55 protein-coding genes and 1 tRNA gene (1 of these 56 cut by a window edge) are annotated in these 56818 nt (G+C 51.8%); 21 read left to right on the forward strand and 35 right to left on the reverse strand.

Annotated features, from left to right (window positions below; genetic code table 11):
• Nucleotides 1-40 precede the first annotated feature (40 nt).
• Nucleotides 41-115: transfer RNA gene (locus tag ABWO75_RS02435), tRNA-Arg, on the reverse strand.
• 198 nt (nt 116-313) lie between these two features.
• Between ABWO75_RS02435 and ABWO75_RS02440 the strand changes: the two genes are divergently transcribed.
• From ABWO75_RS02440 to ABWO75_RS02465, 6 genes are all read left to right on the forward strand, one after another.
• Complete coding sequence (locus tag ABWO75_RS02440) at nt 314-964, forward strand: peroxiredoxin (protein ID WP_257658549.1); 651 nt, start codon at nt 314-316, stop codon at nt 962-964.
• A 145-nt stretch (nt 965-1109) separates the two neighbouring features.
• The gene (locus tag ABWO75_RS02445) at nt 1110-1427 is read left to right on the forward strand and encodes a thioredoxin family protein (RefSeq protein WP_353182195.1); all 318 of its coding nucleotides are present in this window, start codon (nt 1110-1112) and stop codon (nt 1425-1427) included.
• Nucleotides 1408-1668 (forward strand): DUF6952 family protein, encoded by a 261-nt coding sequence (locus tag ABWO75_RS02450; RefSeq protein ID WP_353182197.1) that lies wholly within the window; start codon nt 1408-1410, stop codon nt 1666-1668. Before ABWO75_RS02445 ends, ABWO75_RS02450 begins: the two co-directional genes overlap by 20 nt.
• Nucleotides 1669-2059: 391 nt before the next feature.
• Nucleotides 2060-4543 carry a PIG-L family deacetylase gene (locus ABWO75_RS02455; RefSeq protein ID WP_353182199.1) on the forward strand — a complete coding sequence of 828 codons (2484 nt, stop codon included), beginning with the start codon at nt 2060-2062 and terminating at the stop codon, nt 4541-4543.
• A gap of 3 nt (nt 4544-4546) precedes the next feature.
• The gene (locus tag ABWO75_RS02460) at nt 4547-4750 is read left to right on the forward strand and encodes a hypothetical protein (RefSeq protein ID WP_257658553.1); all 204 of its coding nucleotides are present in this window, start codon (nt 4547-4549) and stop codon (nt 4748-4750) included.
• 105 nt (nt 4751-4855) lie between these two features.
• Entirely contained in the window at nt 4856-6562 is a 1707-nt protein-coding gene (locus ABWO75_RS02465; RefSeq protein WP_353182201.1) for a sodium:solute symporter family protein, read from the forward strand.
• Nucleotides 6563-6581: 19 nt separating this feature from the next.
• Here the strand turns inward: ABWO75_RS02465 and ABWO75_RS02470 are convergent, their stop codons facing one another.
• The 9 genes from ABWO75_RS02470 to typA form a co-directional block, all read right to left on the reverse strand.
• The gene (locus tag ABWO75_RS02470; RefSeq protein ID WP_353182203.1) at nt 6582-7463 is read right to left on the reverse strand and encodes an N-acetylmuramoyl-L-alanine amidase; all 882 of its coding nucleotides are present in this window, start codon (nt 7461-7463) and stop codon (nt 6582-6584) included.
• Nucleotides 7464-7470: 7 nt separating this feature from the next.
• Nucleotides 7471-8454 (reverse strand): DUF3078 domain-containing protein, encoded by a 984-nt coding sequence (locus ABWO75_RS02475; protein WP_257658556.1) that lies wholly within the window; start codon nt 8452-8454, stop codon nt 7471-7473.
• Nucleotides 8455-8551: 97 nt separating this feature from the next.
• Nucleotides 8552-9298 (reverse strand): hypothetical protein, encoded by a 747-nt coding sequence (locus ABWO75_RS02480; RefSeq protein WP_353182206.1) that lies wholly within the window; start codon nt 9296-9298, stop codon nt 8552-8554.
• Nucleotides 9299-9387: 89 nt separating this feature from the next.
• Nucleotides 9388-10230, reverse strand: a complete 843-nt coding sequence (locus ABWO75_RS02485; protein ID WP_353182208.1) for a glucosaminidase domain-containing protein — start codon at nt 10228-10230, stop codon at nt 9388-9390.
• 6 nt (nt 10231-10236) lie between these two features.
• Nucleotides 10237-10920 (reverse strand): glucosaminidase domain and LysM peptidoglycan-binding domain-containing protein, encoded by a 684-nt coding sequence (locus ABWO75_RS02490; RefSeq protein WP_353182210.1) that lies wholly within the window; start codon nt 10918-10920, stop codon nt 10237-10239.
• 21 nt (nt 10921-10941) lie between these two features.
• A complete protein-coding gene (locus ABWO75_RS02495; RefSeq protein ID WP_353182212.1) occupies nt 10942-11577 on the reverse strand; it encodes an O-methyltransferase in 636 nt (211 codons plus the stop codon).
• 42 nt (nt 11578-11619) lie between these two features.
• A complete protein-coding gene (folE, locus tag ABWO75_RS02500; protein ID WP_353182214.1) occupies nt 11620-12252 on the reverse strand; it encodes a GTP cyclohydrolase I FolE in 633 nt (210 codons plus the stop codon).
• A gap of 27 nt (nt 12253-12279) precedes the next feature.
• Complete coding sequence (locus ABWO75_RS02505) at nt 12280-12693, reverse strand: 6-pyruvoyl trahydropterin synthase family protein (RefSeq protein ID WP_353182216.1); 414 nt, start codon at nt 12691-12693, stop codon at nt 12280-12282.
• Between the two features lie 297 nt (nt 12694-12990).
• Complete coding sequence (typA, locus tag ABWO75_RS02510) at nt 12991-14796, reverse strand: translational GTPase TypA (RefSeq protein ID WP_353182218.1); 1806 nt, start codon at nt 14794-14796, stop codon at nt 12991-12993.
• 220 nt (nt 14797-15016) lie between these two features.
• On the opposite strand from typA, the gene ABWO75_RS02515 reads away from it, so the two are divergent.
• Both ABWO75_RS02515 and ABWO75_RS02520 read left to right on the forward strand, forming a co-directional pair.
• Nucleotides 15017-16378: a sulfatase family protein gene (locus tag ABWO75_RS02515; protein WP_353182220.1), complete on the forward strand. Its 1362-nt coding sequence runs from the start codon at nt 15017-15019 to the stop codon at nt 16376-16378.
• A 98-nt stretch (nt 16379-16476) separates the two neighbouring features.
• A complete protein-coding gene (locus tag ABWO75_RS02520; protein ID WP_353182222.1) occupies nt 16477-16944 on the forward strand; it encodes a hypothetical protein in 468 nt (155 codons plus the stop codon).
• Here ABWO75_RS02520 and ABWO75_RS02525 read toward each other — a convergent pair.
• Nucleotides 16917-17828: a HEPN domain-containing protein gene (locus tag ABWO75_RS02525; protein WP_353182224.1), complete on the reverse strand. Its 912-nt coding sequence runs from the start codon at nt 17826-17828 to the stop codon at nt 16917-16919. The two genes, ABWO75_RS02520 and ABWO75_RS02525, sit on opposite strands and share 28 nt — an antisense overlap.
• Before the next feature lie 10 nt (nt 17829-17838).
• A complete protein-coding gene (locus ABWO75_RS02530) occupies nt 17839-18735 on the reverse strand; it encodes a HEPN domain-containing protein (RefSeq protein ID WP_353182226.1) in 897 nt (298 codons plus the stop codon).
• A gap of 108 nt (nt 18736-18843) precedes the next feature.
• Between ABWO75_RS02530 and ABWO75_RS02535 the strand changes: the two genes are divergently transcribed.
• On the forward strand, nt 18844-19554 hold the full coding sequence (locus ABWO75_RS02535) for a LexA family transcriptional regulator (protein WP_353182228.1): 711 nt from the start codon (nt 18844-18846) through the stop codon (nt 19552-19554).
• An 18-nt stretch (nt 19555-19572) separates the two neighbouring features.
• On the opposite strand, the gene ABWO75_RS02540 is transcribed toward ABWO75_RS02535, so the two are convergent.
• The 3 genes from ABWO75_RS02540 to ABWO75_RS02550 are packed head-to-tail and all read right to left on the reverse strand — an operon-like array spanning nt 19573 to nt 22821.
• Nucleotides 19573-20937, reverse strand: coding sequence for a methyltransferase RsmF C-terminal domain-like protein (locus ABWO75_RS02540; protein WP_353182230.1), 1365 nt, complete (start codon nt 20935-20937; stop codon nt 19573-19575).
• Between the two features lie 21 nt (nt 20938-20958).
• On the reverse strand, nt 20959-21486 hold the full coding sequence (idi, locus tag ABWO75_RS02545; protein WP_353182232.1) for an isopentenyl-diphosphate Delta-isomerase: 528 nt from the start codon (nt 21484-21486) through the stop codon (nt 20959-20961).
• Nucleotides 21487-21507: 21 nt separating this feature from the next.
• Nucleotides 21508-22821, reverse strand: a complete 1314-nt coding sequence (locus ABWO75_RS02550) for a nicotinamide mononucleotide adenylyltransferase (protein ID WP_353182234.1) — start codon at nt 22819-22821, stop codon at nt 21508-21510.
• 69 nt (nt 22822-22890) lie between these two features.
• Between ABWO75_RS02550 and kbl the strand changes: the two genes are divergently transcribed.
• A complete protein-coding gene (gene kbl, locus ABWO75_RS02555) occupies nt 22891-24078 on the forward strand; it encodes a glycine C-acetyltransferase (protein WP_353182236.1) in 1188 nt (395 codons plus the stop codon).
• A 6-nt stretch (nt 24079-24084) separates the two neighbouring features.
• Here the strand turns inward: kbl and ABWO75_RS02560 are convergent, their stop codons facing one another.
• From ABWO75_RS02560 to nagB, 3 genes are all read right to left on the reverse strand, one after another.
• On the reverse strand, nt 24085-24966 hold the full coding sequence (locus tag ABWO75_RS02560) for a helix-turn-helix domain-containing protein (protein ID WP_353182238.1): 882 nt from the start codon (nt 24964-24966) through the stop codon (nt 24085-24087).
• A 33-nt stretch (nt 24967-24999) separates the two neighbouring features.
• Complete coding sequence (locus tag ABWO75_RS02565) at nt 25000-25422, reverse strand: DUF983 domain-containing protein (RefSeq protein WP_353182240.1); 423 nt, start codon at nt 25420-25422, stop codon at nt 25000-25002.
• 106 nt (nt 25423-25528) lie between these two features.
• The gene (gene nagB / locus ABWO75_RS02570; RefSeq protein WP_353182242.1) at nt 25529-27469 is read right to left on the reverse strand and encodes a glucosamine-6-phosphate deaminase; all 1941 of its coding nucleotides are present in this window, start codon (nt 27467-27469) and stop codon (nt 25529-25531) included.
• A 230-nt stretch (nt 27470-27699) separates the two neighbouring features.
• On the opposite strand from nagB, the gene ABWO75_RS02575 reads away from it, so the two are divergent.
• Nucleotides 27700-29121: a Gfo/Idh/MocA family protein gene (locus tag ABWO75_RS02575; protein WP_353182244.1), complete on the forward strand. Its 1422-nt coding sequence runs from the start codon at nt 27700-27702 to the stop codon at nt 29119-29121.
• Nucleotide 29122: 1 nt separating this feature from the next.
• Here ABWO75_RS02575 and ABWO75_RS02580 read toward each other — a convergent pair whose 3' ends face one another.
• The 8 genes from ABWO75_RS02580 to ABWO75_RS02615 form a co-directional block, all read right to left on the reverse strand.
• Nucleotides 29123-29725: a peptide deformylase gene (locus ABWO75_RS02580; protein WP_353182359.1), complete on the reverse strand. Its 603-nt coding sequence runs from the start codon at nt 29723-29725 to the stop codon at nt 29123-29125.
• A gap of 29 nt (nt 29726-29754) precedes the next feature.
• Nucleotides 29755-31242: a sodium:solute symporter gene (locus tag ABWO75_RS02585; RefSeq protein WP_353182246.1), complete on the reverse strand. Its 1488-nt coding sequence runs from the start codon at nt 31240-31242 to the stop codon at nt 29755-29757.
• Between the two features lie 5 nt (nt 31243-31247).
• The gene (murQ, locus tag ABWO75_RS02590) at nt 31248-32069 is read right to left on the reverse strand and encodes an N-acetylmuramic acid 6-phosphate etherase (RefSeq protein WP_353182248.1); all 822 of its coding nucleotides are present in this window, start codon (nt 32067-32069) and stop codon (nt 31248-31250) included.
• A 108-nt stretch (nt 32070-32177) separates the two neighbouring features.
• Nucleotides 32178-33395, reverse strand: a complete 1218-nt coding sequence (locus tag ABWO75_RS02595; protein ID WP_353182250.1) for an exo-beta-N-acetylmuramidase NamZ family protein — start codon at nt 33393-33395, stop codon at nt 32178-32180.
• A 227-nt stretch (nt 33396-33622) separates the two neighbouring features.
• On the reverse strand, nt 33623-34735 hold the full coding sequence (gene nagA / locus ABWO75_RS02600; protein ID WP_353182252.1) for an N-acetylglucosamine-6-phosphate deacetylase: 1113 nt from the start codon (nt 34733-34735) through the stop codon (nt 33623-33625).
• Between the two features lie 157 nt (nt 34736-34892).
• The gene (locus ABWO75_RS02605) at nt 34893-35579 is read right to left on the reverse strand and encodes an N-acetylmuramoyl-L-alanine amidase (RefSeq protein WP_353182254.1); all 687 of its coding nucleotides are present in this window, start codon (nt 35577-35579) and stop codon (nt 34893-34895) included.
• Nucleotides 35580-35585: 6 nt separating this feature from the next.
• Nucleotides 35586-37994, reverse strand: a complete 2409-nt coding sequence (locus ABWO75_RS02610; RefSeq protein ID WP_353182256.1) for a serine hydrolase — start codon at nt 37992-37994, stop codon at nt 35586-35588.
• Complete coding sequence (locus tag ABWO75_RS02615; RefSeq protein ID WP_353182258.1) at nt 37991-40096, reverse strand: S9 family peptidase; 2106 nt, start codon at nt 40094-40096, stop codon at nt 37991-37993. The genes ABWO75_RS02610 and ABWO75_RS02615 overlap by 4 nt, the downstream gene beginning before the upstream one ends.
• 223 nt (nt 40097-40319) lie before the next feature.
• Between ABWO75_RS02615 and ABWO75_RS02620 the strand changes: the two genes are divergently transcribed.
• Nucleotides 40320-41621: a UDP-N-acetylmuramoyl-tripeptide--D-alanyl-D-alanine ligase gene (locus ABWO75_RS02620; RefSeq protein ID WP_353182260.1), complete on the forward strand. Its 1302-nt coding sequence runs from the start codon at nt 40320-40322 to the stop codon at nt 41619-41621.
• On the opposite strand, the gene ABWO75_RS02625 is transcribed toward ABWO75_RS02620, so the two are convergent.
• On the reverse strand, nt 41618-41977 hold the full coding sequence (locus tag ABWO75_RS02625) for a phage holin family protein (RefSeq protein WP_353182262.1): 360 nt from the start codon (nt 41975-41977) through the stop codon (nt 41618-41620). The two genes, ABWO75_RS02620 and ABWO75_RS02625, sit on opposite strands and share 4 nt — an antisense overlap.
• Before the next feature lie 144 nt (nt 41978-42121).
• Here ABWO75_RS02625 and ABWO75_RS02630 point away from each other — a divergent pair, with 144 nt between their 5' ends.
• The 5 genes from ABWO75_RS02630 (at nt 42122) to ABWO75_RS02650 (ending at nt 47472) form a co-directional block, all read left to right on the forward strand.
• On the forward strand, nt 42122-42829 hold the full coding sequence (locus ABWO75_RS02630) for an ABC transporter ATP-binding protein (protein ID WP_353182264.1): 708 nt from the start codon (nt 42122-42124) through the stop codon (nt 42827-42829).
• Nucleotides 42830-42835: 6 nt separating this feature from the next.
• The gene (locus ABWO75_RS02635) at nt 42836-45046 is read left to right on the forward strand and encodes a redoxin domain-containing protein (protein ID WP_353182266.1); all 2211 of its coding nucleotides are present in this window, start codon (nt 42836-42838) and stop codon (nt 45044-45046) included.
• 114 nt (nt 45047-45160) lie between these two features.
• Nucleotides 45161-46354: a serine hydrolase domain-containing protein gene (locus ABWO75_RS02640; protein ID WP_353182268.1), complete on the forward strand. Its 1194-nt coding sequence runs from the start codon at nt 45161-45163 to the stop codon at nt 46352-46354.
• A gap of 36 nt (nt 46355-46390) precedes the next feature.
• Nucleotides 46391-46756 (forward strand): CoA-binding protein, encoded by a 366-nt coding sequence (locus tag ABWO75_RS02645; protein WP_353182270.1) that lies wholly within the window; start codon nt 46391-46393, stop codon nt 46754-46756.
• Nucleotides 46757-46899: 143 nt separating this feature from the next.
• On the forward strand, nt 46900-47472 hold the full coding sequence (locus ABWO75_RS02650) for a phosphatase PAP2 family protein (RefSeq protein WP_353182272.1): 573 nt from the start codon (nt 46900-46902) through the stop codon (nt 47470-47472).
• Here the strand turns inward: ABWO75_RS02650 and ABWO75_RS02655 are convergent.
• Together ABWO75_RS02655 and ABWO75_RS02660 are read right to left on the reverse strand one after the other, a co-directional pair.
• A complete protein-coding gene (locus ABWO75_RS02655) occupies nt 47462-47908 on the reverse strand; it encodes a (deoxy)nucleoside triphosphate pyrophosphohydrolase (RefSeq protein WP_353182274.1) in 447 nt (148 codons plus the stop codon). The genes ABWO75_RS02650 and ABWO75_RS02655 overlap by 11 nt on opposite strands.
• Before the next feature lie 10 nt (nt 47909-47918).
• The gene (locus tag ABWO75_RS02660; protein ID WP_353182276.1) at nt 47919-49088 is read right to left on the reverse strand and encodes an amidohydrolase family protein; all 1170 of its coding nucleotides are present in this window, start codon (nt 49086-49088) and stop codon (nt 47919-47921) included.
• 99 nt (nt 49089-49187) lie between these two features.
• Here ABWO75_RS02660 and rlmN point away from each other — a divergent pair, with 99 nt between their 5' ends.
• The gene (gene rlmN / locus ABWO75_RS02665; protein ID WP_353182278.1) at nt 49188-50252 is read left to right on the forward strand and encodes a dual-specificity RNA methyltransferase RlmN; all 1065 of its coding nucleotides are present in this window, start codon (nt 49188-49190) and stop codon (nt 50250-50252) included.
• A 47-nt stretch (nt 50253-50299) separates the two neighbouring features.
• A complete protein-coding gene (locus ABWO75_RS02670; RefSeq protein WP_353182280.1) occupies nt 50300-50995 on the forward strand; it encodes a ComF family protein in 696 nt (231 codons plus the stop codon).
• Nucleotides 50996-51132: 137 nt separating this feature from the next.
• Here the strand turns inward: ABWO75_RS02670 and ABWO75_RS02675 are convergent, their stop codons facing one another.
• Nucleotides 51133-51510, reverse strand: a complete 378-nt coding sequence (locus ABWO75_RS02675) for a VanZ family protein (RefSeq protein WP_353182282.1) — start codon at nt 51508-51510, stop codon at nt 51133-51135.
• 36 nt (nt 51511-51546) lie between these two features.
• Nucleotides 51547-51927 (reverse strand): glycine cleavage system protein GcvH, encoded by a 381-nt coding sequence (gene gcvH / locus ABWO75_RS02680; RefSeq protein ID WP_257658595.1) that lies wholly within the window; start codon nt 51925-51927, stop codon nt 51547-51549.
• A gap of 142 nt (nt 51928-52069) precedes the next feature.
• Between gcvH and ABWO75_RS02685 the strand changes: the two genes are divergently transcribed.
• On the forward strand, nt 52070-53269 hold the full coding sequence (locus ABWO75_RS02685; RefSeq protein ID WP_353182284.1) for an anhydro-N-acetylmuramic acid kinase: 1200 nt from the start codon (nt 52070-52072) through the stop codon (nt 53267-53269).
• Between the two features lie 10 nt (nt 53270-53279).
• Here the strand turns inward: ABWO75_RS02685 and ABWO75_RS02690 are convergent, their stop codons facing one another.
• From ABWO75_RS02690 to ABWO75_RS02705, 4 genes are read right to left on the reverse strand one after another with little or no spacing between them, the layout of a single operon-like run.
• On the reverse strand, nt 53280-53957 hold the full coding sequence (locus ABWO75_RS02690; protein ID WP_353182286.1) for a DUF2461 domain-containing protein: 678 nt from the start codon (nt 53955-53957) through the stop codon (nt 53280-53282).
• 30 nt (nt 53958-53987) lie between these two features.
• Nucleotides 53988-54788 (reverse strand): phosphatidate cytidylyltransferase, encoded by an 801-nt coding sequence (locus ABWO75_RS02695; protein WP_353182288.1) that lies wholly within the window; start codon nt 54786-54788, stop codon nt 53988-53990.
• A gap of 10 nt (nt 54789-54798) precedes the next feature.
• A complete protein-coding gene (locus ABWO75_RS02700) occupies nt 54799-55011 on the reverse strand; it encodes a putative signal transducing protein (RefSeq protein WP_353182290.1) in 213 nt (70 codons plus the stop codon).
• 11 nt (nt 55012-55022) lie between these two features.
• The gene (locus tag ABWO75_RS02705) at nt 55023-55976 is read right to left on the reverse strand and encodes a CPBP family intramembrane glutamic endopeptidase (RefSeq protein ID WP_353182292.1); all 954 of its coding nucleotides are present in this window, start codon (nt 55974-55976) and stop codon (nt 55023-55025) included.
• Between the two features lie 95 nt (nt 55977-56071).
• Between ABWO75_RS02705 and ABWO75_RS02710 the strand changes: the two genes are divergently transcribed.
• Nucleotides 56072-56818 carry the 5' portion of an aspartyl protease family protein gene (locus tag ABWO75_RS02710; RefSeq protein ID WP_353182295.1) on the forward strand. 453 nt of this gene lie beyond the right edge of the window, so the window shows 747 of its 1200 coding nt (coding positions 1-747); the start codon lies at nt 56072-56074; the stop codon falls past the right edge of the window.

Below are 56818 nucleotides of genomic sequence, written 5' to 3' on the forward strand. Positions count from 1 at the left end.
AAGAACAGGACAAACGAAAATACATTTCATCTGTCCTGTCTGGTAGCCCCGACGGGAATCGAACCCATATCTAAAGTTTAGGAAACTTCTATTCTATCCGTTGAACTACAGGGCCATGGTAAAACTGCAATTGCGGCAAAAATACGATTTTAACAAAATAACCCGAAATTAATTATGCCAATCAACCTCATTGTCAAAATATATGTTAAATAAATATTAAATAGTTTTTGTCTATGAACCATAAGGAAAAGTGATGCTTTTTCCCTTAACAAAAGGTTATCTTTGCACCAACAAAAAAGAAAAAAGGATATTTATGAGTTTAGTTGGTAAAAAGTTTCCAAACATTACGATTGACGCCATGGACCACATGGGCGATGACCTACGGATTAACATATTGGATGAAGCCGTTAATAAAGGCAAAAAGGTATTGCTTTTCTGGTACCCCAAAGACTTCACCTTCGTTTGTCCTACCGAACTACACGCTTTCCAGGAAGCGTTGCCGGAATTCGAGAAGCGGAACACAATTGTTATCGGTGCTTCCTGCGACACGAATGAGGTACACTTTGCTTGGCTGAACACGGCAAAAGACAATGGCGGAATCGAGGGCGTTACTTATCCGATACTGGCCGATACGACCCGTAATCTGGCTAACACCCTGGGCATACTGGATATCCAGAAAGCAACATACGATGAAGAGCTGGACACCATGCTGATCGAGGGGTCGAATGTGACTTTCCGTGCCACATATTTAATAGACGAGGACGGAAAAATATTCCACGAAAGCGTAAACGATATGCCCCTGGGCCGCAACGTTAAGGAATATATCCGTCTGGTTGACGCTTACGCACACGTACAGCAATTCGGAGAGGTATGCCCGGCCAATTGGGAAGAGGGCAAAGAGGCCATGCACGCCACACGTGACGGCGTAGCCACCTACCTCGCCAGCAAGATCTCCCTGAGCTAATCCCCATGCAAACGCCTATCGTTAATAACGAGATCCGGGCGGCGCTATTTAGTTAACATCAGCACACGTCTGTAACGCATAACGGCGTGTGCTGTATGCTACCCTAAACTTCCGTTCTCCGGTATTTAAACTAAGTGATTAAGATATGATGATACAAGAACTTGATAAAGACAACCTGGCCGACATTGTAAATGAAAACGACGTTGTCATGGTACAATATTCGGCATCATGGTGCGGCAACTGCCGGATTATGAAACCGAAATTTAAAAAACTGGCCTCAGAAAATGAGGGCGTGGCCTTTGTTATTGCTGACGCGGAGAAATTCCCGCAATCCCGCCAGCTGGCCAACGTCAGTAATTTACCCACGTTTGCTGCTTTTAAAGCCGGCCAACTGGTTGGTCAGGTACAAACAAATAAATTTGATCCATTAATTGATCTATTCAATGAAACTACCCGTAATTAAGCATTTGGTCGAGTTCATTGCGCAGAACGACCAGGATTATGTACTTGAAACGATTGAAACCCTGGAAGCGCTTACCGAAGTGCCTTCATTAAAAGATGAAGAACTGGATGTAATCGGCGAATTGATCTCCAATATGTATGGCGCCATTGAGGTTGACAAACTGATTAAAGCGGGTGCGGACCGGAAAGAAGCGCTCAATTCTTTTATGCAGCGCGTGCTCGGATCAATTGATAAATCCTGACAGAACCTCATCCGGCCAGCGGCTGCTTTCCACAAAAAAGTGTTAACAATCGTTTTTTTGTGGAAAACTTGTTAGCTGCTTTACGTCGTGGTACATTATTTATTGTCGTAAATTTACCCTTGTTAAAGGTTAACTTCTTAAAACGGGGCTTTATTAAAAAAATGGGCTAAGCCTTATTACTCCGTTTGACAATTGCCGGTAATTACCGAAGCTGTGTTTTAAGATTTAAATGTTTTTTAATTGTTAATTTACAGGAGCCGCCCCGACATAGCTGGGCGGCTTTTGTTTTAGCCCCCATCTGCCTTTCGGCCAACGTAATATTTATGTGAAGTGACGCCTATTAATCCCCTGCGGTGTAGAGATATAGGAGGAATGCCTTATCTTTAAACCCATGAATATACGATCGGTATTATCCTTCCTCAGCATTTTTTTTATTTTCCATCATGCAACCGCACAGTCGCAGCCAGCGGTGAATGGCGCAGAAATCAAGCTGGCACTTAAAAAATTGAATACGCTGGGGTCGGTGCTATATTTTGCCGCGCATCCGGACGATGAAAATACCCGGCTCATCTCTTGGTTGGCCAAAGAGCGGCTATATCGCACGGGTTACCTGTCACTTACCCGCGGAGACGGCGGTCAGAATCTGATCGGCACAGAGCAGGGAGAGGAGCTGGGGTTGATCCGGACCAATGAGCTGCTGGCTGCCCGTCAGGTGGACGGTGGTGAGCAGTTTTTTTCCCGTGCCAATGATTTTGGATTCGCTAAGACATATGACGAGACATTTGAATTCTGGGGTAAAGAGAATATTCTTGCAGATGCGGTATGGGTAATTCGAAAATTTCGGCCTGATGTGATTATCACCCGGTTCCCACCGGACGAGCGCGCGGGCCATGGGCAGCACCAGGCATCCGCAATTCTGGCAATCGAAGCCTTTACCGCCGCAGCAGATCCGAACCGGTTCCCCGAACAGCTGACTGAAGTATCGGTCTGGCAGGCAAAACGCCTGCTTTGGAACACGTCCAATTTTAGTCTTGGGGAGGGCGCAACATCATCCGACGGGTTCCAAATGGATATCGGGGATTACAATCCGCTCCTGGGTCAATCGTATGGTGAAATTGCTGCAGAAAGCCGGACGAATCACAAAAGCCAGGGATTCGGCGCTGCCCGTCAGCGGGGCGTTATCACAGAGCGCTTTGAATTGCTAGGTGGTGATTTGCCCCAGCAAACACTGTTGGACGGGGTGGAGACTTCCTGGAGCCGGGTAGCCGGCGGCAAAAAGATACAGTCATTGGCAGCGAAGCTTAATGCGGATTTTGACATTACCCATCCGGAGAAATCAATAGATGACCTGCTGGCCATGCTCCAGCTGGTAAATCAAATTACCGATGCACACTGGAAAGCGGTAAAATCCGAAGAGTTGAAACAACTCATTCTAGCCTGCGGCGGAATATGGTTTGAAAGTTATGCCGCCGCGCCTAAATTCGCCCGTGGCGAACAGGTACCTGTCCGGACGGCTTTTATTGTACGGCGCCCGGGTATTCAGGCAGCAGTTGTTGATGTCCGTGCAACGGGGGACAGGGAGGTAAACGAAACATCAAAAACAACCCTTCTTCCGTATAATGAGCTACGCGAAGTATCTGCGGGTTTCCATACGGACGCCCTTACGCAACCCTATTGGCTTAACCACCCCCACGGAATCGGCCGCTTTGCCATTGACCGTCAGACAGACGTAGGGTACCCGCAAAACCCGGATGGGCCCGCCACGACGGTGGTACTCCGGATTAACGGCCAAGAAATCGCGTTCAAGCGGCCTGTCGTTTACAAATATACCCATCCGGTACGGGGTGAGGTCTACGAACCCTTGGCCATCGCTCCGCGCATAACGGCCAATATCGGCCAACGGGCACTGGTGTTTAATGGCGATGAATCCAAAACCCTTCAGGTGATATTTACCGGTCACACCCGCGGGCCGGTTTCGGCCACCGCGTCTCTCCGCCTGCCGACGGGCTGGCGGGCAACACCGGAACAGACTTCCCTGCAATTTGCCCAGCCAGACGAAGAGCAAGCCGTCCAGTTTACCATATACCCCGGTAAAACCGCTACGTTGACAGATTCGGTTTCTGTTGACCTGAAATACCCCGACGCCACGCAGGAAGCGCGGGCATTTCGTGTAATCGACTATACGCACATTCCCAAGATTACCTGGTTTCCTCCGGCCGCGGCCCGCTTAAGTAAAGTCGAAACCGGCTTATCGGCGCAACGGATTGGTTACCTGCCGGGAGCAGGCGACCTGGTTCCACAGGCGCTCCGCGAAATTGGATTGGAAGTCGATCTGCTGGATGAGCGGAACATCACTGCGGAGAAACTTTCTCAATACGATGCCCTTGTTACCGGGGTCCGGTTGTATAATGTAAATGACCGGATGCGGTATATCCATCCGCGGTTACTGGAATATGTTAAAAATGGCGGGACATTAGTTGTTCAGTACAACACCACCGGCGGACTCTCCATGGACGACATCGGGCCGTATCCGTTTTCGCTTACGCGCAACCGGGTTACCGACGAAACGGCTACCGTAACCTTCCTGGATCCGGAAAGCCGCGTGCTCCATTTTCCGAATGAGATAACCGCCGCCGACTTTGAGGGGTGGATACAGGAACGGGGCCTTTACTTTGTGGGCGAGGGCGACGAACGCTACCAGCGCCCGCTACGGATGGCCGACCCCGGAGAACAGGCCTACGACGGCTCCCTGTTAGTCACACCCTACGGCAAAGGTAACTTTGTTTATACATCGCTCTCTTTTTTCAGGCAATTGCCCGTCGGAGTGCCGGGCGCTTATAGATTATTTGTAAATTTGCTCGCCAAACGCAATTGAATCATGGAAAAACAACTTGAAAATCACGGTGTGGAAGTGAAAAATGTGAACAGCACTTTCTATTTATTGGGCATACTGTTCGGTGGCATCACCGGAGGTTACATCCAGGAAACAGTGCTGGGTGCAGTAATAGGCATCGTGATAGGCCTCATTTTCAGCGCCTTTTTCGTAAGGGTGCTCCTCAACGGCCGGTCACATGACCGATAAGGGATTACCGCCCTTTATCCGCTCCTGGAAGCGCTTCTACTGGATCATCGTGTTCTGGCTGCTCTTCCTTATCCTCCTGTTTTTCTTATTCACCGTCTATTTTGAATGAGCAATATAGATTGGATAGTACTGTTTTGTACCCTCTCCCTGATCGTAATATACGGCGTATATAAGAGCAGGGGGATCCGGAATATCGACGGCTATCTGCTGGGGAACAAATCACTTCCCTGGTATCACGTCGCCCTTTCGGTCATGGCCACCCAGGCGAGCGCCATTACCTTCCTTTCGGCCCCGGGGCTGGCCTATACTTCGGGGATGAGTTTCGTACAGTTCTATTTTGGCCTGCCGTTGGCCATGATTGTACTGAGCATCACGTTTGTCCCCATTTTTCACCGGCTACGCGTTTTTACGGCCTATGAATTTTTAGAAAAGCGATTTGACGTACGTACGCGGGTCTTCACCGCTTTCTTATTTTTAGTCCAGCGCGGGATATCCACCGGCATTACCATCTACGCACCGGCGATTATCCTATCGAGCATACTACAGATCAACGTAACCTATACAACACTGTTTATCGGCACGCTGGTCATTCTTTATACCGTATACGGTGGGACAAAAGCAGTGTCGTATACCCAGTTGCTACAGATGAGCATTATCTTTGGCGGATTGCTTACCGCAGGGATACTGGTAATCTATTTGTTGCCCAGCGATATCGGCCTGGCAAAGGCATTGCATATCGCCGGGAAGTCCGGCAAGACCAATGCGATTGACCTTTCCTTCGACTGGAACAATCAATACACCCTCTGGAGCGGGATTCTCGGCGGATTTTTTCTGCAGCTTTCTTATTTTGGGACAGATCAGAGTCAGGTTGGCCGCTACCTCACGGGCTCGTCCATCCGGGATAGCCGGATCGGGCTACTCATGAACGGGCTGCTGAAGGTGCCTATGCAATTTGCTATTCTGCTTATTGGCATCCTGGTATTCGCTTACTACCAGTATAACAGTCCACCCATTTTTTTTAATAAGTTCGAGCTGAACAAAATTGAAAACAGCCAATATGGTCCTGAGGTAGCCAAACTGGAAGCTGCACATCAGCAGGTTTTCCAGGAAAAACAGGCACACATCAACAAACTTACCGCAGCGCTTGATCAAGAGGATGATGCGGCCGTAGCAGACGCCCGGACGCAATTACATGCCGCAGACCAGCGGGCGAAAAACATAAGGGAAGATCTGGTCGCCCTTATGCAGAAAAACGACCAAGCAGCAGACACCAATGATAATAATTATATTTTTCTCTCGTTTGTCACCGAAAACTTTCCCAAGGGACTGATCGGGCTCTTAATTGCCATTGTTTTCATGGCGTCGATGGGGGCTACGGCAAGCGCTATCAACTCCCTGGCTTCCACAACTGTTATCGATATTTATAAGCGCTTCGTCCGCAAAAAGGGGAGTGAGCAGGGTTATCTTTCCGCTTCCCGGATTTTTACATTGGTCTGGGGGGTGTTCTGCGTGATCATTGCACTTTATGCCAGCCGCTTAGGTAACCTGTTGGAGGCCGTAAACATTCTCGGCTCCCTTTTTTACGGCACCATACTGGGCATATTTGTCGTTGCCTTTTACATCAAAAAGGCAGGGGCCAAAGCGGTCTTATGTGCAGCTGTCCTCACGGAATTCATCGTCGTGTCCCTCTGGCTGGCAGACGTGATGGCATTTCTTTGGCTAAACCTGGTGGGCTGTGCCGGTGTCGTATTGTTTGCATTACTCTTCCAGTCGCTTCCACTTACCACCAAAGGGCAACCGGTACAACGTTAACACATCGTCGCTGTACGGCTTAATATTTCAGATATAAATTATACAGAACCTGCAAATCGTGCGGGGTCAGTTCAGGACTTAAGTCCTGTTGGATATACCGCCGTTTAAAGGCTACTATTGCGGCATTAAGGTCGCTGATGTCGTAGCCGATTATCCGAAGCGCGTCACGGGGATTGAAGTTTGCCGGCGGCTCCTCCAAGTGCTTATCCGGCCAAAGGCCGAAACCCCGCTCCGCAAGCTTTTCCCAGGGGAAAAGCACACTGGGATCGTTTTTACGGGTTGGAGCAATGTCGCCGTGCGCCAAAAAATTAGCGGCCGGAATACGATAAGTGGTTTTAAGCTTTTCCAGTAATTGGAGCAGGCTATAGATCTGGGCGTCCGGAAACGGCTCGTTCCCGTTATTGTCCAGTTCGATGCCGAGCGAAACCGAATTGAGATCGGTCACGTTTCCCCATTTCCCCGCCCCCGCATGCCAGCCTCGCAGGTAGTCATTGAGCAATTGATACACCTGGCCATCGCGTCCGATCACATAATGTGCGCTTACCTGCGTATGCGGCACAGTAAAGGTATGCAGGGTTTGCTCCAGGCTATCCTGGGCCGTGTGATGAATGACCACATAATTGGGCTTGCGCAGGTTAAAATTGATCGTTCCTACCCATGGCTGCTCACGCCGGGCTATACGCGGTGAGAACACCACGGTATCCATGAGTGAGTCGTATGTCGCTGTCGGTGCCGGGAGAGGTGGCGGTAGCTGCTGGCTGATTTCTGCGGCCAATGCCTTCACCTGTTCCGTGTACTGTTTATTGGTCTTTGCGTAACGGTTTGTGCTGCACCCCGCCAAAACGAGGCATGCAGACAAGAGTAATGCAAAATCATATCGCTTATAAACAAACACACTCATTGGCAGACTATTTCGGAATTTTATACAGCAGACCGAGCGCCAGTGTCTGGCTCGTTTGCACCGCGCCATCCATCCGGCTATCGTACAGGATAATGCCGTTGAGCGTGACGTTTACAATCCGCGTGACGCGTGCGGTCAACGTGGCATCCAAACGGTGCGCAGGGTCGCTTAGTTCGTTGTAGTTGGCAAACAGGTTATAGCGGCTTTTCAGGTTGAAGTTCTCTCCCAAATCCCGGTCCAAGTTGGCGGTAAGCTGGAACGCAAGGTCATTACGGAATCGCTTCCCGGGCTCAACCCCAAACCGGGGTTCCAGTATCGGCAGGAGCCTGTCGTCCATAATAAACGTTTGCCTTGCAGTACCCGTACCAAACCGCAACGAAAAGGTTTCGTCCGGTTTAAACTCCAAACCGAGTGATTCGGTGATGTAACCTGGTGCCATGAAGTTAGAGATGAGTCCGGTGATGCTATCCCGCCCGTCACTTGACGTCCCGTAGGAATAACCCACATCAAACTGGGTTTCAAAAGTCAACGCGGTATAGAGTGACCAGTTCTTGGCAATTTTTACCGACAATTTATTATCCCAGAAAATCCGGTCGTTGTTTTTGCGTGCAAATTGATCCCGGTTCTTCACCTTACCATACTGCAGGGCCAGTTCGGTAACAAAATTCGTGTTGTTACGTGTATAGTCAGACTTATGACTGATCAATGCACCAACCGAAATAGAGTTCACCCCACCGGCATTCCAGTTCTCACTGAAAGAAGACTGGTTGACATTGATTCCAAAAGAAGACCAGTGACGCCAGTAGATTACCCGTAAATCCAATGGCGACTGCGGGAGCGTCACTGGGCGCACCGCCAACACCGGCACCTCCACTTTCAGGCTATTGGTATCGGGCTTGTGGCGCAATTCATCCAGGTTGTACGTTTGGGCACCAGCAACGGAAACGCCACATACCAGCAAAAAGTATAGCGAAAAATAAATGTGTTTCATATCCGGGACTAAATTAACAAATATCGTGCTGTTTTTGATTTATTGGTATGCGGTTCCTAAAATGTGTGTATCAGCTGGGTATAAAACCGGCTGTCTCTTAATTTCCTGCCGGAAAACGTGGAATGCGATTCAGTTCGGGATTCTGCTTGTAACGGACAAATGATTCACGGATGTAGAACGCCAGGTTGTAATCGTTTGCACTCAACACAAAATAGTATGACGGGCGGTACTGCTGCATAAAATCAACTAGTTTTTCATCCGCTAAACCGGTTACCTGGGCCACTAACTCCGGCGTAAACCGGTAGCTAATAACCGATTCCCGGTAATCGCGCTCAATAATCTCCTGCAGGCGCCGGGCATTCTTTCCTTCGCGGCTGATCAGGTTATACAAGGCGTCAATACTCAGCCCGCTTCCGGTAGGACCAACGGAAAAAATCGATCCCGCGCTGCCCTTGGAATAAGCCGTACTGTACTCCCGCTTATTTTGCAACAGTTGCTCTTCCGGGCTACGTCGAGCAATAACAGACACTTCATCAATCCAGATTGAGGATCTTTCCATGTTAAATAAAACGACGTCGTGGTCGCCAACAGCCAGCGTGTCTGGGAAATATCCTTTGGCGGCGGCAATGAGTACGTCACCGCGACTGGCTGGGATATCAAATTCACCGCGTAGATTGTTAAACCCGCCCGCATCATTGGCCGTATTATAAATGTATACCTGTGCGATGCGCTGCTTGGTATGTTTGTCAAACACAATGCCCTGAATAGCTTTCTGGGCCACCGTATAATGTGGCAAAAGCAGGAGCCACAGCCCAACACATAAAAAACTAAACGTATGCTTCACTGTCGTAAAACTACGGTTAAGTTTGGAGTTGGCGAAAAAATTAACATCATTTTACAGTTCCGTTCGACTAGCCCGTTACCCCACGGGTCTTAAAGGGACACCAGAATCAATTGCCCGATAAAAAGGGATTCGGTCTTCAGTCCGTTCAGGTCCATCAGCTCATTGGTGGACATGCCGTATTTTCTGGCGATACCGGCTAGGGTATCCCCCGATTTTACTTCATGTACCTCAATCGCTACCGGAGGCTTGGCCTCTTCCACCTGCGGCTCTTCCGGTATTTTTTCTACAATCTCGGTCTGGACTTTTTCTTCGCGTGCCACCTTGGCTACTTGGGATTCGGGGCGGTCATAGCGGTAAAGCTCGTAACGCTCAATCAGACTGATCAGCATATCGGCATATTTGGGATTGGTAGCATAACCTGCGGCTTTCAGTCCCCTGGCCCATCCCTTGTAGTCGTCTTTATCGAGCTCAAAAAGCGAAGCATACCGGCTGCGCAGTAAAAACTGGGAATGGTCCCTGAACGAATCTTCCGCCCGCTCGTATACACGAAAACAGTCATTTCTCCGGTCGTCATCTTTATATGCCTTCCTACCTGACCATTCCGATGTGCATTTAATCCCGAAATGATTATGCGCTTCCCGCGCCAGCATGCTGTTGCCATTACCGGATTCAAGGAGTGCCTGCGCAAGCTTGATACTTGCCGGAATTCCATATTCGTTCATCTCTTCAATGGCAATTGCTTTATATTGCTCGATATAATCGTATCCCGACAGGCTCGTGTATGCCCGAACGGGCCGGTCTATCTCCCGCGTTACGATACCACCCCTACCGGAGCCTGGCTTCATTACACGGGGGTTCTGCAATACTTCGTGTTTAGACAAGCATGAGGCGAGCGCCAATGGAAGAAGGAAAAGATAAACCCGGATTTTCATGTTACTTTACAGAAAAAGTTGCTGGCCAATCTGTAGCCGTGAAGTTGACAGCCCATTGTTCAGTTGTAAGGCTTTAACGGTGGTACCGTGTCTGCGGGCAATGGCGGACAGGGTATCTCCTTTCTTTACTACATATATTTCCGGTTCCGACGGTAAATCAGTATCCGTGTTTTCCGCTTCGGCACCATCCACCCGGTCAAACGCATCGAGATTATACTTCTGGATCATGCCCAGTACCTTTGCCGACCAGGAGGAACTCTGCGCGTAACCCGACCGGGCGATACCCCGTACCCATTCGCGGTATTCATGGGATTCATGTTCTTCAAACAGTTCCTGTGTGCTCTCCCGTCTTTTGAGAAAATCAATGAAATCCTGATATGATTCTTCTACGGAATCATATCCTTTATAGGCCGAACGGATAACTTTACTGTTATTTGGTCCCTTGATGCCAAAATGATTGTTGAGATGGTGCGCAATCCGGCTATTCCCATACGCGCTTTCATGCATGGCAATGGCCAGGATAATACTTGCCGGCAGGCCATGCGTCCGCATAGAGTTAATAGCCATGTCTTTATATTGCTGAATGTAGGCTGCAGGCGAAATCTGCTGTGCTGCCGCCGGTACGATTCCAATAACCATCAATCCACCTACCAGGCACCATGTGCGCAATACGTTGTTTATTTTTTTCATAACCAAATGGGGTTGGTATCCTTACCTTTTCCGCAGCACAAAAACACCATCACGAATGGGAAGGATCAGTTTATCAATACGTTCGTCCACTGTAAGTTTCTGGTTTAGTGTTGCGATTTGCCGGGTCTGTACATCGGAATCGCCGGCCGCGATCTTTCCTTTCCAAAGCACATTATCGATCAGGATCAGGCTGCCCTTCCGGCTTTTCTCGAGCACAAGCTCGTAATATAAATGGTTGTTTTTCTTGTCGGCATCAATGAAGGCGAGGTCAAAAGGCCCCGTTAATTCCGGGATAATAGTGGCCGCGTCGCCGATATGGTAATGGATGGATTCTCCGCTGGGAGCCGCTGCAAAATAACCGCGTACGCGATCTTCCAATTCGGGGTTGATGTCTATGGTATGCAGTACCCCGCCGGCGGCAAGCCCTTCGGCCAGGCATAACGTTGCATATCCGGTGAAGGTGCCCACTTCCAGGATCTGCTTTGGAGCAACCAGCTTACTCAGCAGCGCCAGCAGTCTGCCCTGGTAATGCCCCGATAGCATATGTGGCCGGGTTTCTTTGAGGTAGGTATCCCTGTGAATACGCTTTAATAATTCGGGTTCAGCATCACAGGTACCTTCCAGATAGCCCGTTAACATGTCATCGAACATATCCATCGGACACAAATGTAAGGAAGATGGACGAAAACTGAAAGAAGTTTAATCCAATGAAGCGGTAATCAGCCGCAGGAATTCATTTCGCGTACGCTCACGGGCAAACTCGCCGGTAAATGCCGAAGTGGTGGTTACCGAGTTTTGCTTCTGCACGCCACGCATAGCCATACAAAGGTGTTTGCACTCAATAACGACCGCTACGCCGATCGGCTTTAGTGTGTCCTGTATGCAATCCCGTATTTCATTGGTAAGCCGTTCCTGGACTTGGAGCCGGCGGGCGAAAATATCAACCACACGTGGAATTTTACTTAGGCCGACAATGTGTCCGTTAGGAATGTAGGCGATATGTGCCTTACCGAAAAAAGGCAACAGGTGGTGTTCGCAGAGCGAAAACACTTCGATATCCTTTACAACCACCATCTGGCTGTACTCTTCTTCGAACATGGCACCTTTTAATATTTTGGCGGCATCCAGATCGTAACCATGGGTTAAAAACTGCAATGCCTTGGCTACGCGCTCGGGAGTTTTCAATAGGCCGTTGCGGGTTGGGTCCTCACCCAGCGCTTCCAGGATATCAGTATAATGCGTCGCAATCCGGTTTACTTTTTCCGGATTATAGCGGTCGATCTTTACGTAGCCGTCAATTTCTTCCTCACGTAGCGGAAAATCATTGTCCATAGTTGTATTATTTATTTTTCGGATAGGCTATTCCCCGAAATATTCCACGTAATTGTTTTCCGTCTCATGCAATCGGATGGAATGTAATTTAACCTGGTATGCTTCAATATGTGGCCTCAGCTGATTGAAAATCTCCTCGGCAAGCACTTCTGTCGATGCGATCTTGCCCCGCATAAAATCCACATCCAAGTTGATATTTCGGTGGTCTACCTTATCAATTACATAGGTCATGATGATCCGCTTCAGCTCTTTCAGGTCGATCACAAACCCCGTTTTGGGGTCCACATGCCCCTTCACCGTCACAAAAAGTTCGTAATTGTGCCCGTGCCAGTTTGGATTGGAACATTTACCGAAGATGGCCTCGTTCTGTTCCAGTGTCCATTCTTCCCGATACAGCTTGTGCGCTGCATTAAACCGTTCGCGCCGTGTAATATACATCATAGGCTGCAAAGATAGCGGTTAGATTTGAGATTTGCCCCCCTTTCCGCCAAGTTTGCGATGCACAAAGCGCGTTTTTGCGTTCGACTGCCGGCGGACGCTTTTTACCGTATTGGAATGGTTGCGGATAAAGCCGGTAGCGCACTAGGTGGAGCAAACACAGGCTGGTTGGGCTTTAGGGATTAAAGCCCAACCAGCTTGCCCCGGGAATAGCTTCCGGGCCGTCTCAGCGCCCGAACCTGAGTCGCGCAGCGGGGCTCCACAGCACACCGGGCAGGCATTGCCTGTGACAAAGAATTTTTATTGGAACTTCTTGGCATTCACCTTGCGCTCGTTTTCCGTAAGGTAAATTTTGCGCAGCCGGATGCTTTTCGGGGTTACCTCAATATACTCATCGGCCTGAATGTATTCCATCGATTCCTCCAGTGAAAATTTTATCGCCGGTGCGATGCGTGTATTATCGTCGCTGCCGGAAGCTCGCATATTCGTAAGCTGCTTGCCTTTTACAAGGTTTACGACCAGGTCATTATCCCGGATATGCTCACCCACGATCTGCCCTTCGTAAACGTCAACACCGGGCTCAACGAAAAACCGACCCCGGTCCTGTAGTTTGTCAATCGAGTAGGCCGTTGTCTGTCCCTTTTCCATCGACACCAGCACACCAGCCAACCGTCCGGGAATCGGGCCTTTCCAAGGTTCATATGCTTTAAAACGGTGTGCCATCACTGCCTCACCAGCCGTGGCGGTCAGCACGTTGTTACGCAGGCCGATAATACCCCGCGAAGGGATATCAAACTCCAGGTGTTGCATATCCCCTTTGGTTTCCATAATCAGCAGCTCGCCCTTCCGTTGGGTAACCAGCTCAATGACCTTGCCCGATACTTCTGCGGGGACATCCACAACCAATGTTTCAATTGGCTCGCACTTTACGCCGTCTATCTCTTTAACAATGACCTGCGGCTGTCCGACCTGTAATTCATATCCTTCGCGGCGCATGGTTTCGATCAGCACCGACAGGTGAAGAATACCACGCCCATAAACCAGAAATGAATCCGGAGAGTCGGTCGGCACCACCCGCAACGCTAGGTTTTTCTCCATTTCCTTATATAACCGGTCATGCAGGTGCCTGGATGTCACAAACTTGCCTTCTTTTCCGAAAAACGGTGAATTATTGATGGTGAAGAGCATATTCATCGTAGGTTCGTCAATTTTGATCACCTCCAGCTGCTCCGGATTTTCAAAATCGGCAATGGTATCGCCGATATCAAAGCCCTCAATACCAACTACCGCACAGATATCCCCAGCCTTTACTTCCTGTACTTTTACACGGCCCAGCCCTTCGAAGGTATGTAGTTCCTTGACCCGCGATTTAACGGTCTTGCCATCACGTTTTACCAGCGATACCGGCTGATTTTCCCTGATTTCACCGCGCGCCACCCGGCCGATGGCTATCCGGCCCACAAAGGAAGAGTAGTCCAATGACGTAACCTGCATCTGCAACGTACCTGCCGCATATGGTGCTGCGGGGATGTGTTCCAAGATTGCATCCAGCAGCGGCGTAAAATCGGCGCTCGGCTGTTTCCAGTCGGTCGACATCCATCCCTGTTTGGACGAGCCGTAAAGCACCGGAAAATCCAGTTGCTCCTCGGTTGCATCAAGATTGAAAAACAGTTCAAACACCGCCTCGTAAACTTCGTCGGGCCGGCAGTTTTCCTTATCTACTTTATTAACGACCACAATGGGCTTAAGGCCCAGGCCAAGTGCCTTCTGGGTAACAAACCGTGTCTGGGGCATCGGACCCTCAAAGGCATCCACCAATAAGATAACCCCGTCCGCCATTTTGAGTACCCGCTCCACTTCGCCGCCAAAGTCGGCGTGGCCCGGTGTATCGATGATGTTAATCTTTACATCCTTATATTTTACGGCTACATTTTTCGATACAATGGTAATCCCGCGTTCTCGCTCCAAATCATTGTTGTCCAAAATCAATTCCCCGGTTTGTTCATTATCCCGGAAAAGATTGGTGAAGTGTAGGATTTTATCGACCAGTGTCGTTTTACCGTGGTCTACGTGAGCGATAATCGCTATATTTCTGATTTTCTGCATTCAACGAAGTTGATTTTATAAAATTTGAGGGCGCAAAGGTAACAAAAATATGTGAGATTTTTTTCATCTTGCCGTTATTGGAGACATTTTTTTCTGCCCGATGCATTGACTTGCAGCGGTTTTGCCTTTTTACGTAAAAATTAACTACTTTGTCCCCTGCCTTGCAATTATGATAACCATGAAGATGTATCCGCCATACTGCTTTATTTTCCATAAAAACGTGCAATCACTCCTCGTTTTGATGGTATTTTTCGTTGCGGGTGTACCAAAATACGGTGCCGCACAATCAGTGAAGCCCCACACGGCTACCGCGCCTCCGAATATTATTGTGTTGTTCGCCGACGACATGGGATACGGCGACCTTGGGTCATACGGCCATCCCACAATAAGAACACCCAACATCGATAAACTCGCCGAGGACGGGATGCGGTTTACCTCTTTCGTCACGGGAAACTGGTGCGTACCCTCAAGGACACAGCTCATCACCGGAAGGTATATGAACCGTATCAATTTCGGGGGGCATACCGGCGCGGACGGCACCGGGGGAATTCCAGATAGCGTGCTGACGCTGGCGGAGGGACTGAAAAAAGCGAATTACCAAACGGCTATGCTTGGCAAATGGCATCTCGGTTACAAAGAAGACCGGTTTTTGCCTCCCAATCAGGGGTTCGACTATTGGTTTGGGCTTCCGTATTCGAATGACTACATGCGGCCCTGGGTGCAGACAGACGAGCCACTGGTATTGTATAGAAACCTCGAGGTCGTTGAGCATCCCATCGAGCAGACAACATTGACACAGCGGTATACCGCTGAGTCTATTCGCTATATCACGGCACACGCCCGTGGTAAACAGCCTTTTTTTCTTTACCTCGCCTATAACATGCCGCATCTCCCACTGCAAACTGCCAGTCAATTCCGCGGCAGGTCCAATGCAGGCTTATATGGCGATGTCATTGAAGAGCTGGACTGGAGCGTTGGGCAGATTATTAAAACACTGGAAGACCAGGGAATAGCCGGCAACACGCTTGTGTTCTTTGCCTCAGACAATGGTCCGTGGCTAAATCTTCCGAACCGCATGAAGCAAAACGGCATTGAAGTGTGGCATGCGGGTTCGCCCGGTCCGCTGCGCGGTTCAAAGGCCACAACCTATGAAGGAGGCAGCCGGGTACCGGCCATCATCCGCTGGCCGGGGACGATTGCGCCCGGCCAAGTAACCGACCAGTTAGTGGCCAGCCTGGATATTTATCGGACGCTCTTACAGGTCGCCGCCGTGGATGTCGGCAACGAGCGGCTGGATGGCTGTGACCTATTGCCTTTTTTAACCGGCCGGTCCGCGGCGAGCCCCCGCAAGGAATACCCTTACTTTCTGGGGGACGATGAAACGCTGCAGGCTTTCCGTGAAGGCGCCTGGAAGCTAAGACTCGGCGATACAGGGCCCGAACTCTACAACCTGCAGGAAGATCCGGCAGAGCGGCACAACCGCGCCGCATCCGAACCGGAAATCGTACAGCGACTACGGCAGAAAATGGAAAAAACCGCTGCAAATCTCCGTGTTTCAGTTTATGTCCCGGCTGGTGGTTAACCTTGTGGCACCGTTCGCCGATACAAACTCGCGCATACCTCGTGTTCCACAAACATTTTGTTTCTGCACTTGTTACCTCATCATAAAACAGACCCGCAATGAAAGCTTGTTCCTTCATTTTTATCAGTGTTTGGCTCTTTCTTGCCTGCCAGAACGGCACGACAAACCGGGGTGACAACACCGGCCAGTCAGCGGAGCGGCAGACCCTGCCGGACTCGGAGCAGAAGCGTTGTTTCATCCGGCTCGACGGCAATCAACAACAGGACTCCACTTACCTGCAGTTGGCTATCCGCGGAGAAACGGTCAGTGGCACGTACAACTACATCCCTTACGAAAAGGATGCCCGGCGCGGCACGGTACTGGGCACCCTGGATATGGACACCCTTAACCTGGTTTGGACATTTAAACAGGAGGGGATGCAGGATACCATGCGCGTAGTCTTCCTGTTCGACGGCGAAAAATTACTTCGGAAGTCATTCTCCGTAGACACGGTAACCGGCCGGCTGGTTACGCTGGATGGCAGTCAGTTCTCCGAAGTCTATGAACCCGTCGACTGTTCGCAATAGGCTTGTTGGTGTTCCGCCGGGCCGTCTGCACCGGTATAACGCTCCATCGTTTTTATCCGCTGGTTGCACCGATCACCAATGGCCCGCAGCAATATGCCCGCGCGCTGGTATAGCGCCCATGCCTGTTCTTCCCGCACCTCAAATACCGCGGCATACCGGCAATCGATATAACTCCCCTTTAGAAGATTAAACAGCGCCCTTTCATCGGGGCTATTGCGAGGAAACAGCGTGGCTATCTCCGGAATGAGGCTACTGCACAACTTTAACATCCACGCCAGGTTATGGGTATTGGAACCGATGTGCAAGAGCACCTTGATCACCGCTTTACACGCTTGTTCGATGGTTTGGTGTACCATGAATACGGCCATACTGAAGTTACTGTCCATCAGGCAATAGGCGGCGCAATCCATAAACTGGCAGCCGGTGTTAAACCACCTCCGCCATTCCCGTCGCATGTTTTGCAGCCAGGTATTATGGCAAACGTAACCCAGCCGTCTTGGCAGCTTTACGCCACGGCAATACAGCAGTGTACCTTGACTGAAGACCTGATTTATAAAAGGGTCGCCTGTCTCCAGCAGCGACATCGCCTCCCTACAGGGCATCGCTACCGTGATGTATTGGTGCTGCGAATTGCTGAGGTTGTTGGCCTGGTTCCGGATTTCATTTACGCACCGGGACTCTTCATCGCGATAAATCAGCAGCAGGTCAGCCTGAAACCACAACACCCGTGTCGGCGGTGCAAAACAATGGGTATATATGGATTGACGCTGCTGCAAGGCAAAGCAAAACAGGTATGCGGTTGCAACGCGGGCGGTGATCGTTTCAATAAACTGTTTCAGCGCTTTCTGCTGTGCTTCGTGGAGTTCTGTCAATGTAATGTCCATTGTAAAGGGCTTATGTGGTTTTATAGGAAACTTCCCCTGTTTTGAGCTGCTGGATCCGTCCGCGGCAATGGGTGTCTGCCGCGTCGACGATCCGTGTCACAAGCTCGGTCAACGCGGTTACCTGCTGTGGACTGGCTTCAAAGGTTTCTTTATACTGGGCATCCCCAAAACCCTTTGACAGGAGTTCATAAAGCTGTGCGTCTTCGTCCGCTTTCCGGGGCAGCGCCAGCGATAAATGCGGAACCAATGTTTCCATGAGCCGCTGTAACCGGTTCAGGTGCTGCGCGTTGGTGCGGTAACCAACCATTACCCGAAGCGTGCCGCAATAAGCGTGCTGGATCGCCTGATGGAGCATATACACCGAGAGGTGGAATAAGCCGTTGGTTGCATAGAAATCTGCGCCAAGCAAAAACCCGTTTGCCAACCCATGCCATTTATTCCAGAAATGTTCCCGGCGGCTGATCCGTGTGACGATAGGCCGCCCCTCTCCCCCGGGGTGGAACGGAATAGCACCCCTGTCATAAAGCAGTGTGCCCTTTCGGCATACGGTGGTAAAAAAAGTACTACCTTCCCGCAATGCGGAATTTACCTCGTCCATGGTATGCACGATCACGATTACCTCCGCTTCCGGCTTAACGGCATCTTCCACCTGTTGCTGTAACACAGCATTGCTGACCGTCTGTGGCTCAGCGGGAACTAACAGTAGATGATAGCTGCTGGTCGCATTGCTGGCATGTACCTCATCTGCAAAACAGCTTTTTCTTACCGTTTGATGGCTGACACTGCCGAAGCAAATGATTTTTTCCACGTTCACAGTCCGAAGGACATCACGCAACCGACTGAATTCGGTATTTAACGGCCGTTGGCCATGCTCCGGCGTAGCTTTTTGATGAATTAATGTTTCCATAGTTTAGGGTATTTTAGTAGTTTTGGTTTACGGTATCAGAAGTACACGAACAAATATAGTATCTTTTGATATTATCTCCAATTTTTTGGTTATAATTTTACTCATCAATTGAAAAACCTTGATCTACAATCTGAAAAAGTCGGCGAACGCCTGAAATCGATCCGGAATTCGTTAGGATTAACGGTAGAGGAATTCTATCGCCCCGTGATGAAAAGTTTCAATAATGGTTCCTCGATTGAAAACAATAAGCGTCGCCTAGGGAAAAGACTCGCAAAAGATATTATCGATTATTACCGGATTAATCCTAAATTTCTTGCAACCGGCGAAGGTGAGATGTTACAAAAGGGACGGCGACGCCCCGTCGACTCCGGACCACAGACCCAGTCGTCCGAAGCCGTTGAAGCACCTGTCCCGTATTATAACCTTCGTCCGGGCGAGCTGCAGCAGCGGCCACCCGCCGACATCTTTGCAGATAGTACTCCCGAGTATTATGTCAATTATCGACCGCTCAACGATTGCACCGCCTACCTGCCTGTATATGGCAACAGCATGTTTCCGCTTTTCAACAGCGGGGAGGTTATCGCGGTTAAGGAGGTGGTCAATCCCGACATCATCCTATGGGGTGAAGCCTATTTGGTCGTTACCCACGAACAAGCAAACAACATGATTGCCATCCGGCTGCTTCACGAACACCACGACCCCGAAAAAATTATTCTCCGTGCTTCAAACCCAGAATATAAAGGTGACATTGTAATCCGCCGGACGGCCATCAAAACGTTATATTTAATAAAAGGCAAGGTTACGCGATATCAACTGTAAGCCTGCATTTCCCCGGCACTAAAGTGTCGCAATACGCCACGTCTTGGGATAATAGTTATTCACGCGGTTGGGCATCAGCTTCATCCATCCCAAGGAAGCTCCGTTGTAATCAGCTATCGCCCACCCGGTATATCCCTTTGGATTGATCGCCGTGCTAAGGCTGCCTTTACGGAGGTAATCCAGCGCCTGTGTGCGGTCCAGGGAAATCCGGGGTATATCGGGGTGCAGTTCGGTGTTCATGGCGAGATCATGATGGGGAACGACCGCTCCCTTGACGAGCTTACCCACACAGGTTCCGGCATGCCGGATATATAGCATCCGCTGCAACATTTCGAGATCTTCGCGTCGTTCCACCGGGAAAACAAATAGGTCATCGCCCAGATTAAACGTCGTGAAACGGGCGGGCGATACCAGCCACTTTTTCAGCACATTCAGGCCGGGGGCTTCAGCCGCTTTCACTCTTCGTCTATCTGCTACCGGTGTCTCCGCCACTTTACGGAATGCGGCAAGGAAAAAGCCCTCGCCACGAAGCCGGTGTGGATAAAAACGATAGCCAGGGCAGTTCCATTTAGCAGAGTATGTCTGCTCAACGCCCCATTCCGCGGCCAGCGGAATGGCAACCGGCGCCATGCCCTGTTCTTCACACAGCCAGTCGGCTACCTCTTCATTCTCTTCGGCAGAGTAGGAACATGTCGAATAGAGCAGCACCCCTCCCGTTTTTAATGCTGGCAAACTATCCGCCAGAATACGCCGTTGCCGTTCGCTGCATAGCTGCACCATGGCCTCCGACCATTCATCGACAACCGCCTGATCCTTTCTGAACATCCCCGAACCGGAACACGGCGCATCCACCAGCATCAGGTCCGCGTAACCGGGCAGCCTGCCGAAAGCAGACGGGTCGTTTTGGGTAACTACCGTATTTGTATGCCCCCAACGTACCAGGTTGTCCGCCAGCACATGGGCGCGCGATTTAATCGGTTCGTTGGCAATGAGTAAGCTATCGGGATGCAGGTAAGTACGAAGCAGCGTGCTTTTCCCTCCCGGCGCGGCACACAGGTCCACTGCGATCACCGGCTGGGTATGCAATGCGAGAGCCTGTACCGCGTGTGCCACAAACATGGATGAGGCCTCCTGAACGTAGTAACATCCAGCATGAAACAGTGGGTCAAGGGTAAATACAGGCCGCTCCGGCAAATAATATCCGGTGTCACACCAGGGCACCTGCTCAAGTGTTCCGGTGTCGGGCCCTTGGGGCTTCCCCGGGTTTACCCGGATGGAAACCGGCGTTGCGCCTAGCGCATGTACCTGCTCAAAGGCTGCGGTGTCAAAACCAGCCTGGGTGCCCAATTTACGTACTAACGGCGGTGGGATAATGTGGCTCATGCGGTCTTTCGAGGTTAAGTGCTATAATGTATGGTCTTCCACGTATGCAAAAACGCGGCGATAGCTGTGTTTAAACCACGCGGTAAACCGTTGGGGCTGCGCAGCAACCCAACGCTCGATTTCCCCAAGGCTAGCCCATCGGAAATCAGCGGCTTCATCCGGATTAAGGATAGGATCCTGATCACTGTACGCCACAAGCACGTGGTCGATCTCATGCTCAACCAGTCCACCGCCAACCGATGCCCGGTAACGGAAGGTAAAAGCCGGAACCAATGCAGCCTGTAGTCCCATTTCCTCGTCCAGTCGCCGGGTAGCTGCCGTAATCGTAGTTTCATCCGGACGCGGATGGCTGCAACATGTGTTCGTCCACAACCCCGCGCTGTGGTATTTATGCAGGGCCCGTTGCTGCAATAGTAATCGCTTTTCCCGGTCGAACATAAATACGCTGAATGCCCGGTGGAGAAGTCCCTGCCTATGTGCGTCCATTTTTTCCATGGAGCCAATAGCCTGATCCTGCTCATCCACTAATATGACATTTTCGAGGGGCATCGTTTCCTTTATTTATGCTGCTTATACGGTTTTCACATGCCGTTCATCGTAGTTCTCAATATCGATAATGTAATTATTCTTAATGAGAAAATCAAAAAGCGGACGCGCTTCATCAGATACCGGCATATTCCGTGTCGTGATAATCTGATTATCCTTCTTGTTGAGGTACGGATAGGCATACAGTTTCACGTTTTTACTGAACAACCCGCTAATGTAAGCCAGCAACTCGTCGGTATAGATTGCTTTATTATATTGGTCTGAGTTAAAAATATTCCGCAGGTTGGATATGTTCGTGGATATTCCCACATTGCTGGGTTTGAATTGTGACAGGTATTCCGCCAGGTAATGGTTCCGTGTGAAATTGGATACCAGCACATGGTTGCCCGTGCCGCACAGGTATTCCGCACGTTCGGCAAAATAAACCAGGTCCTCGTGGCTCAGCACCGGGTTTTCATCCAGTGCGTTACTCATTAGCACCTCAATCATTACCACCAAGTTGCTGTCCTGAATATGGAGGTTTCGCTTAAATTGCTCGACAGCCAAGTTAAACAGGTCAAAATTCGGATTGGATTTCTGCCGATACTTCGTCCGGAGAATCATGATGTCCTTTTTATAAAGGAAATCCTTGCTTTGGTAAGCCGAGCCCTCGGGATTAAAGATAGCTGCTTTGGAAAAACCTTTTGCAATCAGGTATAGGTTGATCAGGCGCTCATTTACTTTCTCGAATACCGGACCGCTTACCTTCACCAGGTCGATTTCCACCGATCCGGGCGACAGGTTGTCAACCAGCGATTCGATCATCGTCTGCACATCCTGCATATAGAAGTATGCGGCAAACACCAGGTTTACACCCAGAATACCCAATACTTTCTGCTGCACCGAGTTATCACTGTCCAACAACCGCACGTGGAAAATAATATCATTGGGGGCACTCCCAGCCTCGTGCTGGAAACGAATGCCGATCCAGCCATGGGGGTCGTTTGTTTTGCTAAAATTGAGCGCCGCTACCGTATCGGCAAAAGCAAAAAGACGCCTTCCCTGATATTTCTCGGCGGTAAGCCGTTCGGTAAGCAGGTTATATTCGTGTTCCAGCATTTTTCGCAGCCGCGACCGGCTTACATACCTGCCCGACCCCTCCACGCCATAGATGGCGTCGCTGAACGTCATATCGTATGCCGACATGGTCTTCGCAATGGTGCCCGATGCCGCCCCGGCATTAAAAAAATTCCGGGCGACTTCCTGTCCGGCACCTATTTCCGCAAATGTTCCGTAAATTTCTTCGCTTAGGTTGATCCGCAGGGCCTTCCGCTTCGTTTCAAAAATTTCTCTCGCCATGGCGCAAAGATAAAAATTTATGACCACCATCTATTTACTAAAGGTTACCTTTGTAGAAACCAATTGCTTATGTATAACACCTTAAAACCCCTGTTGCAGCAGGAGCTGCAGCAGATCAGGGACGCCGGATTATATAAGGAAGAACGGGTGATTGTAAGTCCCCAAGGGGCAAGCATCCAACTGGAGGGCGGAGACAGCGCTATCAATTTCTGCGCAAATAACTATCTTGGACTTTCGTCACACCCGACGGTCATTGAGGCGGCGAAAAACGCATTGGACACGCATGGTTACGGATTATCGTCTGTCCGCTTCATTTGCGGCACACAGGATATCCACAAAACGCTGGAAAAGAAGCTGTCATCTTTCCTCGGCACCGAGGACACGATACTTTATGCCGCGGCGTTCGATGCCAACGGCGGTGTCTTTGAACCGCTGTTTGGTGCTGAAGATGCCATCATTTCGGACGAGCTTAACCACGCTTCTATCATTGATGGTGTACGCCTTTGCAAAGCACAGCGGTTCCGGTACCGGAACTGTGACATGGCCGACCTTGAAGTGCAGCTACGGTCAGCGACAGGGGCGCGCCACCGCATCATCGTCACCGACGGTTCCTTTTCCATGGATGGTCGCATTGCCCCGCTGGACAAAATATGCGACCTGGCGGACCAGTACGACGCACTGGTCATGGTCGACGATTCCCATAGCACGGGTTTCATCGGTGAGCATGGGCGCGGTACACCTGAACTACATGGTGTCATGGGCCGCGTGGACATCATCACCGGTACACTGGGCAAAGCGCTGGGTGGTGCATCCGGTGGCTTTACATCCGGCAGGAAGGAAATCATCGCACTTTTACGCCAACGCTCACGGCCCTACCTGTTTTCCAACACCCTGGCGCCGGCTATCGCGGGCGCATCCATTGCAGTGCTGGACCTCCTAAGCGAAACAACTGCACTCCGGGATAAGCTGGAGCACAACACACGTTACTTTCGCGAAAAAATGGCTGCCGCGGGGTTTGATATTAAACCGGGTACGCACCCGATAGTTCCCGTGATGTTGTACGATGCTGTCCTTGCACAGCAGTTTGCCGCCGACATGCTGAAAGAAGGAATTTATGTAATTGGTTTTTATTTTCCCGTTGTGCCCAAGGGCCAGGCACGCATACGCGTCCAGTTGTCGGCAGCACATCATCAGGATCACCTCGACCGCGCTGTGGCAGCGTTTATAAAGGTAGGCAAAGCCCTGGGAGTAATCTAATCCGGTTTACGAACCAGTTGATAGGCTTTTCCTGAATGCTTCGGGGGTATTTCCGCTGTATTTTTTGAAAAACTTGGTAAAATAGGAATTGTCCTTAAAGTTCAGCTCATAGGCAATGGCCGAAATAGAAAGTCTGGGATTGATTAACAGCCGCTTCGCTTCCAGTAGAATGCGGTTACGTATCACTTCACCTGCAGAAATCCCAAGGATATCTGAACAAAGTGCATTTAAATGATTCGGCGTTATGTACAGCATCTGCGCATAATCTTTTGGATGCCTGTGCTGGATAAAATACTTATCCACCAGCCGCTGAAAATTACGCAGTACGGTATGCTTATAATCGCGGGCCGGACTTTGTCCTGACGAGCTTAGCCCTGCTGCATTGAGCAATACCTGTAGCGCAAGGACCCTTATCTTGTCAAAATTAATTGGATTAATCGATTCCCTCAGCGCAACCATTTCGTCAAAAAGGGCCGTTGTCTGCGACTGAAGCCCCGTTGGGAAATGGACAACACATGCCGTTGCCTGTCCCTGAAAAAAGGGGAATTCATCAATGTAATCGGGTCGCAATAGAAACGACTGGAAAAAAGAGGCCGAAAAGTTAAATGCATATCCCGTGGCCTGATCCGCCTGAAACTCCCAATGATGCACCTGCCCGGGCGCCATGAAATAAATCTGCCCCGACTCCACTTCAAAACGATGAAAATCGATGAAATGTGTGCCCGAACCCCCGGTAAAATATACCGCATGATAAAACGAATGGCGGTGGGGAGTGTAGAGTTTATGCCGATGAGCAGCAATATATTGCTCCAGCGGCATCACGAGCATACCCTGGTGGCTCACATCAAAACCCGTAATATCATATACCGGATAACTCGTCGCTGCCATTTGGGTAAATATACCCATTTTTCCGGACAAGCCCTACGACTTAGCCGTCGGGTTATTGCTTTTGCCGGCCAGTTCCGGTTCATACGAAAGTCCCGGAGTAAGCCAATGCAGCAGAATCAGTCGGGAATAACGGAAATTTACAGGTGAAAGGCCAACACCAACCACCAACGCTACCCCGGTATAAACCCAAGGGTTCTCCGTATTTCCGAACAGAACATAAGCCGCTACACACGCGGCAACCAGCTCCGCCACAATCAGTGCATAACTGACGAACATCGCCACATAAAAATAACCCGGCTCACGCTCATACCGAAGCTCGCAATGGGGGCATGTTTCCAGCATTAGCTGGCGCTTTCTTCCATATGCCGGGCCCGAAAAAACCTGGCCGGTCCGGCACCGCGGGCACAATCCCCGTACTACGGCCTGCGCTGCGGTTATTTCCTTTTGTGTTTCCATCTTCCTACTTATGCATGCTTTTCCCTGCATTGAGAAAATCACGTATACAAAAGTCGGACGGAACGGCCTGTTTTTATGGCGCTATCAGGGGATGTTATGGTATTATTTACGGATTGACCTCCTCGTCTTCAAACCGCCACCGCACGAAAGCTTCGATGGCTTCGTATTCCGCCATTCCTAAACCGTCATATAGTCGTGCGGTTTCGCGGGTGCGTTCCTCGGCCCGGACCCAGAATTCGCGTGCGTCATCGCCCGGGAAAACCGGTATATCCTTCTGCGATTGGTGTTTGAATATGGCATGTCGCTTGCGCAGTACTTCCTTGGGTGACAGCGGTACGGCCATCTCGATTTCATGGATTTCAAATTCATGCCAGGCACCCCGGTAAAGCCAGATCCAGCAATCCTTCGTCCAGGCGTCCGTTTTACGCAACCGCCGCATCGCCTCAGAAACAATGTCAAAACAGATTTTGTGTGTCCCATGCGGGTCAGCAAAGTCTCCAGCGGCAAAAATCTGATGCGGTTTGATCTGTTGTAAAAGCGCCATGGTCTGCTGCACATCATCTTCGTACTTCAGTGTCTTACGGTGCTTGCCCCGGTCATAGAATGGCAGGTTCTGAAAGTGGATGTTCGTATCCGGCAGTCCTGCAAAACGGGCCCCAGCAATAGCTTCGCCCTTCCGGATGAGGCCTTTAACCGTTAACAGCTCCCGGGTGTCCATCTGATTGGGTTTTTTGCCCGCAATAAACTTCCGGGCATCTTTATAGAGTGTATCGAGCTTTTGCGTATCAATTCCCTGTGACTTGGCAAAGTCGGTGGCAAACTCGATAAAACGAAGTGCCTCGTCGTCCCAAACCGCCGTATTACCCGAGGTTTGGTAAGCCACATGCACGTCGTGGCCCTGGTCTGCCAGACGGATAAAAGTGCCGCCCATGGAAATTACATCGTCGTCCGGGTGCGGTGAAAAAATAATCGACCGCTTTTTCGCCGGATCCCGCCTTTCGGGCCGTTGGCTGTCATCGGCATTGGGTTTTCCGCCCGGCCAGCCGGTAATCGTATGCTGGAGCTGGTTAAAAATATCAATGTTGATGTCATACACCGGGCCCTTTTCCGTAGCCAGCTGGGCCATACCGTTATTATTGTAATCGTCTTCCGTTAGCTTGAGTATGGGTTTTTTCAGTGTTTGCGAAAGCCAAACCACCGCTTTTTTGATGGTCTTGCGATCCCATTCACAGTCTTTCACCAACCAAGGGGTATCAAACCGCGTCAGCATAGAAGCTGCATCCTGGTCCAGCACAAACTCCACACTATCCGAAAGTTGCAGGAACGTCGCCGGCACATCGGCAGAAAGCTCCCCTTCCACGGCCTTTTTTACAATTTCCGCCTTCTTTTGATTCCAGGCCATCAGGATGATTTCCCGCGCCTTGAAAATTGTACCGATACCCATCGTGATCGCTTTCGTTGGCACATTTTCCTTGCCTCCGAAATCGCGTGATGCGTCGCGGCGTGTCAGATCGTCCAAGGTAACCAAACGCGTTCCCGAGTTAGGCGCCGAGCCGGGTTCATTGAACCCGATGTGACCCGTACGTCCGATGCCCAGTACCTGTAAATCAAGACCCCCGAGTGCCGTTATCTTTTGCTCGTAAGCGAGGCAATATTCGTGGATAGCCTCCATTGGCAGTGTCCCGTCGGGTATATGCACATTGGCCCGTTCGATGTCTATGTGGTCAAAGAGATTCCGGTTCATGAACGTCACATAGCTTTGTTCAGAATCGGGCTGCATTGGATAATACTCATCCAGGTTGAAGGTAATCACGTTTTTGAAACTGAGGCCTTCTTCGCGGTGCAGGCGGACCAGTTCTGCATAAACACCCACCGGGGTTGCACCAGTAGCAAGGCCAAGGATAGCCTGCTCACCTTTTTCTTGTTTATTGCGGATCAGGTCTGCAATTCGCCTGGCCACGGCCAGTGAAGCCGCTTTGGGATCGGGATAAACGCTCACGGGAACTTTCTCGAAGCGTGTTTCTTCCAGTAAATTTAATCGTGCCATGTTATGGAATTACGTATAAGGTGAGAAGCAAAAATAGCAATAAATGTCTATTACCCTACAATATTTATTACCTCTTTTGAAGCAAGTTACGCAAACGTGTGCATGAGCCTACAGGCTGCAATCCGACCTGGCTGTGTGTTTTCGCCATGGAGAATAAAATATAATCACGTACCTTTAGCTTCCAGGCCCTGCCAACGGGCCGTACCAATTAAAAACTAAAGCAGATAATCATGAAATACAACCGCAGGAATTTTCTGAAAAACGCCACGGTGCTGTCCGGATCAATGGCGGTATTGCCCGCATTAAGTGGAACCGAACAGGGGAATGTTCCGCAAGCCCGACAGGAAACCGGCCGGCCCCAGCAGGTCAATATGTGCGGTTATGCAGCACCTAAATTGGAAACCGTCCGCATTGGCTTTATCGGCCTTGGCATGCGCGGACCGGGTGCGGTAACCCGCATGGCACGCATCGAAGGTGTAGAAATAAAGGCGCTTTGCGATAAAGATGCATCAAGGGCCGCTAAGGCGCAGGAAATCCTCGCGAAGCAGGGACTACCGAAAGCCCGGGAATATTCGGGGGAGGAGGGCTGGAAAGCGATGGTGGCCAACGAGTCCCTGGACCTCGTGTACATCTGCACACCCTGGGCGCTCCATACCCCTATGGCCATCTATGCTATGCAGCATGGTAAGCATGTCGCCTGTGAAGTGCCGATCGCGGTCACGGTCGACGAGTGCTGGGCACTGGTAGAGACCTCAGAGCAAACCAAAAAGCACTGTATGATGCTGGAGAACTGCTGTTATGATTTCTTCGAAATGCTTACGCTCAATATGGCTCGGAACGGGCTGTTCGGCGAGCTTATCCATGCCGAAGGTGCATACATCCACGATTTGGTGGAACTTAATTTTTCAAAAGAGGGATATGCGGATATGTGGCGTCTTAAAATGAATGCTTCGCGAAACGGTAGCCTGTACCCCACCCATGGGCTTGGGCCGATTGCCCAATGCATGAACATCAACCGGGGCGACAAGATGGATTACCTTGTTTCGATGTCAACCAATGATTTCATGATGGGCAATATTGCGGCTGCCAAGGCTGGTGAGGACCCCTTTTACCGGCCGTTTGTAGGTAAGTCATACCGTGGCAACATGAATACTACGTTGATTCACACGGCAAAGGGCAAAACCATGATGGTACAGCACGACGTGACCTCTCCCCGTCCTTATTCCCGTATCCACCTGGTCAGCGGCACAAAAGGTATCGCATCGAAATACCCGGCGCCGGAACGCATCGCGTTCGGCCACGAGTGGCTACCCAAAGCGGAGCTGGATGCGCTATACGCAAAATATACCCCGCCGCTGATTAAACACGTGGGTGAAGTAGCCAAGCAGGTCGGTGGGCACGGCGGCATGGACTTCGTAATGGACTGGCGGCTGATTGACTGCCTCCGAAACGGGTTGCCACTTGACCAGGACGTGTATGACGGCGCGCTGTGGAGCAGCGTATTTCCGCTGAGTGAGCAATCGGTAAACCAGCGGTCGCAATCGCTGGATGTGCCCGATTTTACGCGCGGGGCGTGGCAGCACAACCAGCCGGTAAACCTTACCCTGGAAGGCGGCGCCACAACAGGCATACGCAAAGAGAGACCATCTTAAGTTATTGCTTTTTCAGCCGTTTTTCCAGATAAAGCTGCACTTCATCGTTGATCATCGAGAAAGTTTTTGCCTCCTGTTCGGCCAGCCGGTCTGTAAACAATACGCCCAAAAGGTGGTCGGTTTCATGCTGAAAGATGACAGCTGTAAACCCCTCAACCAGCTCTTCCTGCCATTTACCGGACGGGGCCTGATAAGACAATCGAATGGTATAATGCCGCAGGACATCACCCACGGTATCCGGTATGGATAAGCACCCTTCCTGCCCTTTGCGCAGCAGGTCAGACTGCCATGTAATAACAGGGTTGAGGTAATATTCGAATGGTTCTCCCGGCTTATCAAAGCGCTGCACCCAGATCAGGTTCCGGTTAATGCCGACCTGCGGCGCAGCAATACCCACACCCGGACGGGCCGGGTCAGTCACGGCAAGGTACATCCGCCGGGCCAGTAGTGGAAGCAGTTCCTCTCCCGGATCTATGGCGACGGAAGGCATACGGAGGATCTGCCGTTCCGCGACAACAGTATCCTGGAGCACTCGCATGGCCTGTGCGGTATCTTCCGCCAAAATAAGCTGCCGTTCAGCGTCGGTCAATGGTGGGTTGATCATCACATCAAAATCAGTTGCCGCATCACAAATTAAACCGCACCTGCCGGCTGCTCATACGGCTTACGGGAGGTTGCCCACAGCATGACCCAGGTAATTGCTCCGTTGTAAATAATCAGTTCAAACCCCATAGCATAGGCCGTATACGGCGTCAAAACGTATACATTCAGCAGGTAACACAATGCTGGCGAAAGCAAACAGATGTAAGGGACGGCCCGGTCCGCAACCTGTCGCCGGGTAAGTAACCCAAAGGCAAACAAGCCCAACAGAGGGCCATAGGTATAGCTGGCTGCTGTGAAAATGGCATTCACCACCGATTCGTCGTTAATCAGCCGGAAAACCAGAATAACCAGTAACAAAAGGACGGAAAAAGCAAAGTGTACCCGGTTCCGGGCACGTACGAGGGAGCGATCATTGGGGTTATCCTTTTTATTGAAATTCAGGAAGTCCACACAAAAGGATGTCGTGAGCGCTGTCAGCGCCGAGTCCGTTGTGGCAAAGGTTGCTGCGGTGAGGCCCATCATAAAAATAATGCCGGGTACAAGGGTGAGGTGCCGGAGCGCAACCTCCGGATAAAGGTAATCGGGGGTCCGCAGCCCGCTGATGTCAATGCCGGCCTGTGCAGCATAAATGTATAGCAGTGCACCTACGGCCAGGAAAAACAGGTTGATGACCACGAAGATACCGGTAAACGTAAGCATGTTGGTCTGCGCTTCACCGATCGTCTTCATGCTCAGGTTTTTCTGCATCATATCCTGATCCAGGCCCGTCATGCCGATCGTGACAAATATACCACCCAGAAAATGTTTCCAGAAATACATGTTATTGCCAAGAGGGTCTTCCCAGAAAAATATCCTTGAATAACTGCTTTCCTTCACCGTTTCGATGGTTTGAAGAAGTCCCATACCCAGACTGTCGGCCATGAAATAAATGGACAGCACAACGGCCAGCACCAGAAAAAACGTCTGCATCATGTCGGTGATGATAATTGTTTTAAGTCCCCCTTTATTGGTGTAAAGCCAGATCAGTAACAGGCAGAGAATGATGGTAACGGCAAAAGGGATATTCCAGGCATCAAAAATAAACCGCTGCAAAATGATGGCAACCAGGTAAAGCCGGAATGCCGAACCTATCGTACGCGATATCAGGAAAATCATTGCACCGGTCTTATAGCTGCGATGCCCCAGCCGCTCTTCCAGGTAGGTATAAATTGAAGTGAGATTCATCCGGTAATACAGTGGCAGCAGCACAAAGGCAATAATGATAAACCCCACGGCATTTCCAAGGATGAACTGAAAGTATCCAAAGTCCGTCTTCCCCACCGCGCCGGGAACGGAGATAAAAGTTACCCCCGAAAGTGCAGTACCAATCATGCCAAAGGCCACCATATACCATTTAGCGCTCCGGTTAGCTACAAAAAAGGACGCGTTGTCCGCTGATTTACGCGAAGTAAAATAGGCAACGCCCAGCAATAGGCTGAAGTATGCGATAAGGAACAGGAGAAGGATACCCGGTGTCATGTCGACTAATCTATGTTAATGTTCTTAGTGTACTCATCAATGGCCTTCCGTACGCTGCCATGCCTCTCCAGCAGGTTCGATGCCGTTACAGCGTCGAGCCCCAGTTCGTCCATCAAAATCCGCGTTCCGCGGCCAAACAGCTTATTGTTCGTCATCTGCATATCGACCATCTTATTCCCCTTCACACGCCCCAGTTGGATCATGACCGTCGTACTGATCATGTTAAGCGCAAGTTTCTGGGCTGTGCCGGCCTTCATCCGTGTAGAGCCGGTAACAAACTCCGGACCCACAATAATCTCAATCGGATACTGCGACACCGCGGCAATAGGGGTGTTTTCATTGCAGACAATGCAGCCGGTCTTCAGTCCGGCTTCGTTTGCCGCTTTCAGCCCCCCCAGCACATAAGGCGTACTTCCTGAGGCCGCAATGCCCAGCACCACGTCTTTCGCATTGATGTGATGTTCCTGGAGATCGCGCCAGGCCTGCCCCTCATCGTCCTCCGCAAATTCCACTGCCTTGCGGATGGCCATATCCTTTCCCGCGATAAGCCCGATAATCCAGTTGTCGGACACGCCAAAGGTGGGCGGACATTCCGATGCGTCCAGGATGCCCAGCCGGCCGCTTGTTCCCGCGCCGATGTAAAACAGCCTTCCGCCCGCCTTCATGGAGGACACCGTGACGCTGATCAGCTGTTCAATCTGCGGGATAGCCTTTTGCACGGCCAGCGCTACTGTCTGGTCTTCCCTATTAATGTTCGTTAATACTTCCCCAACGGACATCTTTTCCAGGTGTTGGTAATGCGAGTCTTGCTCTGTCGTTTTTGTCATCTGTCTTCGTATACTTAGCTGTTCTTTAATCCAGGATCCCGAAGCCTGGGCGTTATACCACTCGTGACGGCCGGAAACCGCAGGGGGCAGTCAGTTTATATCGTAATGTTATTCAAAGTCCGGGTATAATAGGTATTTCTTGCGCATCTGCTTGTATGCCGTCAGATCGGCAGCCCAGCTCGCCCGGATGGCCTCCTCATCCAGTCCGGCAATAATCTGTTTCCGCAGTTCATCCGTTCCCGCCAGTTTGTCAAAGAATTCCGGACGTGAAAAAAACCGGTCTTTGAACGGGGATTTATTATAGAAGTCCAGCAGGTATTTTAGTGTGAAATGCTGTTCATCCGGATTTGATTGCCGCAGATCAAGGCCATAACAAAGGTTTCCTTGCTGCTCCACATGTTCGGCCATGCCCTCGCGCGTACCGGGCGTAAACGTAAAGCTGCCAAATACCGGGTCGGGATAGCCCACAACCTGAAACGGCCAATCCGTGCCACGGCCGACACTGAAGTCTGTGGCTTCAAACAAACATAACGACGTGTAAAGCCGCACCGATACGTGATTGGGCAAGCTGGGCGATGGGATTATCGGCAGTGGATACGGCGTGCTGTGATCGTAATGCTGCACCGGAATCACCTCCAGATCGCACTTGACACCGCCATCAAGCCAACCTTCGCCATTGATCATCTGCGCCAGCTCACCTACGGTTAGCCCATGGATCATGGCGATTTTATGGTAGCTTACATTCGACTTAAACCGGTCGTCTTTTCTTACCGGCCCATCTACCTGGTCGCCGTTCGGGTTCGGGCGGTCCAGTACAATCAGTTTTTTTCCCTGATTGGCACACAGTTGCATCACCCGGTGCAACGACGCAATATACGTGTAAAACCGGGCGCCTACATCCTGCAAATCAAAAATCATTACATCCACGGAAGCCACAATGGAATCCGCCTTTTCATTCTTTCCGTATAACGTATGGAGCGGGAGGCCCGTCCGTTTATCCACCTCATTGGAAACCTTTTCACCCCGCTCAATGTCGCCCCGGAACCCGTGTTCCGGTGCAAAAGCAAATTTCAGGTTTACGCCTTTTCCAAGTAGCACGTCCACCAAATGGCGATCGCCGACTACGGATGTCTGGTTGCCCATCATGCCCACCGTTTTACCTTCCAGCAGGGGCAGGTAACGATCAAATTGTTCGGCACCGGTCACGATCGCCGTCGATACGGTATCCCTGCGGCTGTCTGTATCGCTGTTCTTCGCGGTATTCGGACCACAGGCAAACAGGGTGACCAAAGTCAGGCCCACCAAGAATAAATTGCTGTTTTTCATATCGGAATAATGTGTTTATCAATGGCAATAACCTCGTATAGACCGGAAATGGTCGTGCACGAACTCCCGGGCTATCTTACAAGTATAGAAAACATTATCTGAAAATCTGCATGTTTTTGCGCGCTTTATTAAAAAGCAAAACAAAACCGCTTTATCTTTCATTCAGCGTCAACGCCGTTTCCTGCGCCGGTCAGGTTGCCGGTATATGAAAACGCTCCGGCACAACGCTATCGCTGTGTCACGCCGTCCAGCAGCACCTGCTGTACCCGATACTCCCCGTCGAACAGTATAAGGTTGGCACGGGCGCCTGGGGCAATGCGGCCCAGGTGGTCCGCACCGATTAAGCGGGCGGGGTACAAAGAGGCCATGCGTAACGCTTCGTCAAGGGGAATCCCCACATGCCTTACACAATTGGCAACGGCATCCATCAGACTGAGTGCCGATCCCGAGAGTGTCCCGTCGGGCAGCGTAAAGTGGTCGCCGTTCCGAACATGGGTATAGATGCCCGTTGCAGCTTCCGTAACTGCATCTGTAATGAGAAACAGGCGTTCACCCATCAGCTTTTTGCTCAGCGAAACCGCTTTATAGTCAACATGTATTCCATCGGCGATAATGCTCGCGCATGCCCTTTCATGAAAAAAAGCCGCGCCGGGCAATCCAACTTCACGGTGGTGTAGCGGCGACATGGCATTGAAAAGGTGGGTTGCTGCTTTAATTCCCCGATCAAATCCGGCCATGGCCTCCTGATACGTCGCATTGCTATGTCCGGCAGAAAGCAGCACATCATGCTGAAGGAGCACGTCCAGGCAGTCAGCATTGAATGTTTCCGGCGCAATGGTCATGATTTTAACCTGGCCCCCGGCACGTTCAAGCAGGTCCGAAAGCTCGGCCCTGTCGGGCTGCCGGATCAGTTCGGCGGGATGCGCCCCGCGTTTGACCGCGTTCAGGTATGGGCCTTCGAAATGCAGGCCCATAAAGGCCGGATGACTATACGCGTTCGCTGCCTCAATTGCCTGGTCAAATATCGCCGGGGTGTTAGTAGCAAGTGTCAACATAAAGCCGGTTGTCCCGGTCTGCACCAGCGCGGCAGCAATGTGCGCCAGCGACTCGGGGGTAGGGGCTTCGGAGAAAAGCCGGGTGCCCCCGCCATAAATCTGTAAATCAATTAATCCCGGAGCGATGTCCAGACCGCTGGCATCAATACGCTGTGCGGCTTCGGGCAGTGCCTGTTCGTCGATCAGGTCAACTACGGTATCTCCATGTATCAACAAGGCTTTGCCTTCCAGTACACCTTCCCCTGTGTAGATGCGGCCATTGGTAATTGCGGTATAACTTTTCATCGTATTAACTTCGGTCCGCAGGTGCGGATCAGTCCTGCAAAATAATGATTTGTCTCATTAAACAATGCTTTTTTATGCGAATATCCGGACCTCAGTGTATTAAAACGGCAAGAACAGGCACTGGCCGGCCATCGGTTTCACACGGCGAAAACGGGTATTATTGCGGTACACCCTGTAGATTCAGGTCCCGGATCCGGTGCCGCACTTTTCGCATAAATTTGTCGCCCGGATCCGACTTTTGAGTTAAATAATCGGGGTCGGTTTCTTTCCACAGCGGGTGGTCCCGGAATCGTTGGTATTCGTGGTGCCCGATCACATACGCAATGGGGTATTTGGTTTTAAGGTACCGGATCAGGGCCTCATTGGCCTTCACCTGCGCCCGGGTAAGCGGCATATTGCTGCTTCCGATATTCTCCACACCAATGGCGCAATAATTCAGTCCGATCACGTGCCGTGCGAACGCGGTATCCGGGAGCAGCCGGAAGATCGTGCCGTCGCGGTCGACCACAAATTGGGAAGATACATTAAGCGCGCTTGCTCCAGAGATGGACGCCCGGGCTGTGGGCAGTGTTGAAGGGGCAAAAACATCAAACGTCTTCTCGACGCTCGGGATTGCGGTCCAGTGCAGGACGATTACCCGGGGCTCGATGGACGGGGTTTCTTTTTCCATACCGTGACGCTCCTTCAGGTAAGCCAGCGACAGGGCTTGCCGCTCTGCATTGAAATCAAGCGGCTTTTCAAATATCCGGAAGGTAGACCGCGAACAGCCCGAAAGTAACGATACCATTAAAAGTAGAAAAAAAATGCCGGGGCCTGTTGCCAGCCGGTAGTTAAATATGTTCATTTGGTCTTAGTTATTGGATACATAATCGTAAAACAGTTTTGAAACGGAAGCCAATACACCACGTGCTGTGGGTCCCTCCACATTACCCGACAGGAGCACCAGCACATAGCGGCGACCGTCCGGCAGGAAGACTATTCCCGAATCGTGGCAAATCCCGGAAATTGAACCCGTTTTGTTGGCCACTTTCACCCCGTCCGGCAGTTTGGCGGGGATCATGCCGCGGTAATGCTGGTCCATTAGGATATCGATCATGGCCTCACTTGCGGGTGCGTTCACCAGGCTTCCCCTTGCCATCCGCTCAAAAATCAATAACAGATCATGGGCGGTTACCGTATTATTAAGTCCCTTTTTAAACGCCTTGTCGTCTTCCACCCCCCGCAGTACCTGGATGTCCTTCGCACCGATTGCCCGCATAGCCTGCATAACCCGTTTGGCACCAACCTGATCGACAACGATGTTTGTGGCCAGGTTACTGCTTTCGGTAATCATCCGGTATAGCAGGTCTCCCCACGTCACCTTTTTACCTACCTGGCTATACAGCAGCTGTTCGCTGTCGTTTTCCGGGCGCAGCGAATAGGTGCTGTTATCCACAATGCTCTTAAACTGATTGTACACTACAACAGAATCAGTCAGCGCGAGTTTTCCCTGTGCCTGCTGACCAAAGGCCGCCGCCACAACAGCGGTTTTCATGGTACTGGCCGCGTGGAACCGTTCGTCGGACCGGTAGTCCATCCGTTCACCCGTCTGCAGGTCCAGAAAGGCATAAGCAAAACGACCACTGGGATATTTATCCAATACTTCCGATATCCGCCGGCGCAGATCAGCTGTATCGAGGATAGCTGATTTGTCCGGCCTCAGCACCAGCTGTTCCAGTTCACTGTCCGAAGCGTCGGCCGGGACAAACCGTGCCTCCCGGATCGTTTTGTCCGGATTAAGGGCAAAGGAGAGGAAAGGTCCCTCGCCACCGCCCTTGTTGTCATATACCAACCGGAAGAGGTCGCCATGGAAATGCACCAGTTTACCGCTGAGTTCTGGAGACCGCGTAAATTGGACGTGCAGGTTGCTGTCTGTTTTCGCCTTTATGATGGCCCTGCCAATGAAGCCATCGCGGTATGCTCCGGTATAGGCAGCCAGTGGGAGCGTGCGCTTCCAGGCCGGGTCGGGGGTTGGCGTTTTTCGGGTGCGCGCAATCGAGTCCTGCCGTTCGATCGACCGGTCCAGTTCCTTTTTATATCCCGCTATCCAGTCGAACGGCGGGGCGTCGAGGTAATAATCCAGGATGTGGTTAATAATCGCCCAGTAAGCGCCGGAAGAAAGCTGGTTGGTCAACACCACCACGCCTAGGCGCTGTTCGGGCACCATGGCCAGCTGCGACACGAAGCCGGTAAGCAATCCGCCGTGGCCTACCACTTTGACGCCGCGGTAATCGTAGGTACGGAACCCGAGCGCGTAACCGTAAAAATTCTTCTGTGCCGGTTTCAGCCATTCCGGTTCACTGGAGATGGGCATCGGACGGACGATCTTCCAGAGTTGTTCCGTTGCTTCGGGCGCAAATAGCCGGCCATGTTCCGGTGTTCGCCCCGAATCCAAGTGCGTAATGAGCCAATTGGCCATATCGGCTGCAGAAGAGGCGATGCCCCCAACGGGATTTCCAGGATCACCGATATTCCGGTCAAAAAACGAGTCAACCGGCCTCACCTTTCCCCCGCGGCGTGCGTGGGCATACGCCACATTCGACTGCTCCCGTAACGAGGAGAAACGGCTGATGCTATTGGGCATGCCCACCCGGTCGAAAATCCGACGGCTGACAAATGTTTCCCACGCCATGCCCGACACGGCTTCAATCACCTCGCCGGCGGCGACATACAGGATGTTGTCGTAGGCATAGACCGACCGGAAGTCGTGCTCCAGCGGCACATCCTTCAGTTTGGTGAGCAGTTCCCTGCGGGTAAAAGTCGATGGCGGAAACAGCAAGAGGTCGTTTACATAAGCCGGCAATCCGCTATGGTGCACCAGAAGGTCGCGGATGGTCAGGTGCTGTGTCACGTAATCATCCGAAAGCGCAAACCACGGCAGGTAGTCAATCACCCGATCTTCCCATTTCAGCTTTCCTGCTTCGACCAGCATGGCCAGCGCCGTTGCCGTGAATGCCTTACTGTTTGAAGCAATGCTGAACAGCGTATGCTCATCCACCGGTTCAGGGCTACCCAGGCGCCTCACGCCGTATCCCTTTGCCAGGACTACCTGGCCATCCTTTACGATGCCCACGCCGACACCCGGAACGTCAAATGTGTCAAGTACACGGGCGATGTATGCATCGAGCCCCGGCGGCAACGCCTGCTGGGCATTGGCGCCGCTCCAGCCCAGGCTAGCCAGCAATAAAATGCCCAGACCGATTTTCTTGCTGATTATCATTGGTTTTTTTGTTCAATAAGGTGTTTTTCGAGAAAGTCAGCAACCGCCTGATCCACCAGTACCTGATGCTTATACAACATCCAGTGATGGGTCTCATCCGGTATGACCAAGGTTTCATGCGGGACATCGTGCTGCTGTAGCCGGCGGACAAGGTCAATACTCTGCTGAAAGTCCACATTCCCATCGTGGTCGCCGTGGATAAGCAGTACCGGCGACCGCCACGTGCCTACATACGATACCGGCGAAGCATCCCTCGCCAGGGCAATTGCCCGCTCCGCATCGGGTGCCGGCTCGGCACTTACCGGTGGAATCCGGCCAATATAATTATGAACCCCATGGATATCCACGCCTGCCGCAAATAGGTCCGAATCCTTGCCCAGCGCCAGCGCAGTAAGGTAACCGCCGTACGACCCGCCATATACCCCAATCCGGGAGGCATCGACCTGCGGTAAAGCCGCCAGCCATTCGCCCGCGGCTTTGATATCCTGGTATTCCGAAGCACCATATCGACCCGCAAAAAGCGGCTTATGAAAATCATAGCCATAGCCAATGCCCAACCGGTAGTTGACCGCCAGTACCACAAAGCCCCGGCTTACCAAGTATTGATTGAGGGCATATGTATTGGCGTAGTAATCGCCATAGTGCCAACCCAATAGCATCTGTCGCTGCGGGCCGCCGTGGATAAACACGATAGCCGGCTTCTTCGCCGCCCCGCCTTTCGGCTCAAACAGCTGGCCATATACAGTCTCACCATCCGGAGCCTTGAATTCCACCCGCTTCGGCACAACCTGCGCAGCATTCTTCAGCGCGTCGGGAATCAGCGCTTCCCCCAATAGTCGGGCTGCTTTCCCGGTACCGGGCCAATCGACTATGGCAGGCAGTGTGGGGCGGGTTGCCGTAGCGCTGAAAAACACAACGTGTGCTCCATCCCCGGTAACCGTCGGAAATGTTTCAATACCCGTCCCCGGTGTAAGCACTTCCATAGCCGGCTGGTCCACCGGGACCCGGATCAGGTGCCTGCGGTCGATGTCATCGCCGTCGGGCCCCGTATTCGCGCTCGCCAGCAACCACATTTTATCGGGAGAAAGCGTGATATGCTCCACCATGAAGTCGCCGGGAGTGAGCAGCAGCGCTGCCCCGCCCGTTTCGGGTATGGAATACAAGTGCGGCCACCCGTCGTGATAGGAGACGAATGTGATGCGGTTCTTTCCCGCCCAGCGCAGGTTGGTCCCGCCGTGCGTCGTCGGTACGGCGCCCTGAGGGGTCTGCGGCGACTGCCAGACGCGGCTTCCCACACCCCCGGCAACATCCGCCGTCCAGATCGACCACGGGTTTTTTACCGGAGCTAAAATGGAGTCCGGGAGGCCTCCGGAACTATTCCGGCGCACAAAAGCGAGCCGCTTTCCGTCGGGCGACCAGCTCGGCGAGCTGTCGTATGCAAACGCCGGAACAATCCACTGAACGCGCCGGTCGTCGCCATGGTAAACGCCAATAAAAGAGTGGTCGCCCCGCGCCGACACAAAAGCCAGCGACCGCCCATCCGGCGACCATTGCAACGAGCCGTTCTCCCCCCGGGCATAAAATAGGGGTTCCGGCTTTTCCGAGCCACCTATCGGGCTGATCCAAACCTGCCCATCCCGCAGAAACGCCACCCGGTCGTCCCCGGGAGCGATCGCAGGCTCATCCCCGTCACCCAGCAGGACGGGTGCGCCGCCTTCAAAAGGGACGCTCCAGACCTGAACCTTCGGTGGCGCCGGCAACGAGGCCGGATTTCGCGGCGTGCTGCCGTTATATGCCCCATGATCGCCCCCCTTCACAAAAACAACCCATTTTCCGTCGGCCGAGAGCTGCACGCCGGTTATCTCATCGCCAAAATCCGCATCGTAGGCCGTCAATTTACGCAGCACAAACGAAGGCCCTTCGGCAGCATACAGGTTTCGGCGGCCCTGTTGGTTAATGGCCAAGACTACCCGGTTTCCCGTCGCCGATGCGCGCAATTCGGAAGGAAAAGGATAAGCAGTAAGCGCTTCGACAGTGGGCGACTGTGCCATCAGCGGGTTTCCGGAACAACACAGCAAAACTAGTAATGTAAATAACCTCATGCGTTCTATTTAGGTGTTCATCGATCGCGCGGGCCCGGCAATTGCCGGTGCCGCGTTGGATGGTTAGTACAAGAAAAACTCTTTTTGGAGAAACAAGGATAAGTAAAATAGTTGAATATGCCAATAAGCCAATGGGATCACCTAGATTGAATCATTGAAAAACCTTCGGGCGGACAGGTATGAAAATGGTAAAAAAGAATCTTTTTTTACCTAAACTTGTACCATGCAACCCGCATCGTTATACCGCTATTACCAAGAGTGCCCGAGGATATCCACCGATACCCGCGCCATTAAACCCAATAGTCTTTTTTTTGCCCTTAAGGGTGCCCATTTCAATGGCAATGCGTTTGCCGCGGAGGCTCTTGAAAAAGGGGCCCGCTATGCTGTCATCGATGAGCCACGGTATCGGCAGGACGATCGCTTTGTATTGGTGGCGGACACGCTGGCTGCTTTACAGGAATTGGCCCGGTATCACCGCGAGCAGCTCCGGATTCCCATTATCGGCATTACCGGCAGCAATGGCAAAACCACCACCAAGGAGCTGTTGCACGCCGTGCTATCCCGAACGTTCAACACCTACGCGACCCAGGGGAACCTCAACAACCACATCGGCGTGCCGCTCACATTATTGTCCCTGGATAGGCAAACGCAGCTGGCCATTGTCGAAATGGGGGCCAACCACCCCGGCGAAATCGCGTTTCTCTGCAACATCGCCCAACCTACCCACGGACTTATTACGAATGTCGGCAAGGCTCATCTGGAGGGTTTTGGCGGTTTTGAAGGGGTCATGCGGACCAAAGGGGAGCTTTACGACTACCTGGCGGGCCATGGCGGTACTGTTTTTTTACAGCAGGACAACCCGAATCTGCGGGAAATGGCCGAATCACGAGCCATTAACCAACCGGTTACCTACGGCTTTTCGGAAGGTAACGACGTCGTCGGTATACTGCAATCGGCCGATCCCGTACTGGAAATACAGTGGCATGCCCACGGTAGCCATACACATCATACGGTAACCACGCGGCTTACCGGCGCTTACAATACCGAAAACCTGTTGGCCGCGGTTTGCGTTGGCCGGCATTTCGGTGTCAGCGCAACTGACATTAACAAAGGGCTTACCGATTACACACCGTCCAACAATCGATCGCAGCTGACCAAAACAGCAGCCAATACCGTTATCCGCGATTACTACAACGCCAATGCCAGCAGCATGGCTGCGGCGCTCGAAAACCTGAAGCTGCTCAAGGCCGACCGCAAAGTAATTATCCTGGGTGATATGTTTGAGTTGGGCGAGGCATCTCCCGAAGAACACCGGAAACTGGTAGACCTTGCCTGTGCAATGGGGGTCGACCGGGTGCTGTTTGTGGGTCATGAGTTCGCACGGCATAAGCGTCCCGGGGCCGAATTCCACGATACGACCGATGCAGCTAAAGCCGCATTACAGCTTCGTCCAATAACCGGCGCCCTGGTACTCCTCAAGGCTTCCCGGAGTATGGCCTTCGAAAAACTGATGGATAGCCTCTAATCCCGGGGCTTGCCGCCAAATATACCCCCCAGCAATAACTGGATCAGTGCGACAACCAGCGCGAACACCGCCGCCCACCAGAAGTTGGCCACATCAAACTTGCTGCCCATCAAGTAGCTGGTGAATTGCACCATCAGCACCGTGATAATAAATGAAACGAGCCCCAGCGTCAGAATGTTCAACGGCAGGGTAAACAGCCGCAATACCGTACCTACAGTGGCATTTACCAATGCGATAATTAATCCGGCCAATACCGCCCACCAGAATCCCGCCACCTGTACCGCTGAATCGGGAAGGATATAGGCCCCTACGAAAATGGCTAATCCTGTCAATAGCACGTCAATGATAAAACGCATGTTGTTTAAGCTTTAAGGTGAATCATTAGTTAAGGATAAATAAGGTTTTATGCCTTTTTGTTTTACGGCAACACGATAAAATTAACAAATTTATTGTGGAATTTACACCGGTCGTCCATCTATACCCATAGAAACGAACCAATTATGGACTACATCATCCAAACCGATGCGCTGGATTTTCAGTATGCAGCGGGTAAAAAGGTGCTTAACGGAGTTTCACTCCATGTGCCCAAAGGCTCAATCTACGGCTTTCTGGGGCCAAATGGTGCGGGAAAATCGACAACCATGATGTTGCTTACGGGGCTTATCCCCCAACAGGGAGGTGCCATCCACCTGTTCGGCGTGCCATTGCAGCAGCAGTTGCCCCACGTGTTTACCAAGGTGGGCGCATTGGTGGAACAACCCGCATTGTACCTGCACCTCAGCGGTATTAACAACCTCCGTTACATGGCCAGGTTGCGGGGTATCGATGAAAAGAAAATTCCGCATGCCCTGGCCCAGGTGGGGCTTACCCAGGATGGCAGGCGCAGGGTCCGTCAGTATTCCCTGGGTATGAAACAGCGGCTGGCCATTGCCATGGCGCTGCTGGGGGAGCCGGAATTGCTGATCCTGGATGAGCCGGTCAATGGGCTTGACCCACACGGCATGATGGAAATCCGGCAGCTGCTGGTACGGCTTAACAAGGAACGGGGTATAACCGTCTTCATTTCCAGCCACTTACTAGCCGAAATTGAGAAAATGTGCACGCACATCGGAGTCATCCACCAGGGGGAGCTAAAATTCGAGGGACCGGTCAACGCCGGAAACAACCTTGAACAGTGGTTTATGTCGTTAACCAGTAATCTAAATTGACTTCACATGATCACTTCTACGCGAACTTCATTTACTGCGACGCTACGGGCAGAGCACATCAAGAAAAAAGGAACGGGCATCTATATAATGAGCGCGCTAATGGGGGCGCTGTTCCCCTTAATGACGCTGTTCATTATCCTTTATCGGAATATTCAGCAAACGAAGCCCTTTGCTTATTCGTTCTACCTGAACTTCATCACGGAATCCACGATTCCGTTTGCGAACTTCTTCTTTCCGTTGCTGATTATTGTGCTCACCAGCAGGGTCACGCAGCTTGATCATCGAACCGGCGGATGGCGTCTCATGGAGTTGCAGCCCCTGGCCAAGACTGCGATCTATTTTTCCAAGTTTTCCGTTGTGCTCATCAGTAACACCATAGCCATCGGCACGCTGATCCTGTCCGGATTGGTGATGGGCTGGATTACGCTTAGGCTCACCGGCGTACCGACCAATGCGGTGCTGGATATTCCGTACCTGGCGCTCCTTCAACTCGCTGCCCGGCTCTTCGTGGCAAGCCTGTATGTTGCGGCAGTGCAGTATGTAATCGCCGTACTGATACCGGGTTTTATCTGGTCCGTTCTGGTTGGATTCGGTGGGTTATTGGGCGGCTCGCTACTCCGGTCGCAGGGACTCAACTTCGATTGGTATCCTTATCATATCCTTTCTCGCGATTATAGCATCAGAAGCGACCTGGGTTACTGGCTTACTTATACCGATGCTGTCTGCCTGTGTTTGGCCACCCTGCTGTTATACGTCGGATTTCAGTGGTATCGTCATAAAACCTTAAAACGAGCGTTTTTTAGTCCGCTGTCGCGGTCGTTGCCGCTGGCAGCGGTAGGGGTCGTCTTCGGTGGCCTGACAGGCTACCTGTTGATTCCCAAAATATCCCCGCCCTATAAGGCTACTGTCTTGGCGGGAGAAATAGACACGTCATTGCCGTTGCGTGCACTATATGTTATCAATCCGGTCCTGCACGACACCCTTGCCACCATACCCATCAACGAAAATAAATTCCACCATGTTTTTCCGGATGATATTGCCAACGATTACTATGTCGTCCTGTTCGATGATTATTTTGGAAAACAGCTTTACTTTGGTGGAACCGACAGCATCTACATCAAAGCCCGGTTAAATGAACAGGCAAATGCCTTAACGGTAACCGGCACCCGGCTCGCGGAAAACCAGCTTCCACCGCCAGCACAGGTCCAATCGATAGCCAATCATTACTTACAACAGCATATTTTCCTGGATAACCCAGCGGGTTTCAGCGCGGCAATCCACCAGGAATGGAAGAAAGCCCTGCGCGGACGCAAACGTTTCAAAACGGTGGACGGCTACACCACCCGCGACGATTTTAATGCACGTGCCGACAAGCTGCTCGCCGTACAGTACCTCAACTACTGGAACACGTATCGGCAAGATCGCCTTGCCGCATTTCCGGATGAAAGTACCGAACTGACTCCTGAAATGCGGGAAATAAGTGCGCGGGTGTCATTAACCGATGGGCAACTGCTGGGTAATGAGACCTACATGGAATATGTGGTATACCGCCTCACCGCTTCCAACCAAACCAATATCTGGCAGGATATAAAGGCGCTCGAGGGCATAAGCACCTTACCCGAAGGCGACTTCAGGAACAAGGCCCTTTATTGGCAGCTGGATAAAAGTCTGAACAGCATTACGGACGGATCCGAGCGGGCCGCGCTGATTGATCGGTATGCGGGGTTAATTTCCGACGGGCACCTAAACGGACGGCTAATGCAAACTTATTACCGGTTGCAGCGCTTGAATGCAGGGGTGGCCGCACCCATATTTCAGGCGATGGACTTAACCGGTAACGCGGTATCGCTGGACGATCTCCGCGGCCAGCACCTGCTTATTGATGTTTGGGCGACCTGGTGTGCGCCATGCAAAAAGCTGTCTCCGCTTTTTGAAAAATTGGCAATCAAATATAAGGACCAGCCGGTTCGTTTTCTTGCGCTTAGTGTCGACCGCGACGAAAGCAAGTGGCACATTGACGCTAAAAACAAATCTGAATCGGTATTGCAATGGCGGGTGCTGGACAACGGCTCCTTCGGGCGGGAATACCGCGCTTCCGTGATTCCCCAGTTCATTTTTATCGATCCCGAGGGTCGCTTCGTCCACGCCAAAATGCCGCTGCCTTCGGAAAGCGCCTTTGAAATCCTGCTACGCAATGCACTGGGGATGGCGGATTGAATAATACAACGGTAATATATCCGTTAAATACAGCAGGGGATTTTGTATTGGGGCCATATTACCCTAATTTAGCCGCGCATAATTTTCGTCCATCACTTAATAGTTAATCGCATAGTGCAATACGTATTCAGACTCGCTTTCTTATTTCTTTTGTTTACCGCGCTTGTCGCATCATGTACGTCTTCCGAAAAGAGAAAAATCCGCGCCGCAAAAAAACAGCACGAAAAAGATAGCCTGGCATTGGTCTACGATAGCGCTGGGGCAGACCCCCGGCTCGATGCATTTATGCAGCGGTTGCACCGCAGATCCGGATTCAACGGGAACGTGCTGGTGGCCAAAAACGGCAAAATCATTTACCAGAATGCCTTCGGCTGGGCAGATTACCTGCACAAAGACAGCCTGAACATCACGTCTCAATTTGAGCTGGCATCGGTTTCCAAGCCGCTGACAGCGACGGCTGTACTCCAACTCTGGGAAGCAGAGAAAATCTCACTTGATCAAACGGTGGACGAATTTTTTCCGAATTTTCCATATCCCGGTATTACCATTAAGATGTTGCTCAGCCATCGTTCCGGCTTGACCAATTACCTGTATTTTACCGATAAGGTGTGGCCCGACCGGCAAAAGGGGATGACGAATATGGACGTCATGGCGCTCTTCGAAAAGCACAAGCCGGAGAGGTATGCCAGTCCGGATGTACGGTATTTTTATAACAACACCAACTACATGATCCTCGCCGCCATCGTGGAAAAGGTAACCGGGCAGGATTTTGCGGTCTATATGCAGGAAAATGTATTCGGTCCGGCAGGAATGAAAAATACGGCGGTGTATTCCAAGGCGGTATATGAAAAAATACCGGTCAAAGTCATTGGCCACGACCGGGTATGGCGCCGTTCGGTTGTCCAGAATTTTCAGGATGGCCCCGTGGGGGATAAGGGTACGTACAGTACCGTGCAGGACCTCTTCCTGTTTGACCGCGCCCTGCGGGATGGGCGTCTGCTCAAAATGGAGACGCAGGACTCGGCCTATGTCGGCCGCAGCAAGGCCATTAAAACGCTGTTTAATTACGGCTATGGCTGGCGTACGTTTGATCCGGGCAATCACCAGGTGGTTTACCACACCGGCTGGTGGCACGGTTTCCGCAGCCTGTTTATCCGCGACCTAAAAAAAGACATCACCATTGTTTTGCTGACCAATATGGTCAATGCCAGCCTGCTCCACCTGGATGAATTGTATGAAATTCTCGACATGCCCGTCATCCGGCAGGCGGCTTATTCGGCACAGGGTGAATTTGCGGGCGATGAATAGCAGAAAACCGTATCTTTGTATATCGTGCTCGACGTCATGGACAAAAAGAAAACACTCATCATCGGGGCAACACCCAACCCTTCCAGGTACGCGTACCTCGCGGCACACCGACTGGTTGATGCGGGCCATGAAATTGTCAACATCGGAATAAAAAAAGGCGAGGTTGCCGGTGTTGCTATTCAGCCTGCGGGAGATCCGTTGCCGGACATTCACAGCATTACCCTCTATATCGGCCCACAGACGCAACCCCTGTATTACGATTACATCATCCGCACCAAGCCACAGCGTCTCATCTTTAATCCCGGCACTGAAAATCCGGAACTGGAAGCACGGGCGCAGGCCGCAGGGATTGATACCATTCAGGCCTGCACGCTTGTTTTGCTTTCCACCAACCAATATTAAGGGTGTGCCCGCCCTATTGCTAACTTCCGGGAGATTAGTTACCTTAGCCTTCGAAAGCAAATTCATCGCTGAAATCGGGGAGTTGAACGGACTTTGGCAATGATAACGGCCGGCTACGCACTTTTTATCGTACATTATTACCCTTGAAAACAAAATTTGCCACATTCGTCTCCACGCTCGGCCATCCCTTTTTGACCCTTCCGGTGTTTATTATATTCCTGCTTTTCAGCACAGAACCTGTTGCGAAAGCCGGATTGCTCACGCTCCTGATCATTGGGGGTATCTTTATTCCGGTTGGCCTGCGGACACTGCTCGGTGTCCGGAAAGGCAAGTATACCAACCTGGATGTATCGGATCAGGCTCAGCGTCAGCAATGGTTTATCGTGATCACGCTGCTGCTGCTGATCGTCACGGCCATTGTGTGGATTACGGATCAGAACCGTACCCTACGGCTGGGCATGATCTGCGCCTTTTCCCTGCTGCTGATATCCCAGTTGGTCAACACCCGAGTAAAGGCTTCGATGCACTTGGCTTTCCATACTTTCCTCGGGCTGCTGATTCTGCATATGAATGCCGTAGCCGGGGCTATTTTTCTGCTTTTTGCCCCGCTATTGGCCTGGTCGCGCCTGTACCTGAAACGCCACGTACTTGAAGAGGTATTGGTTGGGGTTGTACTTGGTGGACTATTCGGACTGATTTTCTGGATTATTTACTAGCCGCCGTCCGGGCGTCCGAAAGCCGACGAACAATGGGTAGGTCTGCCGCAGCCCAGTTCAGTTCGGCAAGCCGGGCCGGGGGCAGCCACAGGGCATGAACATGTTCGTTAAGATGCAGCGGCCGCACATCGGAAACCGTGCTCAGGTAACTTTGCAGGGTAATGCTAAAATCGGGGTAATCGTGCTCCACAGCGAGGTAGGCGTCAATTACCCGGATGTCGAGGCACAATTCCTCCCTGACCTCCCGCCGGAGAGCAGCCTCAGGGCTTTCCCCTTCCTCAATTTTCCCGCCCGGAAATTCGTAGGTATACTGTAGGTAGGGGTATTTTCCCGGTCCTTTTTGTACACACAGGATATTTCCCCCGCACTGAATGATTGCAGCAACGACTGCATAATGGGGGTGTTTCCTGTGATGGGGGTGCGGCTTGGTCATCATCACGGGATTGTCAAAGTGGGTGAACGGTCGTTTCCGGTGTGATTGCCAGTCCGTCGGTATGCATTAGGAGGTTAATTCCGGGCCTTTTGCCTTTTTCAAACGACCCATACCTGTCTGCCTGGCGAAGTGCCGATGCGCCGTTAATTGTTGCCCATTTGATGGTCTCTGTAAATGGCAGTTCAGGAAAATGTTCGTGCAGCGTCCGGAGTTCAGACAACATACAAAGCTGGTCGTTGGAGGCCAGGCTGTCGGTACCTAGGGCAATCCGTTGGTCATGCCGGATGAAATCGGGCACATGGGGCAGGGTACCTTCAATATATAAATTTGCATTCGGGCAAAGGCACCACGTTACCTCACGTCCGGCTGCGGCGACAAACCGGATGTCCTCCGCGACCGAAAATGTGTTATGCACCAGCAGCAGCGGTGTTTGTGCCCCGAGGTGAGGCACATAAGCCCGCAATGCGGTTTCCGCGCCGGAAGCAAACCCGGAAATGTCTTTGCTCAGTGCATGGTAAAAGTCCAGGAATACCCCGCTTCTGTCGCGAAAGAAATCATTTTCCGCCGCACTTTCCTGGTTATGTATGCTTAATGGCATCGCTACATCCCTTGCCCCATCGAGCAACGCAAACAGTGTTCCCGATACGGAATAGGGGGCGTGCGCCGTAATTGATACGCGGTTCGCGTCAAAGCTTTCCGCCGTCGCGCGCGACTGCCGGAGCTTCTCCGCAGCCAGTTCGGGTTCTACACCAATGGTTTCGACGAAGGTATGGTAGTGCAGGCTGCTCCGGTGCTTAATGGTCGCCGAAAGGCCGTTATTGGCGTGATCGCCCACTGCAACGATACCGTTGGCTGCCATCTGCCGGTCCGCCGCTTCCATCGCCTGCAACACGGCATCTTCCCCCGCTGTCCGCGAACGCATTACAGCCAGGAGAAATGGAACCAGGCCGGTATGCTTCGGTATCACGCCCAGCATATGCGACAATTCCAGGTGGCAATGGGCATTGACAAAACCCGGCACGATTATTCCGCGGTGGCGGTAGACTTCCCGATGAGCCAGTGCCCGGCTATCGGGGGAATGTACTGCTACAATGGTACCGTCCCCGGTGATTTCAAGTACCCCGTTTTTCACGGGCGGGTGGGTCACCGGCACAATATAATCTGCGGAAAGGAGCGTATTCATGGTATAAACCGTTTTATATCCAGGCGGATGCACATCGCCACAAATGTGTGAATTTTTCAGTGCTTAACCAAAATCCTGTAAAAGCCGTATCTTTGTGCCGTGGCTCATTCAACAGCAAAAATCGACATCCGCAAACTCTCGCTGGAACAGCTCCGCGGGCACCTGACCGACATGGGCGAACAGGCGTTCCGTGCCAAACAGGTTTACGAATGGCTCTGGCAGAAAGCCTGTACCGACTTTGACCAAATGAGCAACCTCAGCAAACCGCTCCGTGAAAAACTCAATACGCACTTTGCCATCAACGCAGCCACGGTGCTGCGCGCACAGCGTAGCGCAGACAGCACGATCAAGAGCAGTTTCGTGCTGTCCGACGGGAACATTGTCGAGGGGGTGTTGATTCCGGCTCCCGACCGCATGACTGCCTGCGTCAGTTCGCAGGTGGGCTGCAGTCTTACCTGCAAATTTTGTGCAACCGGCTATATGGACCGCAAACGCAACCTGAATGCCGATGAGATTTACGATCAGGTGGTGCTCATCACCGGACAGGCACAGGAGAACTACCAGCAGCCGCTGACTAACATTGTGTACATGGGTATGGGAGAGCCACTGCTCAATTATGCCAACACGCTGGCATCCATTGAGCGGATCACCGCTCCCGACGGACTTAACATGGCCGCAAAGCGGATCACGGTGTCAACAGCCGGTATCGCCAAAATGATCAAAAAGCTGGGCGACGACGGTGTGAAATTTAACCTGGCCCTGTCCCTGCATGCGGCCAATGACCAAAAGCGGAATGAAATCATGCCCATCAATGCGCAAAACTCACTCGCCGCATTGGCCGAGGCGCTGAAATATTTTTACGCAAAAACAAAGAATCCGGTAACCTACGAATACATTGTATTCAATGGGTTCAATGATGAGCTAAGCGATGCCCGGGAGCTGGCAGCTTTTTGCAAGCACGTGCCCTGCAAGGTGAATATTATTGAATATAATCCCATTGCATTCGCTGATTTTGAAAATGCCGCGGCGGACAAGATCGATCAGTTTGCGGCGTTCCTCCGGCAAAAAGGCATCGTCACCAATATCCGCAGAAGCCGCGGAAAGGACATCGATGCAGCCTGCGGGCAGCTGGCCATTAAAGAATCCGCCGCACCTAACGCTTGAGTTTTCTTCCCGGATTGCTTACCTTTATCGGTATCAACCGATAACCGATGCTGATCAAACCACACCTGCGTGATTTCGTATCCCTCTTTTTTCCTCCTGCCTGCGCCGGATGCGGAGCTGTCCTTGGCAAAGGAGAGCAGGTGATCTGCGTCGCATGCGCGTATCACCTTCCCTACACCCATTTCCATAAAGACCCCGCCAACCGCGGTGCGAGGCAGCTTTGGGGGCGGGTGCCTCTCGAGGGCGTAACGGCATACTTGTATTTTTATGAACCCTCGCGCGTACAAAACATCGTACACCAGCTTAAGTACCGGAACCGGCCGGATATTGGCGTGGCCATGGGCAGGAAATACGGCGAAGTGCTTTGCGATACCGCACCCTACAGCAAAGCAGACTGCATCATCCCCGTTCCGCTACACCCCCGCAAGCTGCGTCGCCGGGGCTACAACCAAAGCACAAGCTTCGGCCGGGGCCTTTCGATAGCCATGCAAAAGCCCCTGATCGAAAAAGGGCTGAGGCAGTGCCGGCCCACAAAGAGCCAGACCAAAAAAGGGCGTTACCAACGGTTTGAAAATAGTAGAAAAGTATTTGAAGTGACCGATCCGGACCTGCTGTCCGGCAGGCACATCCTGCTGGTCGATGATGTACTGACCACCGGGGCTACAGTAGAGGCCTGCGCCGCGGCGTTGCTGGCAGACCCCACGGTCCGCGTAAGCGTAGTGACACTGGCTCATGCGTTATAGCTGGCCGGTAGCGGTCTCAGTTTGGTGAGATAGCCTCATGGCGGTGCACCGTCGGGCACTTGCAGCCTTTTCGGAACACGCTGCAGGCAGAGAAAGACAGCAGCAATAGTAGGCAGGCGACGAAACAAATCGGACGTTTATTCTTCATAACGGTAGGTATTATGCAGTAACAGGTAGGCAAAAACGCCCATACCCGTACCCACGACATCGGCAAAAAGGTCCCAGGCCTCTGCAGACCGGTACGTAAAAATCTGCCACTGCAGGTATTCGATGAGCAGGGCAAATAATACGGAAAACAGGACGACATTAACGGATATCCGCAGGGAGGGCCGCGATGTGCCCCGTTTGCGGATTTCGCCATAATAAAGCAATACGGCGAGCACGAAAAAGAAGCCCGTGTGAACCAGCTTGTCGATCCCCGGGAATTTGGGAACGTCGGCCGTGGTTTCCGAGGGCAGGCTACACAGCACCAGTATGATTACCGACCAAAGTAATGACCAAATGTAATGTTTCATCCGCGCTATGGAGCGATTATAATGCCAAAGATCGCCCTAAGCGGAAACCTGCGCCGCATAAGCATCGGCGGAAAGCAATCCCGCGGCGTCGGCCGGATTATTCATTTTTATACGCACCAGCCAGCCTTCTCCATACGGGTCCTGATTGACGAGTTCGGGGGAGCCGTCTATTTTGTCGTTAATGGCCAACACCGTGGCGGATACGGGCATAAATAAATCAGAGACCGTTTTGACTGCCTCCACCGTGCCAAAAACCTCATCACGGGCTACTTCCTCACCGACAGACGGGATGTCGAGAAAAACGATATCACCCAGTTCGCGCTGCGCGAAATCCGTAATGCCTACCACGGCCTCGTCGCCTTCAACGCGTAGCCATTCGTGGTCTTTCGTGTACTTTAAGTCAGTAGGAAAATTCATAGCCTGTGCTTTACATATGTTTGCGCTGCAAACGATTAAAAAAGGAACTTAAAACCCGGTCCAAACTTAGATAAAGTTGCCCTGATATGCAAGACGTATCTGCCTATTTGTAACTTCCTCCCATTACCCTTATCTTTAAATCATGAACCCCTATGTTGAAAAACTGTACGGCATGGCTACACGGGCGGAGCGCGTTATCGTGGGCCTAATGTCGGGTACGTCACTCGATGGGCTGGACATTGCGCTTTGCCGGATTACGGGCAGCGGCCGCCGTACGGCGCTTCAGCTCGAACACAGTTGTACCAAACCCTACGCCTCCGATTTCCGTCGCCAGATACAGGATATTTTTGCCAAACGGGCCATCGACCAGCAGCAGCTATGCGGCCTCCACGCCCTGATCGGGCGAACCCATGGGGCATTGGTAAATGAGGCGCTCCTCGGGTGGGGGATACCCCCCGAACAGGTCGACCTTATCGCCAGCCATGGGCAAACGGTATTTCATGCGCCACGCTGGCTCACCGGCGACCGGCGTTTTCCTGACAGCACACTGCAGATCGGGGATGGCGACCACATTGCCGCGGTCACCGGAATCATTACCATTTCTGATTTTCGGCAAAAACACGTGGCCGGGGGCGGAGAAGGGGCGCCGCTGGCCGTATATGGGGATTCCCTGTTGTTTTCGCATGAAACCGAGACCCGGCTCCTCCTGAATATCGGCGGAATTGCCAACTTTACCTTCCTGCCGGCGTCAACTGCAGGGGGAACCGGTTTCGCCACCGATGTCGGACCCGGTAACACGTTAATGAATCAGTACATGCAGCGGCACCTGGGTGCGGAGATGGACCGCGATGCACGCGTTTCATCATCCGGCACGGTAAATCAAGACCTGCTGCGGGGGCTGCTGGAGCACCCTTTCTTTGGCCTCCCTTTTCCCAAGACCACGGGGCCCGAACTGTTCAACCTGGAATACCTGCACCGGGCGCAACAGGATTCGGGTACGGTCGACCTGGAAAAAAATGATGTAATGGCAACGTTGTGTGCTTTTTCCGCTGCGGCGATTACTGCGGCCATACAGCAAGTACCGAATGGAGGTGATCCCACGGTGCGGGTATACGTGAGCGGGGGAGGTCTGCACAACCCGCTGTTGATGCAATTGATCCGCGATAGTCTTCCAGCGACACCGATCAACGCCTTTGACGCGCTCGGGCTGCTGCCCGATGCCAAGGAAGCCGCCCTCTTTGCACTGCTCGCCAATGAAACGGTTGCCGGCAGTGCCGCGGAGGCCTATCCCATATTGGGCGCACCCGCGGTTTACATGGGCAAAATCAGCTTCCCGGGCTAATGCGCTTTAGTTAATCCGCATCACCCAACGCCTCGTGCAAAAACAATTTGAACGGATACATCCGCCGAAAGGCCGCAAGCACCGCTTCAAGTCCTTTAGGACCCGACAATACCGCGTCGGTCAGGGGTTCGGACGCAGTGAAACTTTTTAGCTTAAGCAGGTCGATGTAGGGGTTGTCTTCATTGTATCCCACAGGTGGCCGTTTCAGCATTTCGTCGCGGTCGAGCCGGCAATGGCCCCGGAATGCGGGTCCATCCAGTATTTCCACCAACCGTGCGCCGTTGTAATCAATTTCCTGGCGGATGGCTGCCAGGTGGTCCTTCTCCGGCCGCCAATATCCACCTGCGGCAAAGCTGTTTCCGGGCTGAATATGGAGGTAATATTCCGGTCCGTTCAGTTTGCGTCCGGCGGTGGATATCCCTGCCCCGAGCCAGTTTTTGTACGGGTCTTTATTTTTGCTGAACCGGGTGTCGCGGTAAATACGGAATACGCATTTGGATACCGGGATATCCCCGGTAATATACCGGTCAGTTTCCGCCAGCCCCGTTATCACGGCCTGCGTAAAGTTCTTCATGTTCAGCCAGGCACGCTCATAGGCTTCCCGGTTGGCCTGGAACCATTCCCGGTTATTGTGCGTGTTGATGTCGGATAAGAACCCAAACGTGTCCGGATGTATAGCAGTTTCCATGAGGTATCGTGGTTTGTGAGCAAAAAGAGATCAAAGTATTAATTTAAGGAATACGAAAACAACAGGCGCGGCCAGTAGCAGCCCGTCAAACCGGTCGAGCAACCCGCCATGCCCCGGCAGAATCGCCCCCGAATCCTTTATTTTCTGGCTGCGCTTGAACAGCGATTCCACCAGGTCGCCAAACGTGCCGAAGAAGGCAATGGTGAGCGCCACGACCGCCCATTGCCAACCATTCAGCACCATAAAATACCGGCTGATGATCCAGGCAATAAGCAACGCCAACAGCACGCCCCCGGCCAGCCCTTCCCATGTTTTTTTGGGCGAAACCCGTTCAAACAGTTTATGCCGGCCGGTATACTTGCCCACCAGGTAAGCCCCGGTGTCGTTTCCCCATAGGATCAGCATAAAGCCAAGCGGCAGCTGTTCCGTATATGACCCCGTGACAAAGGCGAGGGCAAAGAAAAAAGCGAACGGCAACACCACATAAATGAGCCCCAGAAAAGTGTAAGCAACTCCCGTAAATGGTTTCAGCTGTTTCCGATACAGTTCGGCAATAAAAACCAGCGCAATGCAGGGTATGCTGAGCAGGGTATATCGTTGCGGAAGACCAAACAGGTAATGCGCAGCATAAAGGCCAAAGGCGAACAGCCCCAGCAACGAGCCCATGATACGGTTGGGCTGTGCGTCGCTCCCTTTAAGCAACCGGTAAAACTCATTAAGGCACCAGATGCTTAATACAATAAAAAACAATCCGAACGTATATTTCCCCAGCAGCAGCGATGCCAGCAGAACAATCACGAAGAACAGGGCGGTGATGGCGCGGACTCTCATGGCGTTGATTTTATCCGTCCAGGTCGTTTTGCCCGGCAATAAGTTCCCTTGCGGTTTCCGACACCGATTCATGTACATAAAGCTCGATCTGTCCGAACCGGTAAGACGAGTCCTGTTTATTCAATACCACCGCTGTGACCCCATTGGTCTCAAGCAGCTGCCTGATCATTTCCGCCTCAATGGGGCTGGCGGTTGTAATTAATTTAATCCAGTCTTTTTCCATGTTCCTGCAATTCAGGTAAGCTGCCGGTATCGTTTTACACGTCTCTTTTCCGATGCAGATCGATAATACTGATACAGCAGCACACCTGTCAGCACAAAGCTAACAAAATATAAATACGAAGGAATCTGTTCTCCGAAGTCCAGGTCATCGAGTGTTTTCCCCTGCCGCTGCAGGTAAAAGGCAGATACCGTTGCCGCTCCGTTATTAAGAAAATGGGCCAGTATCGGAAGCCAGATGTTTTTTCCCCACACCAGGAGGTATCCAAACAGCGCCCCCAGTAGCATGCGCGGCAAAAAACCGTAAAATTGCAGGTGTATCGCACTGAAAATAATGGCAGTAATCCACACGCCGGCATGGGGATTCCGGAACCACCGTGTCACAATGCGCTGCACACATCCCCGGAAAAGGAGTTCCTCACCGATAGCGGGTATAACCGCTACGACGACCAGGTTAATCAGCAACCCCCAATACGTCGTGTCGGAAAGCAGCAGTGCCGTCAGTCTTTCCAGTTCAGCTTCCTTTGCCTTCATCCAGTTTTCAATCCCCGAAAGAGCCTCGGGGAGCCGCATGCTTTCATTGATCTTAATGCTCTGGTCCAATACCGGAGCCGAAAAGAACATTATCGCAACGACCAAAAACCACAATGTGGGGTTTACCGGCGTCGTAAAATCCAGGTACCGGGTTCGCCGTTTTTCCACCAGGGCAAAAAGCAGCGCGGGGATGACGAACATACCGACGCTTGAGCCGGCCTGAATGATTTTGATAAAGCCCGCATCGGGGTGCTCTCCTTCCAGCAAATGACCGATACCTGCGGCACTGCCCCCCGTCGCCGCGAAGGCAATCCCGACCGATAGCAATCCGAACACCAGGGCGCCCCCCAGCACCAACGACAGCAGGAGAATGAGTGACACTACCGGATGATTTTCCGGCAGCCGGGCGTTAGGGGTGGTGTCAAGCGTGTCCATAAATGCCTGTTTTTTCCGGGGATGAAGATACGGATTGCCTATGATACTTCCCAGATTAACCCTATCTTTGAATAGGCTAACCGATAGGCATTTCCATGAGCGCCCTGCTGATTGCTACGCTGTTTTTGCTTACGTACCTGTTTATCGCTCCACGCGCGCAGGCACAGGAAGAATACATCCGGCCGGCATCGGAAACATTGGCCACCGTGCCTTTCTCACTGGCGGCGGAAAGTGTGGTGCTGGTCCGGGGTTTGCTGGTTGGCCGTCCCGATACGCTTACGTTCATTTTGGATACCGGCAGCAGTGGCATTTCGCTCGACTCCGCTACCGCCAACCTGCTGGAATTAAAACCGGAAGTTTCAGACATCAATATCCGCGGCATTGCAGGTATAAGAAAAGCGTGGTTTCTGTACAACCAGCGGCTTGAGCTTAATGGTTATGTCATCGACAGCCTTAATTTCCATATCAACAACTACGAGTTTCTGTCTTACGTGTACGGTACCCGGATCGACGGTGTAATCGGCTATTCTTTATTCAGTCGATACATTGTTAAGATCAACTATGACGTAAATGAAATCGAGATCTGCTCACTGGGTACTATCCGGTATCCGCGGGGCGGGCACTTGTTGCGGCCATTCATCCGCACGCTTCCCGTTCAGTCGGCCCGGGTACGCGATAACCACCCGATTACCACGCGGTTTCTTTACGATATCGGTGCCGGATTAGCCCTGGTGCTTTCCCGGGATTTCGAACAAGACAGTACGGCCATCCGCAAATCGCGGAAGCGGTTCCAGATTCAGGCACATGGTGTTGGAGGAAAACTGGCCATGGAAATGACCATG

This window comes from Parapedobacter lycopersici (assembly GCF_040395035.1).
In the GTDB taxonomy this organism is placed as follows: Bacteria; Bacteroidota; Bacteroidia; order Sphingobacteriales; family Sphingobacteriaceae; genus Parapedobacter; species Parapedobacter lycopersici_A.

Excerpts from the sequence above, each read along its gene's own strand:
- ABWO75_RS02440 (WP_257658549.1), top strand. The coding sequence starts at position 314 with ATGAGTTTAGTTGGTAAAAAGTTTCCAAACATTACGATTGACGCCATG.
- ABWO75_RS02445 (WP_353182195.1), top strand. The coding sequence starts at position 1,110 with ATGATGATACAAGAACTTGATAAAGACAACCTGGCCGACATTGTAAAT.
- ABWO75_RS02450 (WP_353182197.1), top strand. The coding sequence starts at position 1,408 with ATGAAACTACCCGTAATTAAGCATTTGGTCGAGTTCATTGCGCAGAAC.
- ABWO75_RS02455 (WP_353182199.1), top strand. The coding sequence starts at position 2,060 with ATGAATATACGATCGGTATTATCCTTCCTCAGCATTTTTTTTATTTTC.
- ABWO75_RS02460 (WP_257658553.1), top strand. The coding sequence starts at position 4,547 with ATGGAAAAACAACTTGAAAATCACGGTGTGGAAGTGAAAAATGTGAAC.
- ABWO75_RS02465 (WP_353182201.1), top strand. The coding sequence starts at position 4,856 with ATGAGCAATATAGATTGGATAGTACTGTTTTGTACCCTCTCCCTGATC.
- ABWO75_RS02470 (WP_353182203.1), bottom strand. The coding sequence starts at position 7,463 with ATGAGTGTGTTTGTTTATAAGCGATATGATTTTGCATTACTCTTGTCT.
- ABWO75_RS02475 (WP_257658556.1), bottom strand. The coding sequence starts at position 8,454 with ATGAAACACATTTATTTTTCGCTATACTTTTTGCTGGTATGTGGCGTT.
- ABWO75_RS02485 (WP_353182208.1), bottom strand. The coding sequence starts at position 10,230 with ATGAAAATCCGGGTTTATCTTTTCCTTCTTCCATTGGCGCTCGCCTCA.
- ABWO75_RS02490 (WP_353182210.1), bottom strand. The coding sequence starts at position 10,920 with ATGAAAAAAATAAACAACGTATTGCGCACATGGTGCCTGGTAGGTGGA.
- ABWO75_RS02495 (WP_353182212.1), bottom strand. The coding sequence starts at position 11,577 with ATGGATATGTTCGATGACATGTTAACGGGCTATCTGGAAGGTACCTGT.
- folE (WP_353182214.1), bottom strand. The coding sequence starts at position 12,252 with ATGGACAATGATTTTCCGCTACGTGAGGAAGAAATTGACGGCTACGTA.
- ABWO75_RS02505 (WP_353182216.1), bottom strand. The coding sequence starts at position 12,693 with ATGATGTATATTACACGGCGCGAACGGTTTAATGCAGCGCACAAGCTG.
- typA (WP_353182218.1), bottom strand. The coding sequence starts at position 14,796 with ATGCAGAAAATCAGAAATATAGCGATTATCGCTCACGTAGACCACGGT.
- ABWO75_RS02520 (WP_353182222.1), top strand. The coding sequence starts at position 16,477 with ATGAAAGCTTGTTCCTTCATTTTTATCAGTGTTTGGCTCTTTCTTGCC.
- ABWO75_RS02525 (WP_353182224.1), bottom strand. The coding sequence starts at position 17,828 with ATGGACATTACATTGACAGAACTCCACGAAGCACAGCAGAAAGCGCTG.
- ABWO75_RS02530 (WP_353182226.1), bottom strand. The coding sequence starts at position 18,735 with ATGGAAACATTAATTCATCAAAAAGCTACGCCGGAGCATGGCCAACGG.
- ABWO75_RS02540 (WP_353182230.1), bottom strand. The coding sequence starts at position 20,937 with ATGAGCCACATTATCCCACCGCCGTTAGTACGTAAATTGGGCACCCAG.
- idi (WP_353182232.1), bottom strand. The coding sequence starts at position 21,486 with ATGCCCCTCGAAAATGTCATATTAGTGGATGAGCAGGATCAGGCTATT.
- ABWO75_RS02550 (WP_353182234.1), bottom strand. The coding sequence starts at position 22,821 with ATGGCGAGAGAAATTTTTGAAACGAAGCGGAAGGCCCTGCGGATCAAC.
- kbl (WP_353182236.1), top strand. The coding sequence starts at position 22,891 with ATGTATAACACCTTAAAACCCCTGTTGCAGCAGGAGCTGCAGCAGATC.
- ABWO75_RS02560 (WP_353182238.1), bottom strand. The coding sequence starts at position 24,966 with ATGGCAGCGACGAGTTATCCGGTATATGATATTACGGGTTTTGATGTG.
- ABWO75_RS02565 (WP_353182240.1), bottom strand. The coding sequence starts at position 25,422 with ATGGAAACACAAAAGGAAATAACCGCAGCGCAGGCCGTAGTACGGGGA.
- nagB (WP_353182242.1), bottom strand. The coding sequence starts at position 27,469 with ATGGCACGATTAAATTTACTGGAAGAAACACGCTTCGAGAAAGTTCCC.
- ABWO75_RS02575 (WP_353182244.1), top strand. The coding sequence starts at position 27,700 with ATGAAATACAACCGCAGGAATTTTCTGAAAAACGCCACGGTGCTGTCC.
- ABWO75_RS02580 (WP_353182359.1), bottom strand. The coding sequence starts at position 29,725 with ATGATCAACCCACCATTGACCGACGCTGAACGGCAGCTTATTTTGGCG.
- ABWO75_RS02585 (WP_353182246.1), bottom strand. The coding sequence starts at position 31,242 with ATGACACCGGGTATCCTTCTCCTGTTCCTTATCGCATACTTCAGCCTA.
- murQ (WP_353182248.1), bottom strand. The coding sequence starts at position 32,069 with ATGACAAAAACGACAGAGCAAGACTCGCATTACCAACACCTGGAAAAG.
- ABWO75_RS02595 (WP_353182250.1), bottom strand. The coding sequence starts at position 33,395 with ATGAAAAACAGCAATTTATTCTTGGTGGGCCTGACTTTGGTCACCCTG.
- nagA (WP_353182252.1), bottom strand. The coding sequence starts at position 34,735 with ATGAAAAGTTATACCGCAATTACCAATGGCCGCATCTACACAGGGGAA.
- ABWO75_RS02605 (WP_353182254.1), bottom strand. The coding sequence starts at position 35,579 with ATGAACATATTTAACTACCGGCTGGCAACAGGCCCCGGCATTTTTTTT.
- ABWO75_RS02610 (WP_353182256.1), bottom strand. The coding sequence starts at position 37,994 with ATGATAATCAGCAAGAAAATCGGTCTGGGCATTTTATTGCTGGCTAGC.
- ABWO75_RS02615 (WP_353182258.1), bottom strand. The coding sequence starts at position 40,096 with ATGAGGTTATTTACATTACTAGTTTTGCTGTGTTGTTCCGGAAACCCG.
- ABWO75_RS02620 (WP_353182260.1), top strand. The coding sequence starts at position 40,320 with ATGCAACCCGCATCGTTATACCGCTATTACCAAGAGTGCCCGAGGATA.
- ABWO75_RS02625 (WP_353182262.1), bottom strand. The coding sequence starts at position 41,977 with ATGCGTTTTATCATTGACGTGCTATTGACAGGATTAGCCATTTTCGTA.
- ABWO75_RS02630 (WP_353182264.1), top strand. The coding sequence starts at position 42,122 with ATGGACTACATCATCCAAACCGATGCGCTGGATTTTCAGTATGCAGCG.
- ABWO75_RS02635 (WP_353182266.1), top strand. The coding sequence starts at position 42,836 with ATGATCACTTCTACGCGAACTTCATTTACTGCGACGCTACGGGCAGAG.
- ABWO75_RS02645 (WP_353182270.1), top strand. The coding sequence starts at position 46,391 with ATGGACAAAAAGAAAACACTCATCATCGGGGCAACACCCAACCCTTCC.
- ABWO75_RS02655 (WP_353182274.1), bottom strand. The coding sequence starts at position 47,908 with ATGATGACCAAGCCGCACCCCCATCACAGGAAACACCCCCATTATGCA.
- ABWO75_RS02660 (WP_353182276.1), bottom strand. The coding sequence starts at position 49,088 with ATGAATACGCTCCTTTCCGCAGATTATATTGTGCCGGTGACCCACCCG.
- ABWO75_RS02670 (WP_353182280.1), top strand. The coding sequence starts at position 50,300 with ATGCTGATCAAACCACACCTGCGTGATTTCGTATCCCTCTTTTTTCCT.
- ABWO75_RS02675 (WP_353182282.1), bottom strand. The coding sequence starts at position 51,510 with ATGAAACATTACATTTGGTCATTACTTTGGTCGGTAATCATACTGGTG.
- gcvH (WP_257658595.1), bottom strand. The coding sequence starts at position 51,927 with ATGAATTTTCCTACTGACTTAAAGTACACGAAAGACCACGAATGGCTA.
- ABWO75_RS02685 (WP_353182284.1), top strand. The coding sequence starts at position 52,070 with ATGAACCCCTATGTTGAAAAACTGTACGGCATGGCTACACGGGCGGAG.
- ABWO75_RS02690 (WP_353182286.1), bottom strand. The coding sequence starts at position 53,957 with ATGGAAACTGCTATACATCCGGACACGTTTGGGTTCTTATCCGACATC.
- ABWO75_RS02695 (WP_353182288.1), bottom strand. The coding sequence starts at position 54,788 with ATGAGAGTCCGCGCCATCACCGCCCTGTTCTTCGTGATTGTTCTGCTG.
- ABWO75_RS02700 (WP_353182290.1), bottom strand. The coding sequence starts at position 55,011 with ATGGAAAAAGACTGGATTAAATTAATTACAACCGCCAGCCCCATTGAG.
- ABWO75_RS02705 (WP_353182292.1), bottom strand. The coding sequence starts at position 55,976 with ATGGACACGCTTGACACCACCCCTAACGCCCGGCTGCCGGAAAATCAT.